We start from the raw sequence: 49141 nt of genomic DNA, 5'->3' as shown, positions 1-49141 counted from the left end.
GTAGGTACGGCGCTGTGGCTGCATGGGGAATCCGCTTGTTGGGGCCAGAAATGGTGTCCACTTAAATTAGGTGGACACCATGGCCCTCAGCGGTGGAGGCGGGAAGGTGTGTTCGCCGACCCCTTACAAAGAAACGTCATGTTCTGGGCACTGGCGTTGGCCTTGAACATGGGTTGGGAACGTGTGGACTGAGCCGAAATGTTTTTCAGCTCGTCTCGGGTGATATTTCTTGGCATCTTTCGCTACTGTGTCATGGATAAGCGCCCAAACGAAATGCAACCGTTTGGGCGTCTGGATGGCGAGGTTGAGAACTGCTCATCCTGCGATATCGACCTACTTCACCTCAAGAATGGCGGTTTCGATCCAGGAAGCGAGGTTTTCATTGATGTCTTTATAAGCACCATCGGGATCTGGGTTGTAGACGGTTGGAGAATAGGTAGTGCCATCCGTCCACTTCAGATCCAACCCTGCGAAAGGATCGGGCCCTTTCTTGCCGTAACCGGCGTTGACACATTTCACATTGTGAATGCGCACACCTACGACAGGAATGCCGAGCTCGCAGGCACGCTTGATCTCGTACTTCACCCATTTACGATTGGCAGTGTCCTCACCAATCAGTACCACCAGGCAGGTTTTACGCTTGAGGTTCTCGTTGATCCAGTCTTTCACGCCCTGCTCGGTACGCTTGATTTCTTCCCAAGTATTGGGGCTGACAGGGTCATCGCCAACCAGCACACCCATGTTTCGGACTTGCTGAACCCGGAAAACATCCTTGTCGAAGTGAAAGCTGTAAAACACGTTACGCTTAGCCAAGTTACGCTCCTTCCAACTGCTTGATGATGGCCAATACATCTTTGACGATGTGCTTGGCGTCTGCCGGATCGGTGGAGATCCGCTGCAACTTATCACCCAACCAATGATCGTCAGGTGCGAACTGGCCTGGGTCGGCGATCACTGCCTGGGAAAGTTTTTCAGCCATGAAGCCTGTCGCCGCAATCGGTACTGGGACTACACCCTGACGCACCGCGATATCGAATTCTTTCTGTACCCCACCAGCTTCTACCAACTGGCCTTTTTCCACCTTATTGCCAAACAGGAACAGGGCGATGCCAGACAGTCCAATCATCCGCTCACGGTACTGGGCCCAAAGCACCTGCAGATCTTGACCATTCGAGGCAGTCTGCGGGAAAGGACGCATTACCAGCTGGTCTTCGGAAAGCTTGTCGGGCTGTGCGTAGATCGCTTCCAGCGCACCGTTAATGACAGCGCTACCAACACCCCATCCAAAGCCATTGACCACGCGATACCCTGCCCGCACCAGGCTCGACGACAAGTCATGGATAAAATCGAGTGCCTTGCCCTTCTCCCAGTCGCCATATTCTTCAGCGCTACCAGAGATGAACACGGTCTTCTTCAAGAAGCGCTCTTCAATTGCGCGCAAAATCTCAGGGATGTCCTCGTACTCCTTGACGAGCAGTGCCTGGATACCGAAACGGCTCAAGTCCTGAACGTGCAACTCCTGCTTGCGCTGGCGGTATCGGACGGCTTCCTCATCCTCGTCCTTCTGCGGTACTGCGGGTTCGCGGCGCAGAAAGCAGTAATGTTCGCGACGAGCGTGTTGAGGCACATGCAAGCGGCTCAGGACGTAATCGAGATTCGGGTCGGTGAAACTGAAACCAATGAACAAGAAGGTCTTGGAAATCAGGTCACCGCTGAGCGCTGTGACAAAGGCCTCATGGGTCTTGTAGTACTGCTCGTACTGAGATTTGTAGAGGATCGCTTTCGTTGGCGACAACGCGTCCCCGTGCATCTTGTACACCACGGCATCGCGTTTGGGGCGGGTGGACAATAAGTCGTCCACCTGGTGCTTCACGTCCGGCAGGCGCTGGTGTTTTTTTAGCGAATCTTCAATCAGCGAGTCGTAATTGGTAGTCCAGTAGGTGCGGATCGGCAGGCGAGCTAGGATGTCGTGCGACGGGCTTGGTTCCGCCTGCTCCGAAAACTCTTCAATGATGCGACGTGCAAGACCCCCAGCACCGTTGCGGGCGTTTACGTGAAACTGCGCCAAGGCAACCAGGTCACGCTCCTTATCGACCGACAACCCAACCTCTTCTGCGACCTCTCTCATCAGTTCCGACCAGTTAACAAACCCGCTGTTGCGGGACAGTCCTGCGCCGGCAAAGACGGCTGCAACCCCTTCGTTGAGGTCTTTCACGTAACGCTTGATGAAAATCTCAATCTCTGGCGAAAACTTCTTACGCATTCGATGAAGTCCCTGCAAAAACGCTAAAGTGAGCACGCTACGCTTAAGAACTTCGCGCAGCACCATACCCGGATCGCTAAATGACGCTACGCGGTTATTTTGCGCACCGCTGCGCGACTAAAGTCTACTTGCGCGGAACTTTTGCCGCAACTAATAAAGCATTCAAACAATTGAAGCCAATTAATTAGCGACCCAAAACAAATTGATACAAATCGCCTTAAACTCAAAGTCACTACCCAAGAAATAGTTAAACTTTATAAACTCCGAGGAAAAGCAGCCGGCCTATCCGATCCGAGGCCAACTTCATTTGCTCCACAAAAGTAGACACATCGCAATCTTGTTTTCGATATTGAGGAATGGTCGCAGATATAGACCCCAACAATTTTCCCATCAATGAAAAAGGGAACGCCAATACCAAACGCCCCTAAAACGCATTCTCCATCACCGACGGACCAACCCCGCTCACGTATAGCGAGCAAATCCTTTCGAAGCTCTCTGTACGAAACGATTGTTGTGTCGGTTATCTTTTTAAGCGTCAAACCCTCTGCAAATGCAGGATCAAGGTGGGCAAGAAACGGCTTTGCCCGCACCACCGGCACCAGTTCAAATAGCTCGCGAGCTTCCGAGAACAGCCCACCTCGCATATTGGCAGCCGGGCTGCTTTCCTAGTTAAAGCAACTCAGGCTTTTCGAATATCCATCTAGGAAGCACGCGCACGGTAATTGGCATGGACATTTCCTCGTGTCAGAAGCGAGGCTTGCCAATCCCCCCAAACGGAAGCGGGTTGAACGGTTGCCGTGGTTTCATACCGCGCAGACGATTCGCAGCATCTGGAAGGTCTTCCAGATCTTCCTTCGACACGGCAGGGTACAAACCCAGATACTCCTGACCCTCAAAGCGTTCATTAGCCCTTTCCACCACGGGCAGGATTCGAACTTTGTCACGCTTCAAACCATCGAAATAGCCAAGCTCCCAAGGCATCCACTTGGAGTTGCTCGCGTTGTCTGTGGCCACGTACAGCAGACTTTCAGACTGCACCATGCGGATCCGTAGACGGGCTGCCGTTTCCTTGGTCACGTTGCCGCGATCAAGCTCCGGATCCTCCACCCAGTCCACATACACCTGTTTGCCCATGTCCTCCAGCAGCACCTTGATGCCAAGTACCAACTCCTTATCACCGATGGAGTGAGACAGGAAAATGTCGAAGGTGGTGGCCGTCTTGTACGACTCCATCGACTCGGTGATGACGGCTTTGATGCTCCGGTGGCCCTGAGCCCGCTTCGCTGCGGCGCGCGCCTCATCTTTCGTGAAAAAAGCCATGCTCTATATCCTTGCCGTCCAGTGAATATGCGCTCAACCGCATCGGACTGTGCACGCGAAAAGACATTGCGTCCATCACTGTTCGACCAGATTCCTCCTCCCGGGACGGATTGAATGACCTAGATCAAAGCAGTGAATCGCCCGTACCATGGCAGCCATAAACGGGCAGAAATGCCCAATTGCCAGTATCGGAGCGGCGGGGTAAATTCCCCAGCTTACCTGACCGCGAGGGATGTGAAATGGCAAGGAATGTGTTCTTCAGCTTTCACTTCGACAACGATTTCTGGCGTACCAACCAGATCCGCCAAATGGGCGCCCTTAACGGACAAGCCGTCTGCCGTCCCAACGAGTGGGAAGAGGTCAAGCGAAAAGGCGCCGCGTCAATCGAAGCTTGGATTGACGAAAACATGAAGGGCAAAAGCTGCGTCATTGTCCTTGTCGGCTCCGAAACCGCACTGCGTCCCTGGGTGCTCAAAGAGATCATCAAGGGGTGGAATGCTGGCAAGGCTGTGTTCGGTATCCGCATCGATAAATTGCTCGACGAAAACAGCAGAACCTCGAGGCTCGGCCCTAACCCGTTCGACATGATCGACTTCCGGGGCAAAAAGCTATCTAACTTTGTCGATCTGATCACCCCCATGGGTCTCGACAGTAAGTTGGTCTACGGCAATATCCACGCAAACATGGACAGCTGGATTGAGGCGGCTATTCGCAAGCGCAACGCCATCGCCTGATCATAAGCCTGAGCCTGGTTGACCTCCCTTTCTTTGTTTGAGCTTTAAGGATTGAGATGAGCAAGTCGTTACGGACGCATTTTTTGAAGGAGTTTCCTAAAGCGCTCAATGACGGGACAGCTGCTGTATTCGTCGGCGCCGGCGTATCCATGGCCGCCGGATATCCTTCCTGGGCGACCCTGCTCAAGGAGATTGGGGAGGAGCTCGGCGTCAACTCGAACGACGTCCAAGACCTTACTGCATTGGCTCAATGGTCAATCAGGGAGACCGGCAGCGCATCCCGAGTGCGGGACGTCATCCTGAAAGAGATCAAACCCCAGAAGCCGATCCCGCCCTCTGTTGAGATTCTGGCCAGATTGCCCGTTCGCCATATCTGGACGACGAACTACGATCTGCTGATCGAGCGCGCATTCGACGAGATCCATCGACCGTATCAGTCCATTGCCAGCGGCCCTGCCCTCGCTCGCCGGGTTCCGATGCGAGGCGCTACCCGACTCTACAAAATGCACGGCTGCGTGAACTCGATCGATGAAATCGTCATTTCGACAGATGACTACGAACTTTACCGCAGCCGTCGCGGGCAGTTTCTTCCGCTGTTCCAAGCCCACCTCACGGGGATGTCGATGCTGTTCATCGGCATCAGCTTCACCGATCCAAACATCAAGCATGTACTGTCGTTGATCCGCGAAAGCTTCATCGATGCCCCTCCCGAGCACTTCGCCATCGTACGACCGCCTCAGCGATCAGACTTCACCAATAAGAAGACCTATGAAGCCCGCCTGACTCAACACCGGCTGTGGGCTAAAGATCTGCAACGGTATGGGCTTAAGGCCGTAGAGGTCGAGCGCTACGACGAAATTCCAGAGCTGCTTAAAGAGATCGAGCGTCGGCTCGCCGCTAAGCGGATCTGGGTGAGTGGTAGCTGGCCTTTGAACGTCCAATCTGATGAAGCGCCCAGGATCTACCAGTTCGCTGAGAAGTTGGGTAAGCGCATCGCTGACACTGATCGCGACCTAGTCACGGGTGCAGGGGTTTTAGTGGGTTCTGCGTCATTGCAAGGGTTCGTTTCAGCGCTTCGCAAAGGCGCTGAATGGGATATCGATCGACGGCTTACCGCCCGCCCCTTCCCTCAACCTCTTGAAGGGCAGCAGCCAGACCGGGAAGAGTGGACAGCACTGCGGACTGAGCTGGCCAAACATGCCGGAGCGGTTGTATTCGTTGGTGGCATGAAGGTCGAAGACGGGAAGGAAAAACCAGAGATCGCCAAGGGTGTCCTCGAGGAATTCGAGATCGCGAAGAAAAGTGGTGCATACCTGCTGCCGATCGCGGCCACCGGCGGCGCTGCGGTAATCATTCATGACCTACTCAAAGGCTCGAGCATGCCCTTCAAAGGTGCCAATGCGCAGCGGCCCAGCGACAAGGAATTGAAGGCGCTTTTTAACCCAGATCTCCTCAAAACTGACCAGGGCCAGACCGAACTATTGAATATGGTGTTCACGATATTGGATCGGCTCCACGTTGTGAGCTGATTTCAGTATGAGCCCGGGCGCGTTACAGCGCGCCCTGCTCCATGAAATGGGAAACGTATCCTCTATCTCAATGGGCCACGCCGGATCACCAGGCGACGCAGATCCTTGAGCTCCACAGTCATCCCCTCCTTTTCCTGCACCGGAGTGAAGACGCCAAGCACGTAGAACGTAAAATGCTTGAACTGGTGATGCTCCGACAAAATTTGCTCGATATACGACTGGGACTTGGCTGTCTTAACGACCTCCGGAGGCACCGTAATGGTGGCCGACTTGTTCTGCGTTTTGTTGAACAGCTGGAGCTCTAGGCCGTCGCCGTTCCTAGGCAGTAGGTAGCCCCGCCCCCAATACACATGCCCGCCTACCCCCGTCTTGGCATACTCGCTGGGAAGGAAATACGAACGCAGGCTGATGACCCCACGCCCCTTGACCTCAAGCATAATCCGTTTGAACGTCTCCAAATCGAAGCTATCACGGGCTTCGCAGTAATGGTCGACAAGCGCTTCCAGGTCTTTGGATTTCACTTTGCTCTCGCGCCGTCCACCCGCTCCACCTGATGACTTCGAGTTCCCACGAGCCCTACCCTCACTTACCTGCCGAGGTGGATGAGCTCCATCGCCGGTTGTCTTGGGCATCACCTCTTCGTCATCCTGGCCAGGATCAAAGATGTCGACGATTGCTTTCAATGACCGCTTCGCCACGCGCGCCTTTGCGTCGGCGGCAGTTTCACCTTGCCGGGGTGTGGCATCTGCCTCCCCATCATCCTCCACCCACTCACAGTCCGTATGATGCTCGTAACGGTTGTTTTCTTTGAAATGTGGACGTCGGCAAATCGAGTCGTCAACCCGACCATCCTCGCTCACGTGGATGTGGTAATTGACCCCAGTGATTTGAGGTGGTGTCGATAGCTGTCGACAGCACTCTGAAGAGCAGAGAAAAAGGAAGCGACTTCGTGGTTCGGGCATCTGGAAAAAGGCCCGACGGGCAGCCGGAATGGTGACCACGTCTTTGAGTTCGACACAATAAGCCCGCGTGATCCTCCGACTCGTCCGCATACTCTCTTCTCCTTGAAAAGAGTCGAGCCTAACCAACGAGCAAAGCCCCGACAAGCCCATGCTTGAGCTCTTGAAGCATCACTCGCGGTCGTTGACGGGGGCAGTTACGCACCCAGTTGCTCGCGCCTCTCCAGCGCTTGGCGCAGCCTCAGGAAACTCTCCGGGATATCCGAATTGTTATACATGCTATCGAGTGCCCGAAGCCCCAGCGTGCCCGTCCCGCTGAACCATGTCTTCAGTTCGCCACCGTTGACCTTGGGCAGGTGCTTGTTGAAGGCCTTGAACGACAACAACGCCTCAGTGCTGGCAATTGCTTTGAACTGACGCCGCTCTTCGATCGACACCGAATCCATGATCAAGCGCTTTCGCATCGGAAGCTGGCTACGAGCGTTTGCACTGAACTGCAGCTCGGAATAGATCCACGGGGAAAAGGTTCGATCCACCCCGGCAAAATTGTTGAGTGGGATCGAGTTGCTGGTATTGAGAAAAACGAACAGCTCCGACCGGTCAATCATGGCTTGAAGGGCCCCAACGAGCATCATGTGCACACCTGCGGTCAGGTCGGTAGCCTTTCTGTAGTCGTAGACGACCCCACCTTCGGCACTTCTCTGAGGATCGGCGTAAACCCCGTTCAAGGCGTCAAGCAGGTCATGGAAGTAACCCCACACGCAGGAGTCGACAAAGACCTCTAGCCCTTTATCCCTCAGAGCAATCGCCAATTCGATCGCTTGGTCAGCATCCTGGTGCGAATGGGAAAGGAACACATGGGCCTTCTTGGCAGGGAATAAATGGTCAGCAAGCTGCTCGGCATCAATGACATCCTTGCCTTTGAATTTGCCCACCATGTACTCAGATAGCCTGTCAAAGGTACCTTTCGACTGCTCTTTGAAATCGTAGGTCTCCAGAAAAGAAACCTTGCGAAGGGGTTCGTAATCGTTCAGCTCGAAACCTACGTACATCGATCTTCCTTACTCGAAGTGTGTAGCAGCACTCAGTCGCGCATGACTTGATCTCTGCTGTGAAAGCGAATCCTGCTGCAGGGGCGCCATGTGTCCAATTCGCTAGCTGCGGGATTGTATCACTGCAGCATGGCATTTTGCCCTCAGCCAGGAGCCCACAGTTCGTAGCTTCACGCCACCAAGGGAACGCTGGCCAATCACCCTGTCTTCAACCAGGCGCTCTCCAGCGAGGCCTGAGAGACAGAACTCTACGACGTACTGTTGCTGCGCGGACGACTTGATCGCTCTCTCCAAGGCACCACGATGTAGCTGCCACCAACATCTAACCCTCGACGGCTTAGCGCCCATGATTCAGGACATCCGCTCCTGAGGTTACGCCGAGCTGAAAGCTGTACTCATACCCGGTACGGATATAGCCCGAGCGAAATTGCTGCAGGCGACAGTAACTGGTATCCGAATACGCGGTAACAAGTAAAATGGACCTCATGAGACCAGTGATGCCTACTGGATTGCATTGAGTTAGATATAGATACGGTGGTCGATGCACCAGCACCCATTTCAAGGCGCCACACGGAATAACAAGGTGTCCGTTCGGTGGAAAGTTCCAACGACGCTTAAAGGAAGCCAGCGTCCGAATTATGGACTGGGGTATGGGCTGGAATCAGACAAAACAAAAGATCCCCGAAAAATCAGGGCTTTGATGAAAATTGGCGGCGGAAGCGTGGAGATTCGAACTTGCAATCTTCCATCGCCCCCACTTGATGAATTTCCTCTGTGGGCCGTGTGTTGCGGCTCAAGCAGATCTCGATCGAGCCGAGAAACACCTCAAGCCCCCGCCTCATCATAAGCACTTACCGCTCCGCTGATGCGCCGGCCCTGTCCTGGCAAGTACCTCGGCAAACTTGGCTGGCTCACTCTGAGCCCGATGCGGAACCTTCGTCCTCCTGGCCGTTTGAGGTACACTGAAAGCCAGCCAAGACTACCCCGCTTCAAGTCAACAATCGCCAATCGAGATCGCCCGCGCCCCCGCCGCGACCGGGGGCAAAATTGGGGGCATAGCGTCAAAATTCCATCCTGAAACCGCCGCCCTAGAGCCAAGTCCAAATGTTCTTCGGCGACCCTGACAGCCTTTGACCGGCTGAAGCAACGCTCCGCTCCCACACCAGCGATTCGTATTCCAAGAAGCAGTAGAGCCCCCACTGATGCGGCAGCAACTGCCCGATCTCACTCGCCAGCTCAGTCCGCTCAGCGGCTGGGTACGCGGGACCATCGCTGACTAATCGACATTGTTCGCCTGACGGGGCTCATACGCCGGGTTAGCACCTAGCTGCCGGCAAGAACCCGCGTGCGGGAGCTGGGTGGTCATGCGTGTGCTGCAATCGACTCAAGGACCGCGCCTATCGGGCCGCCTGCACAGCTTGTTGGTCCGCATGGTAAGACGAACGCACCAGCGGCCCGGACGCCACGTTTCTGAACCCCATCGCCAAGGCTTGATCAGCAAACCAGGCGAAGGTGTCCGGATGCACGAAACGTTGCACTGACAGGTGGCTGCGCGAAGGTTGCAAATACTGCCCCAGGGTCAGCATGTCGACCTGATGCTCGCGCATGCGCAGCATCACCTCGATCACTTCCTCATCGGTCTCGCCCAAGCCGAGCATCAGCCCGGACTTGGTCGGCACCCCGGGTACACGTTGCTTGAAGTTCTCCAGCAGATCCAGCGACCACTCGAAGTCCGAGCCCGGCCGTGCCGCCTTGTACAAGCGCGGCACGGTTTCCAGGTTATGGTTGAACACATTCGGCGGTTCCTGTTCGGTGATGGCCAGGGCCACGTCCATGCGCCCCCGGTAATCCGGCACCAGGGTTTCCAGCTGGATGCCCGGCGACAGCTTGCGGATTTCGCGCAGGCAGTCGACGAAGTGCTGGGCGCCGCCGTCGCGCAGGTCGTCGCGGTCCACCGAAGTGATGACCACGTACTTCAGGCGCAGGTCGGCGATGGCGATGGCCAGGTTCTTCGGCTCATCGACGTCCAGCGGTTTGGGCCGGCCATGGCCGACGTCGCAGAATGGGCAACGCCGGGTGCAGATGTCGCCCATGATCATGAAGGTCGCCGTGCCACCGGAGAAACACTCGCCCAGGTTCGGGCAGGACGCCTCTTCGCAGACGCTGTGCAGTTTGTGCTTGCGCAGCAGTGCCTTGACCCGCGCCACCTCCGGCGAGGTTGGAATCTCCACGCGGATCCAGTCAGGCTTGCGTGGCACTTCTTCGGTGGGCAGGATCTTCACCGGAATTCGCGCCACCTTCTCGGCGCCGCGCAGTTTCACCCCGGCCTGCAGGGGCTGCGGGCGCGTGACGACAGACAGGGTTTCGTTCATGCTCATGCTCCGCCAGTCAGGTCTTCAGCCACGGTAATAACGTTGGGCCACGAACGGTGTGCGGACCACCAGCATCGGCACCAGCTTGCCGCGTACCTGGGCGAAGACTTCCGTCTCCAGCGCCGAATGCTCGCTCTGCACATATCCCATCGCCAGCGGCCCGCCCAGGCTTGGGCCGAACCCACCGCTGGTGACACGACCGATCACCTGCTCTTGCGCATCGACGATCAGTGCACCTTCGCGCACCGGCACCCGTTCCTTGGGCAACAGGCCCACACGCTTGCTGGCCACACCCTCGCGCTGCTGGGCGAAGATGCGCCCGGCACCGGGGAACCCGCCGGCACGCTCGCCATCGGCACGCCGCGCCTTGGAGATCGCCCAAGTCAGGCTGGCCTCGATCGGCGTGGTGCGTTGCTCCATGTCATGGCCGTACAGGCACAGCCCGGCCTCCAGACGCAACGAGTCACGGGCGCCCAGGCCAATGGCCTCGACCTCGGGCTCGGCCAGCAGCGCACGGGCGAGCGTTTGCGCCGCCTGCACCGGCACGGAAATTTCGTAACCATCCTCACCGGTGTAACCCGAACGGCTGACGTAGCAGTCGACACCCAGCAACCGCACACTGGCGAACTGCATGAAGGTCATGCTGCTCACCTGAGGCGCCAGGCGGACAAGCACCTTCGCCGCCGCCGGCCCCTGCAGGGCAAGCAAGGCGCGGCTGTCGAACAGCGACTCGACGTCGCACTGCCCTTCCAGGTGCTGCCGCAGGTGGGTCAGGTCCTGTTCCTTGCAGGCGGCGTTGACCACCAGGAACAGCTCGTCGTTGCCCAGGTTGGCGACCATCAGGTCGTCGAGGATGCCACCGTCATCGTTGGTGAACAGGGCATAGCGCTGCATGCCCACCGGCAGGTCGAGGATGTCGACCGGCACCAGCGCTTCCAGCGCCTTGGCAGCACCGGCGCCGCGCAGGCGGATCTGGCCCATGTGCGAGACGTCGAACAGACCGGCTTGCTCACGGGTGTGCAGGTGTTCCTTGAGGACACCCAGCGGGTACTGGACCGGCATGGCGTAACCGGCGAATGGCACCATGCGCGCGCCCAGTTCCAGGTGCAGGGCGTGCAACGGGGTTTGTTGTAGTTGTTCTATGGACATGGGTGACTCCTAGCATTCGATGATATTGACCGCCAGCCCGCCGCGGGCAGTCTCTTTGTATTTGCTTTTCATATCGGCGCCGGTCTGGCGCATGGTGCGGATCACCTTGTCGAGGGACACGAAGTGCTGCCCGTCGCCACGCAAAGCCATGCGCGCGGCGTTGATGGCCTTGACCGAGCCCATGGCGTTGCGCTCGATGCAGGGTACCTGGACCAGCCCGCCAATCGGGTCGCAGGTCAGCCCGAGGTTGTGCTCCATGCCGATTTCGGCGGCGTTCTCCACTTGCTGCACGGTGCCGCCGAGCACTTCGCACAAAGCCCCGGCCGCCATTGAACAGGCCACGCCGACCTCGCCCTGGCAGCCGACTTCGGCGCCGGAGATCGAGGCGTTTTCCTTGTACAGGATGCCAATGGCGGCGGCGGTGAGAAGAAAGCGCACCACCCCGTCCTCGTCGGCCCCCGGCACGAAGCGTGTGTAGTAATGCAGCACCGCCGGGATAATGCCGGCCGCGCCATTGGTGGGCGCGGTGACCACCCGCCCACCACTGGCGTTCTCCTCGTTCACCGCCAGAGCGTAGAGGTTGACCCAGTCGAGCACCGAGAGGCTGTCCCGAAGGCAGGCTTCGGGGCTGCTGCTCAACTGACGGTGCAAGGCCGCGGCACGCCGCTTGACCTTGAGTCCGCCGGGCATGATCCCTTCGGTGCGGCAACCGGCCTTGACGCAGTCCTGCATCACCTGCCAGATGTGCAGCAGGCCCTGGCGCGTCTGTTCCGGGCTGCGCCAGGCGGTCTCGTTCTCGGCCATCAACTGACTGATCGAGAGCCCGTGCTCGGCGCATTGCGCCAACAGCTCGCGCCCGGTCAGAAAGGGAAAACGCAACGGTGTGCGGTCCTCGACGATGCGATCGACGCCGACCGCCGCCTCGTCCACCACGAAGCCGCCCCCCACCGAGTAATACTCGCGACTGCACAGCTGCAGACCGGCCCCGTCGAAGGCGCGCAAGATCATGCCGTTGGGGTGATAGGGCAAGGGCTTGCGGATCATCGCCAAGTGCTCTTTCTCGACGAAGCGGATGCGCTTCTCACCCAGCAGCGACAACGTCCCGCTTTGCCGGATCATCCCCAAGCGGTCGGCCACCATGGAGGTCTCGACCGTATCTGGGTGCTCACCTTCAAGCCCAAGCAGCACCGCCTTGTCGCTACCGTGGCCCTTGCCGGTGGCGCCGAGCGAGCCATACAGCTCAGCGCGCACGCTTTGCACCTGGGCCAGCAAACCCTGTGCCCTGAGCCCTATGACAAAGCGCGCCGCCGCGCGCATCGGCCCAACCGTGTGGGAGCTGGATGGGCCAATGCCCACCTTGAACAGATCAAAAACACTCAGTGACATACAGGCCTCCGCCATCGTACCCAAGGGTCAGGCCGGATAAACCGGGAACAGCTTGCACAGCTCAGCCACCTGGTGAGCCACCTGGGCCTCGACGTCGGCATCGCCGAGGTGCTCGAGGATGTCGCAGATCCAGGTCGCCAGGGCGCGGCATTCCGGCACCTGGAAGCCACGGGTAGTCACCGCCGGGGTACCGATGCGCAGGCCCGAGGTCACGAACGGCGACTGCGGGTCGTTAGGCACGGCGTTCTTGTTCACCGTGATGTGCGCACGGCCCAGCGCGGCGTCGGCGTCCTTGCCGGTGATGCCCTGGCGGATCAGGCTGACCAGGAACAGGTGGTTGTCGGTGCCGCCGGAGACCACGTCAAAACCGCGCTGCTTGAAGATCTCCGCCATGGCCTGTGCGTTCTTGATGACCTGGTACTGGTAGTCCTTGAAGCCAGGTTCCAGGGCTTCCTTGAAGCACACCGCCTTGGCAGCGATCACGTGCATCAGCGGCCCGCCCTGCCCGCCCGGGAACACCGCCGAATTGAGTTTCTTCTCCAGCTCCGGATCGGCCTTGGCCAGGATCAAGCCGCCACGTGGCCCGCGCAGGGTCTTGTGGGTGGTGGTGGTGACCACATCGGCGTGCGGCAGCGGATTGGGGTACAGGCCCGCCGCAACCAGGCCGGCGACGTGGGCCATGTCGACGAACAGGTAGGCACCGACCTTGTCGGCGATCTGGCGAAAACGTGGGAAGTCGAGGGTTTTCGAGTAGGCCGAGAACCCGGCAACGATCATCTTCGGCTTGTGTTCGACGGCCAGACGCTCGACTTCGTCGTAATCGATCAGGCCGTTGGCGTCGATGCCGTACTGCACGGCGTTGTACAGTTTGCCGGAGGAACTGACCTTGGCACCGTGAGTGAGGTGACCGCCATGGGCCAGGCTCATGCCGAGGATGGTGTCGCCGGCCTGCAGCAAGGCCAGATAGACCGCTGCGTTGGCCTGGGAGCCGGAGTGCGGCTGGACGTTGGCATAGCCTGCGCCGAACAGTTGCTTGGCACGGTCAATGGCCAGTTGCTCGACCACATCGACGTGCTCGCAACCGCCGTAGTAGCGCTTGCCCGGGTAACCTTCGGCGTACTTGTTGGTCAGTTCGGTGCCCTGGGCCTGCATCACCTGCGGGCTGGTGTAGTTTTCCGAGGCGATCAGCTCGATATGGTCTTCCTGGCGTTGTACCTCGCGGCGGATGGCGGCGGACAGTGCAGGGTCGAAATCGGACAGGGTCAGGCTTTTATGGAACATGCTTGTGCTTCCTTTTTGTTCAGGTGGCAGGTAAGGCCCGGAGCGGGTCCGGGCCTATGCGATCAGGCGTCTTGGTAGATCGACATGGGCGGGCAGGCACAGGCCAGGTTGCGGTCACCGTAGACGTTGTCCACGCGCCCCACCGGCGGCCAGTACTTGCTCTCGCGCAGCGCTTGCAGCGGGTACACCGCCAGCTCCCGGCCATAGCGATGAAGCCATTCGCCCACCAGCTCGCTGGCGGTATGCGGTGCGTTCTTCAGCGGGTTGTCGAGCTTGTCCAGGGTGCCGTTTTCCACCGCCCGGATTTCCTCGCGGATGCAGATCATCGCGTCGCAGAAGCGGTCCAGTTCCTCCTTGGACTCGCTCTCGGTCGGCTCGACCATCAGGGTACCGGCCACCGGGAAGGACATGGTCGGGGCGTGGAAGCCGAAGTCGATCAGGCGTTTGGCCACGTCCTCGACGCTGATGCCGCTGCTGTCCTTGAGCGGGCGCAGGTCGAGAATGCACTCATGGGCGACCAGGCCGTTCTCACCGGTATAAAGCACCGGGTAGTGCTCCTCCAGACGCCGGGCAATGTAGTTGGCACTCAGGATCGCCAGCTGCGACGCACGCTTGAGCCCTTCCCCACCCATCATGCGGATGTACATCCAGGTGATCGGCAGGATGCTCGCGCTGCCATAAGGCGCCGCGCTGACCGCGCCCTGCTTGTTCTCCATGTGACCGTGACCGGGCAGGAACGGCGCCAGATGCGCTTTGACGCCGATCGGACCGACGCCGGGGCCGCCACCGCCGTGAGGGATACAGAAGGTCTTGTGCAGGTTCAGGTGCGACACGTCGCCACCGAACTTGCCTGGGGCGCAGAGGCCGACCATCGCGTTCATGTTGGCGCCGTCCAGGTACACCTGGCCGCCGTAGTCATGAATGATGTCGCAGATGCGGGTGATGCCTTCCTCGAACACGCCATGGGTCGAGGGATAGGTGATCATCAGCGCGGCCAGTTGTTCCTTGTGCTGCTCGGCCTTGCGCTGCAGGTCGGCCACATCGACGTTGCCGCGCTCGTCGCAGTTGACCACCACCACACGCATGCCGGCCATCTGCGCCGTGGCCGGGTTAGTGCCATGTGCCGACGACGGAATCAGGCAGACATCGCGCCCCGCCTCGCCACGGCTGGCGTGGTAGGCGCGGATGGCCAGGAGGCCTGCGTACTCGCCCTGGGAGCCGGCATTGGGCTGCAGGGACATGGCGTCATAGCCGGTGGCCGCGCAGAGCATGGCCTCCAGTTCATCAGTCAGCTGACGGTAACCCAGCGACTGCTCGGCCGGGGCGAACGGGTGCAGGGCGCCGAATTCGGGCCAAGTAATCGGGATCATCTCACTGGCGGCGTTGAGCTTCATGGTGCACGAGCCCAGCGCGATCATGGTGCGGTCCAGGGCCAGGTCCTTGTCGGCCAGGCGCCGCAGGTAGCGCATCAGTTCGGTTTCCGAATGGTAGCGGTTGAACACCTGGTGCTGCAGGAACGGTGTCTCGCGCAGCAGCGGCAACGGCAGGCAATCACCACTGTCGACGGCCAGGGCGGTGAAGTCCGGAAGCGCCTGGGCGGGTGCGGCGAACACCTGCCAGAGAGCCTCGACACTAGCCTGCTCGCAGGTTTCATCCAGCGACAGGCCGACCCGCTGCTCGTCGATCAGCCGCAGGTTCAGCTGTGCGGCGTTGGCAGCGGCCAGCACTTCGGCCACAGGGCGTGCGGTCACCACGCTGACGGTGTCGAAGAAGTGCTGCTGTTCGACCTGATGCCCGAGTTGCTGCAGTCCCCGCACCAGAATCGCAGTCAACCGATGCACGCGCCAGGCGATCTGCGCCAGGCCCTCCGGACCATGGTAGACCGCGTACATACTGGCGATGTTGGCCAGCAGCACCTGCGCGGTGCAAATGTTGCTGGTGGCCTTCTCGCGACGGATGTGTTGCTCGCGGGTCTGCATGGCCAGGCGCAGGGCCGGCTTGCCGAAGCGGTCGATGGACACGCCGACCAGGCGGCCGGGCATGTCGCGCTTGAAGGCATCGCGGGTGGCAAAGTACGCAGCGTGCGGACCACCGAAGCCCAGCGGCACGCCGAAGCGCTGGGCGCTGCCGATCACCACGTCGGCACCGAATTCACCCGGTGGGGTCAGCAAGGTCAGGGCCAGCAGGTCGGCGGATACGGCCACCAGCGTGCCGGCGGCATGGGCGCGTTGCACCAACGTGCGGTGGTCGGCGATTGCTCCGGTGCTGGCCGGGTATTGCAGCAGCAGGCCGAAGTAACCGTCGAGGCTCTGGTTTTCCAGTGCCGCTTCATCACCGATGACCACTTCGATGCCCAGTGGCTGGGCCCGAGTACGCAATATGTCGAGGGTCTGCGGGTGGCAATGGCGTGAGGCGAAAAATGCCGGGGCCTTGTTCTTCGCCAGGCGTTTGCAGAAGGTCATGGCCTCGGCGGCGGCGGTGGCTTCATCGAGCAAGGAAGCGTTGGCGATTTCCATGCCGGTGAGGTCGCTGACCAGGGTCTGGAAATTCAGCAGTGCTTCCAGGCGGCCCTGGGAGATCTCCGGCTGGTACGGCGTGTACGCGGTGTACCAGGCCGGGTTCTCCAACAGGTTGCGCAGGATCGGCGTTGGTGTATGGCAAGGGTAATAACCCTGGCCGATGTGGGTTCGAAATAGCTGGTTCTTCGCGGCGATGGCCTTGAGCGAGGCCAGCGCCTCGGCCTCGCCCTGCCCTTTGCACAGCTCTAGCACGCTGGTGCCCTTGATGCTGTCAGGAATGACGCTGTCGATCAGGCCGTCGAGGGTGTCATGGCCGATCAGCGCCAGCATCGCGTCGATGTCGTCCTCGCGCGGGCCGATGTGACGGGCGATGAACTCGTTGTCTGTTGTCAGTGGGATGGATGCATTGGTCATGTCGGCCCCCTGATTCAGGCGTTGTCGGCCAGGAAGCGGTCGTAGCCGTCCTGATCCATCAAGGTGTCGAGGTCGGCAAGGTTGGCCACCTGGATGCGGAAAAACCAGCCGTCTTGCATCGGCGAGGCGTTGACCAGTTCGGGGTCGTCAGCCAGGGCCTGGTTGACCGCCACCACTTTACCGTTCAGGGGCATGCTGATGTTGCTGGCGGCCTTCACCGATTCCAGCACCGCGACCTCATTGCCCTCCCCGTACTCGCCCGGCTCCGGCAACTGCACGAACACCACGTCACCCAGGGCCTCCTGGGCGTAGGTGGTGATGCCGACGGTCAGCTCGCCAGTCGCTTCCAGACGCAGCCATTCGTGTTCGGGAGTAAAACGCAGAGTGCTCATGAATCTTCCTCTCTTGTTATCAGGTGGGTCCCGATGCAGGACTGATGGATACAAGAGCAAGGGCAATGCCAAGTTATTAAAAATCATATATTTCAATGAGTTACATGAAATACCCCGTCAATCTCAAGCCTCTGTACTGGAGCGAAATCGCTCCGCTGCGTGAGCCCGGCAGCCACCACTGGCAGGACGGGCCAATGAACGCGCGGCTCGCGCCCGACTGGAGCGCAATCACTCCAGCGGAGCGTATTCGAACCAGGCGACTACGAGGCCCGGCTGGCGATGCCGTATTTGCGCAAGCGCTGGCCGATGGCCGTGTGTGAGGTCTGCAGGCGCACCGCCAGTTGCCGGGTGGAGGGATAGACCGCATACATCGTCTCCAGCAGGGACTTTTCAAACCCCTGCACGGCCGCTTCCAGGCTGATGACTTCCTGCGCTTCGGGCTGCTGGCTGTTCAAGGCGGTGCCGGCCAGTTCCAGGTCGCCGCAGTCGATCACCTCCCCTTCGCTGATGGCCGCAGCCCGGAAGATCACGTTCTGCAACTGGCGCACGTTGCCCGCCCAGCGATTGCCCAGCAGCAGCGGATGGGTGGCCAGGGCCAGCCGACACGGCGAGCGCTGTATCTGCGCGCAGGCCTGGCGCAGGAAATGCTCGGCCAGCAGGAGGATGTCCTTGCCGCGCTCGCGCAGCGGCGGCACCTTCAGGTTGAGCACGTTGAGGCGGTAATAGAGGTCCTCGCGAAAGCTGCCTTCGACCACCATGCCTTCCAGATTGCGGTGGGTAGCACAGACCACCCGCACATTCACCCGCACCTCACCGCCGCCGCCGACCCGGCGAAAGCTGCCGTCATTGAGAAAGCGCAACAGCTTGGCCTGCAGGTACGGCGACATCTCACCCACTTCGTCGAGGAACACCGTCCCGCCGTCGGCCAGTTCCAGCAGGCCCGGCTTGCCACCGCGCTGGGCGCCGGTAAAGGCCCCGGCCGCGTAGCCGAACAACTCGCTCTCGGCCAGGCTCTCGGGCAGTGCCGCGCAGTTGAGTGCCAGGAAGGACGCATCACGCCGGGCACTGAGTGCATGGCAGGCACGGGCCACCAGCTCCTTGCCCGTGCCGGTTTCGCCCTGGATCAGCAGCGGCGCCTCGAGGCTCGCCACTTTGTGCAGGCGCGCCTTGAGGTCCTTGAGCGCCGTCGAGTCACCCAGCAGCGCATCCAGCCCCTCGGTGTGGTCATGCAGCAACGAAGCCAGGCGCTCGCCGATGCGGCTTGGCGGGTAGAGGGTCAGCAGGCCGCCCACCAGGGCATCGGCCCCGCCGCTGATGGGCGTGGCTTCCAGCAACAGGGCCTGGCCCTGGAAGCTCACCTCGCACATGGGCAGGCGAAAGCCCTTGTCGATCAGGGTCTGGGCCAGGTCCGGCTCGGCGAACAGGCGCGACAGCGGTTCACCGGCCGGCTCGCGCCCGACCAGACTGACCAGGGTGGGGTTGGCCAGCAGCACATGGCCGCAAGGGTCCACCGCCAACACCGGGTCGCTCATCGCCGCCAGCAGCGCCTCCAGTTGCAGGCGCCGGCGATGACCGGGCAGGAAGTCGACCAGCTCGACCGCCTGCACGCCGATCACCCGCAACAGGGCATCGTAGAGCTCGTCCAGCACGGCCTGTGACAGCGCCGGGGCGTCGATATAGACGTTGGGTGGAATCATTTCCACCGCGTCCAGGTTGAGGTTGCGCGCCCCCAGCAGTGCCAGGATCTCCTGGGTGATGCCGACGCGGTCGATGAAGGTGACGTGGATGCGCATGACGACTCCCCGGTTGTGCAAAGACGACAGGGGGACGGCCCCCTTGTGCCGTCCCCCCGAGTAAAAGCGTGAATGTGGCTATCAATCCACGTCGTAGGACAACCGCACGCCCTCCGACTTTTTCTGGCGCATCGATCGATAAGCCAGGCCGAGGATTACGAACCAGACCGGCACGAAGACCAGCGCTTTGCGGGTGTCTTCTTCCAGCGCCAGCAAGGCAAGCATGGCCACGAAGAACACCAGGCAGGCCCAGCTCATGAAGATGCCGCCCGGCATCCGGTATTTCGAGGCGCGATGCAGGTGGTCACGCTGCTTGCGATACGCCAGGTACGACAGCAGGATCATCGACCAGACGCACATGAACAGGATCGCCGACACCGTGGTGATCAGGGTGAAGGCATCGAGCATGTTAGGCACCAGGTAGATCACCAGTGCCCCCGCCGACAGGCAAACACAGGAGAAGATCAGACCATTGGAGGGCACTGCGCGGCTGGACAACGCCTTGAACTTGCCAGGCGCATCGCCATCCACGGCCAGGCCGTAGAGCATGCGGCTGGTGGAAAAGACGCCACTGTTTGCAGAAGAAGCGGCAGAGGTGAGGACCACGAAGTTGATGATCCCGGCAGCCGCCGGCAGACCGGCCAGGACGAACAGCTCGACAAAGGGGCTCTTGTTGGCAACGACATCACGCCACGGCGTAACGGCCATGATCGCGACCAACGCGAACACATAGAAAACGATGATGCGCAGCGGAATCGAATTGATCGCCCTTGGCAGGTTGCGCTCGGGGTTCTTGGTTTCTGCGGCCGTGGTACCCACCAGCTCAATCCCGGCAAAGGCAAAGATCGCAATCTGGAAACCGGCGAAGAAGCCCATGGCGCCATGGGGAAACATGCCGCCGTCATTCCACAGGTTGGCCAGCGACGCGACATTGCCAGCAGGCGACTGATAGGCCGTGACCACCATGTAAAGGCCGGTGCAGACCAAGGCGCAAATGGCCACGATCTTGATCATGGCGAACCAGAACTCCAGTTCACCGAACATCTTGACGGTCAGCAGGTTGAGCGAAAGCAACAGACCCACACAACTGAGTGCCGGTAACCATTGCGGGATATCCGGGAACCAGAACTGTGAGTAGGCGGAGATAGCAATAACATCGGCAATGCCGGTCACTATCCAGCAGAACCAATAGGTCCAGCCGGTGAAAAACCCTGCCCAGGGTCCCAGCAGATCAGCGGAGAAATCGATGAACGATTTGTACTTGAGGTTGGACAACAGTAACTCGCCCATTGCCCGCATGACAAAGAACAGCATGAAACCGATGACCATGTAGACAAATATGATCGAGGGCCCCGCCAGGCTGATGGTCTTGCCAGAGCCCATGAACAGGCCGGTGCCGATGGCGCCACCGATGGCGATCAACTGAATATGGCGGTTGGAAAGATTACGTTGGAGTTCGTGCGCTTCGCTGTCAGGCGGACCCAGCGTCGAGTTTTTCATTAGGCTTTACCTTGCTGGTTTAATTGTTTTTATAACGTCACAAGTTCAAACACCTCAGCCAGTGCGGCTGAGTGCCAATGAAATAGCAAGGTCTATGCCAAGCGAAAAAGCGTTGTTTTATGCAGTGTTGTATTTATTAGGTGTAATGAAGTCACTCCATAAAAAGTCGCTAATCAGGCTGCCCACCGGCGCTAAAGCGTCGTAACCCCTGCTCTCGGGCCCGCTGTAGCGGTTTCGCTCCAATGGAACGCATTCAGTCCGGGTGTGTGGGAGCGGGCTTGCCCCGCGATTGCGAGCTGTCAGACAACATCGCATCGCGGGGCAAACCCGCTTCTACCCAACGTCAGGCGCGTACCTTACGCACCGGCGCGCGGCTGCGCTGTTCTGCTTCCCAGCTACCGACCAGGCCGACCGGTATATCGGTCGGGGCCAGCGGCTCACGCCCACGCACCAGGTCCGCGGCCCGCTCGGCGAGCATGATGGTCGGCGCGTTGAGGTTGCCGTTGGGCTCGCTGGGGAACACCGAAGAGTCGATCACCCGTAGCCCCTGCAGGCCACGCACGCGCAGCGAGGAGTCGACCACCGCCATGTCGTCCTCGCCCATGCGGCAGGAGCCACAGGGGTGCATGGTGCTTTCCATGTTGGCGCGCACGAAGGCGTCGATCTGCTCGTCGGTCTGCACCTGCGGCCCGGGTGCCAGCTCCTCGCCACGGAAGCGGTCCATGGCCGGCTGGGCGATGATTTCCCGGGTCAGGCGCACACAGCGGCGGAAGCCCTCGCGGTCCTCTTCGCTCTCCAGGTAGTTGAAGCGGATTTCCGGATGCTGGTACGGGTCGGCCGACAGCGCCCACACATGGCCTCGGCTCTTGGGCTTGTTCGGCCCGGTGAGCACCATGAAGCCATGGCCCTTGAACGGTTTGTCGCCGTCGTAGCGCATGGCCGCCGGCAGGAAGTGGAACTGGATGTCCGGCCAGCGCAGCCCCTTGGACGAGCGAATGAAGCCACCGGCCTCGAAGTGGTTGCTGGCGCCCAGGCCATCCTTGAACAGCAGCCAGCGCAGGCCGATCATCGCCTTGCCCAGCAGGCTCATCTTGCCGTTGAGCGTCACCGGCTCCTTGCAGGCGTACTGGATGTAGATTTCCGAATGGTCCTGAAGGTTCTCGCCCACCCCCGGCAGGTGATGACGCACCTCGATACCGGCCTTTTTCAGTACCGCCTCGGGGCCGATGCCCGAACGCTGCAACAGGTGCGGCGAGCCGATCGGGCCAGACGATACCAGCACCTCGCGGTTGCAATAGACCTTGTGGGTCTGGCCGCCCTCGTCGTACTCCACACCCACCGCCCGCTTGCCATCGAGCAGGATGCGCCGGGTCATGGCATGGGTGACGACCGTCAGGTTCGGCCGGGTCATGGCCGGGCGCAGGTAGGCATTGGCGGTGGACCAGCGCACGCCGTCCTTCACTGTCATGTGCATGGCGCCGAAGCCTTCCTGCATGTAGCCGTTGCAGTCGTCAGTCTTGATGTAGCCAGCCTCGGCGCCGGCTTCCACCCAGGCGCCGTACAACGGGTTCTGCATGTTGTTGCCGTTGTTGGTAGACAGCGGCCCAGCACCACCGCGGTAGTCATCGCCACCGAACTTGTAGTTCTCGGCGCGCTTGAAGTACGGCAGGCAATTGCGATAGCTCCAGTTCTTCGCACCCAGGCTTTCCCATTCGTCAAAGTCGCAGGCATGGCCACGGATATAGACCAGGCCGTTGATCGAGGACGAACCGCCGAGCACCTTGCCCCGCGGGCAGTGCAGGCGCCGGTTGTCCAGGTGCGGCTCGGCGACCGTCTCATAGCGCCAGTTGTACTTCTTGGTGTTCATCGGCAACGAGAACGCGCTGGGCATCTGGATCAGTACACTGCGGTCGCTGCCGCCGAACTCCAGGACCAGCACCGAGGTACCGGCATCTTCGGTCAGGCGGTTGGCCAGGACGCAGCCGGCAGAGCCTGCACCGATGATGATGTAGTCGTATCGCTTGTTCATTGTTCTAGTCCTGTGCTCGCAGGCCCGTGGCCTCGATGTTGCGTTCTTTATTCTTTGGGTAGCCGCCCCAGCCCAGGCGCGCCGCCAGCAGTCGGGTCAGGCCGTAGTGGACCAGCCCGGCCAGCACGCAGGACGGCAGGGAGGCGGTGGCGAAGGTGAAGAAGTCGGTATGGGCCAGGGTCTGCGGGTTGAAGACCACCACGTAGATGGCGAAGCCCGCCACCAGCGCCACCAGCGCGATGGGGTTGAAGCCTTTGCAGAAGCGCAAGGGCGACCCGCTTTGTTCGGCATACAGATGGCGCAGGTTCAGGCGCTGCTTGCGCAGGAAGAAGTAATCGGCGATGCCGATGCCGGCCAGGGCGCTGTTCAGTGCAGACGTCCATACCAGGAAGATGAAGAAGCCATCGTAGATACCCGGGAAGCACAGCACGATGATCACCGGAATCACGCAGAACAGCCCGATCAATATCCCCCAGCCCACGCTGCGCAAACGCTCCCCGGCCAGTTGACGCAGGCCGATGACGGCGGTGTAGAGGATGTTGACCATGCCGGTCAGGTTGGCCAGCGCCAGGAAGCTCAACGCCACCACGCCGAACCCCACGCCACCGGCCAGACGCATCCAGGTGGTAGGATCGCTGCTGCCCAGGGTGGTGGCGGCGAACAGGCTGACCGACTCGCCCAGCGCGGCGGCGCCGAAGATGCCCACAAGGTTAGGCCAGAAGGCCGTCCGCTGGTTGCTGCACAGGCGCGACAGGTTGCCGATGTAGGGCCACCAGGAGAAACCGGCGGCGATATTGATTTCCACGGCAATCATGAAGTTGATGCGCTGATCGGCAAAGGGCGGCTGCAACGGCGGCATGGCCAGCAGTTCGGCGAAGCTGAAGCGCTGAGAAATGAAGTACATCAGTGCCAGCATGATCAGGATCAGGCTGGGCGCGATCACCGCACTCAACCGCCGGATCATGTCCGGCCCGCGCATGGCCACCAGCGCCGCGAGGACGATGGCCAGCAAGGCGCCCGCCGTCACCAGCCAGCCGTCGCCGTCGGGTTGGCTGTGCTGCACCAGGGTTTCCAGGTTGTCCAGCGCCCGCCCGCACATCAGCCCCAGCACCGCCAGCCAGCCCATGGTCAGCACCACCACCGACAGCACATAGACCAGGCGGCTGCCGTTGAGGCCGAACATGCTGCGCAGGTAAGTGAATTGCTCAACACCGTACTTGCCGCACGGCAGGCAAGTGGACGACGCGGCGAGAATCACGCCGATGATGTTACCGATGACGATTGCGCTGATACCTTGCAGAGGCCCGACGAACAGCGCAGTGGCGCCGCCGATCAGGAACACCCAGGTGGCTACTGCCAACGCCGAGTTGGCATAGGCAAAGCCCCAGAAGCCCCACACCCGCTCGTTGGGCAGCAACGGGGTATCGCCACGTTCGGCGCTCAGGCGAAATTCCTGCTCTCTGGACTGGCTCATGGATGACCTCCCAGGAAGTAAGCCCCGGCAACCATCACCAACGTCAGCAGGGTCAGCGCGACAAAATCGCCAGCGCTCAATGCGCCGGGCCAGTCCGCCCTGCTCTCCAGCTCTTCATAGGCGCGTATGCGCCTGTCCAGGTCTTGCGCACGCTCTACATCCACTTGGCTGTTCATGGGCATCACCTCGATAGGTTCTTGTTCTTGAAATACGATGCATGTGAAAAACCTGCGCCGCCCGCCAACCGTCAGCGACGCAGGTTTGCCCTGTTCCTCAGGGCAAGGTGATCCAGACCGCCTTGGTCTCCAGCAGGAACTCCAGTTGTTCAGCGCCCATGTCCTTGCCGTAGCCCGATTGCTTGTAGCCGCCGAACGGCATGGACGGGTCCAGGGTGCTGTGGGCATTGACGTAGACGGTGCCGGCGCGCAAGCGCGGAATCAGCCCGTGGACCTTGCCCAGGTCATTGGAGTAGATCGCCGCCGCCAGGCCGAATGCCGAGTCGTTGGCCAGGGCCAGCGCCTGCTCCTGGGTGTCGAAGGGCATGGTCACCAGCACCGGGCCGAAAATCTCCTCGCAGACGATGCGCATGTCGTTGTTGCAGTTAGCGAAGATCGTTGGCTGCACGAAGAAGCCCGGGCCCTCGACCGGCTCGCCGCCGTAGTACACCTGTGCCCCTTCGGCCTTGCCCAGGGCGATGTAATCCAGTACACGCTGCTGTTGCTGGCGCGACACCATGGGGCTGATGAAACAGTCCGGATCCAGGCCCGGGGCGATCTTCAAGGTTGCGGTGTACCTGGCCAGCGCCTCGAGGAATGCGGGGTAGATACTGCGCTCGACATAGGCGCGGGTACCGGCATCGCAGACCTGTCCCGAGTTGAAGAACACACCGTTGGCGACCGCCACGGCCGCCGCCTCGATATCGGCGTCGGCGAACACGATCACCGGCGACTTGCCGCCCAGCTCGAGGGTCAGGCGCTTCATCTGGTCCATCGCCGCCTTGCCCACCGAACAACCCACCGGCGTGGAACCGGTGAAGCTCAGCTTGTCGATGCCCGGGTGGCTGGACATCGCCGTGCCCACCACGCTGCCGCGCCCGGTGACGATGTTCAGCACGCCGTCAGGGATGCCCGACTCCTGCACCAGCTCGGCAAAGCGCAGGGCTGACAGCGAGGTCAGCTCCGCCGGCTTGACCACCACGGTGCAGCCGGTCGCCAGTGCCGCGCCGAGCTTCCAGGCCATGGTCTGCAGCGGGAAGTTCCAGGGCACGATGGCCCCCACCACACCCACCGCTTCCTTGCGGGTGTAGGCCAGGTAGTTGCCCGGCAGCGAAGGCTCGACGGTGCGGCCGTGGATCTTGCTGGCCCAGCCGGCGAAATAGCGCAACGTATCGACGGTGCCCTGGATATCCACGGCACGAGCCTGGGCGACCGACTTGCCCATGTCGATGGACTCGATCTGCGCCAGCTCGTCGGCATTGGCTTCGATCAGGTCGGCCAGACGATGGATCAGGCGCTCGCGTTCCAGGGGCTTGAGCTGGCTCCAGGGACCGCCATCGAACTGCTCGCGGGCGGCACGCACCGCACGGTCCAGGTCCTCGCTGGTCCCCATCGGGATGCGCGTCAGCACGCCCTCGGTGGAGGGTTCGATGACCTCGGCGCTGACGCCGTCACTGGCCTCCAGCCAGGTACCACCGATGAACATGCGCTGGGGCTTGGAAAGAAAACGCTGGGTGGCCTCGGAAACACCGAAGGCCTGCAGGTAGGCTTTTACCTTGTTGTCCACTGTGGAGTCTCCGGATCAGCGAGCGTTGGCGCGCGCGTGAAAGATGAAACCGATGCTGTTCATCAGCAGTTGCGCGGCGAGGATCGAGGTAACGCCTGCCGGATCGTAGGCCGGGGCCACTTCCACCAGGTCCATACCGACGATCCGGCCCTGGCTGCGCCGGGCCAGCGCCTGGATGATCTCCAGCACTTCGTAGTAAAGGAATCCGCCATGGCTCGGTGTACCGGTGCCCGGGGCGATGGACGGGTCGAACCCGTCGATGTCGATGGTGATGTAGTAGTCGCGACCCTCAGGGATCTTCGCCAGCACGCCCTCGCAGCCCAGGCGGCGCACGTCGCGTACCGAGAGGATCTGCGAGCCGGCCTCGCGGGCGGCATCGTAGTCGTCGCGGTTGGAGGAGGACACGTTGCGGATGCCCATCTGGGTCATGCCGACGATGTGGTCCAGCTCCGAGGCACGACGCAGCGGGCTGCCGTGGCCGTAGCGCACGCCATGGCGCTCGTCGACGAAGTCCAGGTGGGCGTCGAAATGCACGATATGGATCGGCCCGCGACCTTCGAAGGCCTTGATCACCGGCGCATGGATCGAGTGGTCACCGCCCAGTACCACCGGCATGGCGCCCGCCGCGAGGATCTGGCGCACGGCCGACTCGATGTTGGCGTTGCTGGTGGCCATGTCAGTGTGGACGATATCGGCATCGCCGACATCGACCATGCGCAGCTGGTCATCGGTCAGGTAAGTGGCGTCATCCTCGAAGTCGTAGGCGCCGGCGTGGCCGAAGGAGAACAGGGTCGATGCCTCGCGAATGCCTCGCGGTCCGAAGCGCGCACCAGAGCGCCATTGGGTGCCCATGTCATTGGGCGCGCCGAGGATCGCCACATCGGCGTCGATGGCCGCCCAGTCGGTGCAGATGGGCGACTTGGCGAAGGTGCAATGCCCCACGAAAGGCAGGTTCAGGCGGCCGGATTCATAACCGTGCTTTGCCATGTTCAGGTTTCTCCACTTATTGTTCTGGTCAGGAGACGGGGCGACAGCTCGACCACCGTTGCAGCCACTATGGCGGCAGGCCGTACATGGAAAAATGCGCAAGTGCAGATGCATACATCGCAGGATCCGAAGTATCCACCTGAGTGTCAGTTACCAATGAGAAACCGCCACCGCCGCCGAAGGCATTTACCAACGCCAGGCATTGCAGTGATCACACGCGCATGGTTAGCTTGGAAAAAAAACAATGCCCGGACGTTCATATCAGCCTTGGCGATGTGACGCCCGGCCGGGAGGCCACGGTGATCCAGCTCCACGATGTCGATCTGAAGCTCCTCAGAGTATTTACCACCATCGTCCGGTGCGGTGGCTTTTCCGCAGCGCAAGCCGCACTGAACGCGGGTCAGTCGACCATCAGCGAACAGATGACTCACCTGGAAACCCGCCTCGGGGTCAAGCTCTGCCAGCGCGGGCGCAGCGGTTTTCGCCTTACCGAGCAAGGCGTGGCCATCCATGAGGCCACCCTGCGCCTGCTCAGCGCCGTGGAGAGCTTCTGCATGGACGCCGACGTGCTCAAGCAGCACATCAGTGGCAAGCTCAACCTCGGCATCATCGACTCCACCCTGACCGACTCCGGTTCGCCGCTGCCGCGCACCACCCAGCGTTTTGTCTCGCGCGGGCATGACGCCCACCTGCATATCTACATCGGCGCCCCGGCGGAACTGGAAGAGCGCGTGCTGGACGGTCGACTGCACCTGGCCATCGGCCACTTTCCCCTGCACGTACCGGGGCTGTCCTACCTGCCCCTCTACGACGAAGCCCTGGGGCTCTACTGTGGCCGCCGTCATCCGCTGTACGCCAGCAAGGCGGCGAACAGTCGCCTGCTCGATGAAGTCCGCGACTGCCGTATCGTCGTACGCGGCTACATGCACCAGTACGACCTGGAGCAACTGGGCATCACCAAGGCCGCCGCTACCGTAGAGAACATCGAGGCGGCGGCGATCCTGATCATTTCCGGCGCCTACATCGGCTTCCTGCCCGTGCACTTCGCCGAGCAGTGGGTCAAGACCAGAGAAATGCGCCGCCTGGGCGCCAGCACACTGGACCTGACCTCACCTTTCAATGTCATCACCCGACGCGGTGTATCGCCACCACCGATCCTGCAGGCTTTCCTCGAAGACCTGAACGCCTGCACGCACCAGCCCGGGCTCGTCTGAACGAGGCGGCCCGGCACGCGCAGGCTTCGGGGTGGACCATGCTGTATCGGTCCACCATTGGTGCCCCGACTGGGCGGTGAAGGGTGGAAATGAAAGTCGATTTCCCCCCTACGGAGCTGACTTCAGGGCCGGGGTTGGTTCGACAGGAGCACATTGAGCAGGTTGTCCTGAAAATTGATGTTGCTGGTCAGGTCAGTGTGGTTCTCGCACAGGAAAAACGCATAAGCGACCGGCAGAAAGCTGTCCTCATTCTGTGGTACGCCTGGGTCCAGCGTCTCGCGTGCCAGCAGCGACGGCTTGGTGACGCGTCCATCACCTGGCTCGAACATCAGCTCGTCGTAGGGCACACCGGGCCGGGGTGCAGCAATGTCCGCTGGCGTGAGGCGTACCGTGTCGCGCCCATCGCGCTGTTCCACCAGGAGCCGTGCAGGGGTCATGTGGCAGCCGCCACCAAACAGCACGTAGCGGATCGGCGATACCGGCTCGGCCACGGAGAGCATCCAAGCCAAACGACGTGCGCGCTCCAGGTTATAGGCGAAATAGCGTTGCATCACCGGTGCGTCGACAGCGGCGGCCAGGCTGGGTGCGTAGATTGACCAGGCCATGCTCTGCCAGGTCTTGGGGTCGAACAAGTCGTCGTGGCGCGGATTACCTTCGATGTCCACCAGCCAGGTGTTGAGCGGGTGGGGAAACAGCTGGTAGCCGCTGGGAAAGGTGGCCAGCGTGCGTGGTGAAATACGCCCCAAACCGACCTTTTCGCCACCGATGAAGGCGTGCAACGAGCTGACCGATCCCCCATTGGGTGTGCCCAGCAACACCAGATTGCGCACCTGCGGCGCACCGTCCATGGTCACCTGGTGAGGCTCGCCGTCCAGCACGTCGCGGGTGCCAAAGCGCAGGTAGTAACGTGCGATAAGGCCACCCATGCTGTGCGCTACGAGGTCGACCCGTAGCGCAGGATCGGCGTAGTCACGACGCACCGCCTCGATCAGCCGATCGAGTTCTTGCACACTGTGCAAGGTGTCCTGGCGCCAGTCGTAGGACAGGACGTAGTAGCGGCGCTCGCCCTTGCGCGCCGGCGTCCCGGGCTGGGCGCGCACATAGCCACCGAATTGCGTCAACGTTTGCAGGATCGGGCGGTAAAAGTCGCGCCGTAGCGCCTGCTCGGCAATGCCCGAGGGTTCCAGTCTCGAGGGGAACGGCCTATTCGTTTGCGGATCGATGTCGAGGGCCAGTTCCGGATAGGACGAGAACAGAATGCGCCACCAGGACCCCGGCCAGATTCCTTCACCGCTGACCCGGTCGCGCAGGCGCGTGCCGAAGGCCCCTGGAATCAAGATGACCGGCGCGGTTTCGGCCTGGGGGTTGCTGAGTTGGTAGAGCCGTTTCAGGTCGGGACGTGGTGATTCGCTGCAGCCCAACAGGCCTGCGGCAAGTACGAGCGTGGTTACCAGTTGCGCGGCAGAGTGCATGAACGAAGCCTTGAGGTGCGTGCGGCTGATCATGAGGTCAAGACGGTGTCACAGGCATGCAGCCAGTCTAGCAGCTGCTCGGGCACCGGCCTGGCGAACCAATAGGCTTGCATCAGGCAGTAGCCAATGCCATTTTCGCGGCACGGGGAAACGGCTACGTACACTTGCGATCGACACAGCACAGCTCAAGCAGGCAGGGTGCCGGATTCGGAGCAGGCTTGCTCAGAAAGAGCGAGGGAGCGCCAAACTTGATCATTATTTGATCATCGCTTGGCACTCAAATAGTTTTCACACGACCTGTTTGGGCCGTTTTTTGCCCCTCCCTATAACACCCGCCCCCGAGTAGTCTCTACTGGTACAGGCAAGCAACACATTCCCCCTGTGTAGCGCCAATCCCACACTCAACCACCGGAGCATCACCATGAACAACCAAAGCACCCTGGGCCTGTCCCTCTCCGCCGCCACTCTGGCACTGGCTCTGGGCTCGGCCCTCAGCCTGAGCATGATCCCCGCCGCCCATGCCGCCGGCGACATGGAAAAATGCTACGGCGTCGCCATGAAGGGTAAGAACGACTGCGCAGCGGGCGCAGGCACCACCTGTGCCGGCACTTCGAAAATGGACCATCAAGCCAACTCCTGGAAGCTGGTCCCTAAAGGCACCTGCGAAAAAACCGCCAGCTCCACTTCGCCTACCGGCTTCGGTCAACTCCAGGCCTTCAAGGCAAAGTCCTGACTCCCAACCTATCGACCAGCCTGAGCCTCGATCATGACCACTCCAGCCAACACCACCGTGCATCGAGCCGCTCAGGCCGTCTGTCAGCTACCAGCCCGAGCCGGGCTGGGGCTGAAACCCGAGTACTTTCGCGGTCTGCTCGAAGACCATCCGGACATTGGTTTTCTTGAAATCCATGCCGAGAACTACATGGTCGAGGGTGGGCCTTTTCACCACTACCTCGGTTTGCTTCACGAAAAGTATCCGCTTTCGATCCACGGGGTCGGCTTGTCCATCGGCGCTGAAACTCCGCTGGACGGCGACCATCTGCAGCGCCTGAAAACTCTGTTCGAAAGGCATCCACCGCAAGCATTCTCCGAACACCTGGCCTGGTCCAGCCACGGCCCGCTGTTCCTCAACGATCTACTGCCGCTGGCCTACGACCGGCCGACGCTGGACCGTGTCTGCGTCCATGTGGATCAGGTTCAGGAAGCACTGGGGCGCCCCTTGTTGCTGGAGAATCCGGCCACTTACCTGGAGTTCAAGGCCTCGACCCTGGATGAAACGGATTTCATCAGCGAAATCGTGCAGCGGACCGGTTGCAGCCTGCTGCTCGACGTCAACAATGTGTATGTCTCGTGCATCAATCATGGCCGCGATCCACTGGCGTACCTGTCCGCCCTGCCCCTGCACGCCGTGGAACTGGTTCACCTGGCAGGCTTCAGCGAAGATGCCGACGGCATGGGTCAGCGCCTGCTGATCGACAGCCACTCGGCCCCCATCGATGACGCCGTGTGGGCGCTCTACCGCCAATTGCTCCAGCGCATCGGGCCGATCCCGACGCTGATCGAGCGCGACAACGACCTGCCACCCTTGCCGCAGTTGTTGGCCGAAGCCCGAATGGCTGAAGAGTTGATCATGGCCTGCGAGGTTCAGCCATGAGCTCTCACGCCGATTTCGCCGCGGTCCTGTTCGACCTTGGGCGCACCGCCCCGACCGATCTGTTCAGCAGCCCGGCGCCTGACAGTCGATTCGCGGTCTACCGCAACAACGTCATCAGCTCATTGCGGGGCGCGCTGGCCGACAGCTACCCGGTGGTGCTGCAACTGGTGGGCGAAGCCTTCTTCAACGCCATGGGCCTGGCCTACGTGCAGTCCCATCCACCTCGCTCGCGCCTGCTGGTGGAATATGGTGAGGACTTCGCCGCCTTTATCGAAAGCTTTGAACCGGCTGCCAGCCTGCCCTACCTCGCCGACGTCGCGCGCCTGGAGCGGCTGCGCATACGCGCCTACCACGCCGCCGACAGCAACGCCGTCGGCCATGCAGCGATTGCCGAGCTATTGGCGCAACCGGAACGTCTGGTCGAGCTGCGCCTGAGCCTGCACCCGAGCCTCTCGATTCTGGTGTCCGACTTTGCCATTTGTTCGCTCTGGCAGGCCCATCAATATGACGGGGAGATCGAGACGGTCGATCCCTGGCTCCCCGAGCGCGCCCTGGTACTGCGCTGTGGCCTGGAGGTCGAACTCCTGGCACTTGATCCTGGAACCTGCGCGTTCATCCAGGCACTGCAAAGCGGCCTGCCCCTTGGCCAGGCAGCCGGCCAGGGCTTGCAAGCCAGTGTCGACTTCGATCTGGGCCACTGCCTGGCCCTGCTGATCGGCAAAGCCGCCATCACTCAACTGCACACACAGTAAAAGGGCTGAGCATGAACACTTACAAGGGTACCCGCAGTCTCCCCGTTCGCCTGGTAGAGCGCGCCATTGCGTTGTTCGAAGCCATTCCCCACAGCCTGATCGCATTCATCGCGCGCTTCTCGATTGCGGCGGTGTTCTGGAAATCCGGGCAAACCAAAGTCGAAGGCTTCGCAGTCGATCTGATCTCCGGCAACTTCGAGCTGGGCATGCCGCACCTGGCCGACTCGACCATTCCCTTGTTTCGAAGCGAATACCCGGTGCCGTTGCTTGCACCTGAAGTGGCGGCGCCCATGGCAGCCTTTGCCGAACACTTTTTTCCGCTCCTGATTCTGGTCGGCTTCGCCACCCGTTTCTCTGCGCTGGCGTTGCTGGGGATGACCCTGGTCATTCAGACATTCGTGTACCCCGACGCCTACCCTACCCACGGTACCTGGGCGGCGGTGCTGCTCTATCTGATGGCCCGTGGGCCAGGCGTGCTTTCGATCGATCACCTGATTGCCCGGCGCTAGAGTTTCTCCAATGCCTGGGTACTGCGCTGGAACCCCAGCCCACCAGGTAATCAGCCAACACCTCAACCCTCCTGGGTATGCCACCCTGGTACGGATGTTCTGGGCCCTTATTAACCGTTAGTTTTAATTTTATCGCTACGATTCATTGGCCACCGCCGCCGCATACCCGACATAATTTTCGACTGCGGATAGGGCGCCTATTGAGTTGTCTCCGGAATGTTCAATCCCGACAAGTAGTTACAGACCAAATGAGTGAATTTCCCCCTTATCTCGGCATGACCCCTTCATCGCACTATAAAAACCATGCAACTCATCACAAACTTCGCCATCAGGCAAGCTTGAAAAAACACCACAACCGCCTAAGGTCATGACTATCTTTGCAAGCGTAATCAACCGCACATAAAACCAGCCATTCAGGCGGGGGAGTCTATTTTTCTAAAAAAAACCAGACGCTGCTTTTAATTACTGAAACGGAAATAAGTCATAACAATCAAGAGGGATGCTTGATGAAGCGCAGCCGTTGGTATCGTGCGTTCTCGCATAGAGGGCCAGCCGAACATTTTTGGCTGTCATTGTTGTGCTTCTCAGGCCTGGTGATCGCCAGCTTCCTGTTGTTCGAACAACAGATCCAGGACTTCCTGACCCATCTCAACCTGTATCTGCCTTCGACCCCCACCCAGAAACTCAACTTGGCGCTGCTGCTGACCGCCCTGCTGGCGCTGGACGTAGTGCTACCTGTGCCTTCGAGCATGGTAGCGCTGCTGGCCGTGGCCATGCTTGGCAGTCTCGGCGGTTACCTGGTGATTTTCATTGGCCTGTGCCTGGGTGCCGGGTTGGGTTATGCACTGGGGGCCGGCTATTTTCGCCTGCTGTCCGGCCGCCTCGGCCTGCATAAGCGCCAGCCGGGGCAGCTGGCGTATCGGCTGGGCACGCTGTCGTTGATCTGCCTGCGCGGCGTGCCGGTATTGGCGGAAACCTCAGTGGTGGCCGCCGGTATGCAACGTTATCCGCTGCGCGCGTTTGTACTGGTCACCACCCTGGCCAATGCCGGCCTGGCACTGGCCTACTGCGTCATCGGCACCTTCCTCGTCGAGCAGAACGCGCTGCTGGTGACCATCCTCGCCAGCATGGTGCTGCCCGGGCTGTTTATCGCCGGGAACAGCCTGTTCAAGACCTTGCGCAGGCACGGCGCGGAGCAACCACTGCACGGGCGCTTCGAGGTCAGTTACGACTACCCGGTGGTGTTCACCGATCATCTGTTCGATCCGCTCAATCCCTGTCTGCACCGCCTGCTCACCGCCCAGCACATAGGCCCGGTGACTGTACTAGTGTTCGCCGATGAACAACTGTTGCAAAGTGCCCCACAACTGTTGGAACAGATCGATGCCTACTTTGCTGCCCATGCTGCGGATCTGCATTTGCAGGCTGCGCCGATTGCGGTTCCGGCCGGTGAACTGAGCAAGGATTCACAGGTGTTGCAGCAGCTGTACACCGACATGCTGCAACATGGGCTGGACCGGCATTGCTATGTCCTGGCCCTGGGTGGTGGCGCGGTGCTGGATTCGGTGGGCTACGCCTGCGCCACCTTCCACCGCGGCATTCGCCTGATCCGCATCCCGAGCACGGTGCTGGCCCAGAACGACGCTGGCATCGGTGTGAAAAACGGCATCAATGCCTTCGGCCAGAAGAACCTGCTTGGGGCCTTCTACCCCGCCACTGCGGTGATCAATGACTTCCAGCTGTTGACCAGCCTGACTCGCCGCGACCAGATCGCCGGGCTGGCCGAGGCGGTAAAGGTGGCGCTGATCAAGGACCAGGCATTCTTCCAATGGATGGAGCAACAGGCCGACGCCCTCGCCCACTTCGATCACCCGGCCAGCCGCTATGCCATTCGCCGCTGCGCCGAACTGCACCTGGGGCACATCACCGGTGCCGGAGACCCCTTCGAACGCGGTAACGGGCGGCCACTGGATTACGGGCACTGGGCCGCGCACAAACTGGAAAATCTCAGTCACCACCGGCTGCGCCATGGCGAAGCCGTGGCGGTAGGCATGGCCCTGGATGGACTCTATGCCAATGCCCTTGGGCTGTTGAGCGATGCCGACACTGAACGTGTTCTGTGCCTGTTGCTCAAGCTCGGTTTCAACCTGTGCCCGCCGGAACTGACCTTGAAAGATGCACAGGGGCGCTCACAGCTGTTGCTCGGGCTGGAGGAATTCCGCCAGCACTTGGGCGGGCAACTCTCCATCCCCATGCTCAGCCGGATCGGTGAGTCGGTAGACCTGCATGAAATCGATAGCGCGCGGATGGAGGAGGCGCTACAGCGGCTGTCCACCCGCAGCGGTATAGCGCTCACCCTGAGCGAGGGCTGCGCGCAATGAGCCAGACACCGCTGAACCTGAAGACCTGGATGACCCTGGGCCGGGTGTCCAATCTGCCCACGGTGTGGACCAACACCCTGGCCGCCGCCCTGCTGTCCAGCAGCGCCTGTGCCCTGGCGCCGCCGTCGTCTCTGGTGTGGATCCTGCTGCTGGCCACACTTTCGCTGCTGTATCTGGCCGGCATGTTGTTGAACGATCTGCTGGACGCCGACTGGGACCAACAACACCATAACCCTCGCCCCATCATCCTGGGCTTGGTTAGCCGACAGCAGGTGGGCCTCACCACTGTGCTGTTGCTGATGATGGCCGCGGCCTCGGTGCTGGGCCTGAGCCGGCTGATCGATCAGCCGCGTTGGCTGCTGGGCAGCGTCACTCTGCTGGTGGGCTGCATCCTCGGCTACAACCTGCTGCACAAGAAATACGCCCACAGCGTTTGGCTGATGGGCGCCTGCCGCTCGGCTCTCTATCTCACTGCGGCGGCCAGCCTGGCGGTGCCACCGGAGCCGATCTGGCTCTGCGCCATTTTGCTGGGCGTCTACATCAGCGGCCTGACCTACCTGGCCCGCCAGGAACACCACAACCAGTTGCTCAGCCGTCTCCCCCTGATCCTGATGCTGAGCCCGCTGGCCCTGACGATCTATTCCAACAACTTCTGGTTTTGGCCGGTGCTGCTGCTCTGGCTTGGCTGGTTGGGCTGGCACTACTGGCACAACCTGGCCAACCCGCAGCAACGGCAGGTCCGCGCCTTTATCGGTGCCGGCCTGGCGGCCCTGCCACTGTTCGATGCCCTGGTGCTGGCCGTGGCCAACCAGCCTTTGGGCAGCCTGTTATGTGTTCTGGTGTTTTTCCTGCTCCCACACTTTCAGCGCTGGATCAAACCCACATGAAAATGGACGTCACTGCGCCGCCATCGGCGGCCCTCGAAATGCGCCACGACTGCCTCGCCGAACAACGCCAGGCCTTGACCCAACAGCTCGATGACGCCGAGCTGCAGTGGTGGCGCCAGGTACAGGAGCGGCTTGCCCAACACCCGGACGCCAATACCGCGGCGCTCTTGAGCAGCCAGTGCAAGCGCAACCTCCAGGAGCATGCACTGCCCAACAGTGGCGGCTGGAGCCACGTCCAACTGGCGCGGGCGTTGTTGCTGGCTCAGGTACTGGAGCAACACCCCCTGGTCGGGCAACTGCACTTGCTGCGCCAGCTGTTTCTGTGGGGCGACGATCAGGAAAAGACCGCCACCCTGAAAGCCCTCGACTGGCTCGATAGCCGTGGGCTGTGCGTGGAACTGGCGTTGCAGGCCGGGCGTACCAGTAACAGCCAGGTGTTTGCCGCCCTCGCCCTCGACACCCCCTACCCGTCACGTCACTACACTGAACGGGCCTTCCACCAACTGGTGCTAAAGGCACTGGGCATGGGGCTCGACGTACGACGCCTGATCGGCCTGACGCAACGAAAAAGCGTCACCCTCAACCAACTGGCCCTCGACCTGCTGGACGAGCAGCTCGCGGCCGAACGAATGGTGTCCGCCGGGCTGCCCCGGGTGATTGCCTTCAACCTGCTCAGCCCGGCGCAACACCAGCGCCTGGTCGGCCTGAGTCAGCAGCAACGCTTGCCGCCGGAATGGCGTGACCACCTGGCCGGTACCTCACCGAACTGATGCTCAACGGCTCCCTTCCTTTGACGAGGATTCACCATGCTCAAGTACTTCGACCCGCATATTCATATGGTCAGCCGCACCACCGATGACTACCAGAACATGGCGGCCGCCGGCATCACCGGGGTTATCGAGCCGGCCTTCTGGCAGGGCCAGGCCAGGACCAGTGTCGGCAGTTTCATCGACTACTTCGACACCCTGTTGGGCTGGGAGCGCTTTCGCGCCAGCATGTTCGGCATCCATCACTTCTGCACCATCGGCCTCAACCCCAAGGAGGCCAATGACTTGTCAGTGGCCAATGAGGTGCTGGAGATTCTGCCGCGCTATCTGGTGAAAGACGGCGTCGTGGCGGTCGGCGAAATCGGCTACGACGACATCACTCCCGAGGAGGATCGCTTTCTCGCCGCTCAGCTGGAGCTGGCCAAGCAATTCAATTTGCCGGTGCTGGTGCACACCCCGCACCGCGACAAGATCGGCGGCACCAAACGCACCCTGGCAGTGATTCGCGAAGTGGGGATTGCCGAGCATCTGGTGATCATCGACCACCTCAATGAACTGACTCTGCCTCTGGTGCTGGACAGCGACTGTTGGCGCGGCCACTCCATCTACCCCAACACCAAAATGTCGGAACAGCGCATGGTCGCCCTGCTCAAGGAGTACGGCACCGAAAAAATGGTGGTCAACAGTGCCGCCGACTGGGGCATCAGCGACCCGCTCAAGGTTCCCAAGACCGGCCAGGCGATGTTGGCAGCCGGCTTCAGCGAAGCCCAGGTCGAACAGGTGCTGTTCCACAACCCGGTGGACTTCTTTGCCCAGAGCGGCCAACTGGACAAAGCCCTGGTCAGCACACCGCTGCCCATCGACCAGCGTCGGCAGTGGCAGGAAAACTCCGCCCTGCGCGGGCAGGAACCGGTGATCAAATGAGTGCCGGTATCGGGTGGACGGCCACGCAGGTCGGGTATTGCAGCAACGTGCACCCGACCCGTGACCTGACCGGGTTACGGTCCTCCATTGAACAGCACTTCCAGGGCGTGCGAACCCTGCGTGGGCTGGGCGAACAGGACAGTGGCCTGTGGATCTGTGCCCGCGCCGCGGCCGAATTACAGCAGGTATCGGCACGTGCGCAGTTCCTGGATCTGCTGCAGCGCAGCGGGTTACGGCTGACCTCGCTGAACGGTTTTCCCTATGGTGAATTTCATCAGGGCGCGGTGAAAGCCGAAGTCTATCTGCCCAATTGGGCCGACCCGCAACGGCTGGCGTACAGCCTGGATCTGGCGCGGATCCTGGCGTACGCGTTGCCGCCCTACTGCCGCCAGGGAGTGATTTCCAGCGTGCCGCTGGGCTATGCCGCCACCTGGACCCCGGCGTTACAGGAGCGCGCCGACGACCACCTAAGCCAACTCACGGCCGCACTGGCCAGGCTGCACCGGGAAACCGGCAAGAAAATCGTGTTCTGCCTGGAGATGGAGCCGGACTGCGTACTGGAAAACACCGACCAGGCCATCGCCTTCTTTCGCCGCAGGCAAGCCACTGACCCGAACCATGAATACCTGGCGCTGTGTTTTGATGTGTGCCACCAGGCGGTGATATTCGAGGACTGCTATCAGTCCCTGGACAGGCTGCGGCACGCACAGGTGCCCGTCGGCAAAATTCAGCTGTCCAACGCAATGATTTGTCGACTGCCGCCTCAGGACGACCACCGGCGCGAACACGTTCTCGAGACACTGAGCAACTTTGCTGAAACCACCTACCTGCATCAGGTGAAAGCGCGCGATACACAGGGCCGCTTGATGGCCTGGGCGGACCTTCCCGCCGCACTCGTCGATTGCGCAACGCACCCGGGGCAATACCGCGAGCTGAGGATTCATTTCCACATTCCACTGTTCAGCGAACACCTGCTGTTGCCCGAACTCAGCGGCAGTCAGATCGCCCTGGCGCAGACCTTCGACTATCTGGCCCGTCATGGGGATTTTCGGCCGGTGCTGGAAGTGGAAACCTACAGTTGGGGCGTGCTGCCTGCCCAGCTGCGCCCTACCACCGAACACGCCCAACTCCAGGGGATCGCCGCCGAACTGCACTGGGTCGAAGACCAACTGCGGCAGCGGAACTTGCTGCAACCCCAAGTGCATGGAGCGTACGCCCATGCCCTCTGATCACCCGCGCCAGCCGCTGCTGCTGATCAATGTGGTCGGGTTGACGCCATCGCTGTTGGGCGCGGCGACGCCGCACATCAATGCCCTGCTGAAAACCGCAAATATGGCCAATCTGCAACCGGTATTCCCGGCCGTCACCTCAACGGTGCAGGCCTCGATCCTCACCGGTGCGCCACCGTCGGAGCACGGTATCGTCGGCAATGGCTGGTATTTTCGCGATCAGGCCGAAGTCCGCTTCTGGCTGCAACCCAACGCACTGATCCAGGGTGAAAAGGTCTGGCAGACACTCAAGCGTGAACTGCCGGGGTTTCGCTGCAGCCAGTTGTTCTGGTGGTACAACATGTACGCGGACGTGGATGCCGCCATCACCCCGCGCCCTCACTACCCAGCCGATGGCCGCAAGATATTCGGCCTGTATTCGTCACCGCCCTCATTGCACGAGCAGATCGAGCAGCAGATTGGTGAGTTCCCGTTTCCGGGTTTCTGGGGCCCGGCGGCCGGCATCGCGTCGAGCCGCTGGATCGTCGATTGCGCCATCGCCGAATTCCAGCTCGATCGACCCGACCTGCAATTGATCTATCTGCCCCATCTGGACTACAGCCTGCAGCGCCTGGGGCCCGATCATCCGTCGATTGCCGACGAGGTGCGGGCCATCGACACCGAAGTCGGCCGTCTGCTGACCTTCGCCGAGGCGCAAGGTGCGGCGGTGATGCTGCTGTCCGAGTACGGGATCGAAGCCGTCGAGCAATCGGTGTCCATCAACCGCGTATTGCGCGCGGAAGGCTTGTTGCAGGTGCGCCAATCGCTGAGCTGGGAATTGCTCGACCCCGGCGCCAGTGCGGCCTTTGCGGTGGCTGATCATCAGATCGCCCATGTCTACGTGAAGCAGGCGCAGGACATCCCCTGCGTCAAAGCGTTGTTGCAGCGCCAACCCGGCATCGAGCAGGTGCTGGATAAGGCCGAACAACGCGCCTGGCAGCTGGATCATCCGCGCAGCGGCGAGTTGGTGGCCGTGGCGGCAGCGGGTCATTGGTTCGATTACTACTACTGGTTTGATGACCGCAAGGCCCCCGACTTTGCCCGCACCGTGGACATCCATCGCAAGCCCGGCTACGACCCGCTGGAGCTGTTTATCGACCCGGCGATTCGTTTCCCCAAACTGAAAGTGGCGCGCCGCCTGCTGCAGAAAAAGCTCGGCTTTCGCTACTACATGGACTTGATTCCGCTGGACACCAGACTGGTCCGCGGCAGCCATGGCCGCCTGCCCAGCAGTGAGCAAACTGGCCCGCTGCTGATCACCAATTGTGATCTGTCGTTACCGCAGCACCTTGCGGCCACGGCAGTGAAGCAACTGCTCCTGGAGCATTTCTTGGGGCACCCACACACCGAACTGGCCAATGCCAAGGAGCTTCCATGCGGCGAGCCTTCTCTATAACTGTTCTAAGTGCACTGGCCGGGTTGGCTCAGGCCCAGGACACCAACACCTTCGACTGCACCAACTTCCTGCAGTTTGGAGGTAGCGTCGACAAGACCCGGGCCGCGTTTGCCCAGAGCCCCGAGACCCTGGCCTGGAACTGGTTTGCCTGCCTGAATCAGCCCGCCGCCGCGCAAAGTCCCGACCGGGTCTGGGAAACCATGAAGCCTTCGGATCAGGTCTACCTGAGCAACGGCGCTCAACCCCTGCCGTACGCCCAGCGCGTGCCTCTGCCACCCGCTGTGCTTGCGCAGGCCCAGACACTGGGCATGAACGTCAGTCGCACATTCCACAACCTCAACGCCACGCAACAGGTGGACGGGCTACTCCTGGAAATGGGCGGCCAGGTGCCAAAGACCCAGAAAGGCCAACCGGTGCGCTTCCAGCTGTTGATGGGCCAGGACACGTTCAACTACATCGTGCAGAAAAAGGTCTACAACGTGAATGGCCAAGCCGACCTGACCAGCGACCTGGCCTTCCCCTCCAGCGCCTGGGAATTGAAAGCCGCCTGGCTATGGATCGGCAACAACCCGAGCTACCAGCAGCAATTGGCAAACGATGGCTACTACATCGCCCAGACCTACTATCAGCAAGGTAATCAGTACCTGGTCGGCTATGCCGCGCTGAGCGGCTTGCATGTGATCAACAAGCTGAACCCCGACTGGGTCTGGACCACCTTCGAAAACCGCAATAACAGCAAGTACACCGTGACCAATGCGGTCCCGCCCACCCCGATGACCAACAGCACCGGGCCGACGCCGGCGGCACAACCGGTGAACACGAGCTTCCAGGCCAAATATTCTGCGTTGGCGCAGTACGAGTTGATCGGCGTCCAGTCCACGACAACGCCGACACTGCTCGCCAACTCTCAGCTTGAATCAGCGTTCCAGAGCGAGTCCTCGTGTTTTGCCTGCCACGGTACGGCCGCGTACTCACCCAAGCAGGGCTACTTCAATTTCGCCCTCAAAGAACAGGGCGGCATTGTGTACCCCACCGCCCCACTGCCGGCCACCGACTTTGTCGGTTACCACAAACTGGACTTTGTCTGGTCGCTGAAGCGCGCCCAGTGGCAACGCTAAGGAGCATGACATGAGCGTATTGAATTTCCCCCGCATCTACCTCAACGGCCATATGTTCTGGAACCCGCCGACGGCCAACAACAACGATATGTACCCGCTCTACGATGCGGTGAAGATGCAGATGAACTGGCGGTTCCTGAAGGCCTTCAACATCACTCCGGAGAATGCCGCGAGCACACTGCTGCCCTGGACGATCACCCCGCTGCCGGTCAACCAGATTCCCGACTACGTCCTGCAAGTGCCGGGCAATGCCGGGCAGCTGACCACGCCGATGATTCCCGGAGAATGGAACCTGTTTGGTGACAACGCCTGCGGCACCGTCAGCTATAACCAAACCCAATCGGTGATCATCGGCGGAGAACTCCCGAACGGTGGCTACGTGGACCAGGATGCGCTGATCAACCAGAGCTTCCAGTTGCTCGGCAATCCGTTTGGCGGCAACGGCCCCAGCCCGGCGCGCTTTGTCGACGTGAGCCCCTGGCAGAACACCTTCACCGCGCTGTACTTCGACAAGCTGGTACTGGGCAACCACCAATGCGGCCTGACGCTCAATCGCCATCACCGCATGCTTGATCGCTTCCTGAACTTCAACTGGGCAAACCTGGGTGGCCTGAGCTACGTCACCACCACTTGGCAGACCTGCTTCCCGAAAGAAAACCTGGCGTGGGTGGTCGGCAACTCGGCCTTGCTGCAAAACCTGCAGGCGCAGATGGAACAACAAAAGGCCAAGGGGCTGATGTTCCGCTTTTCCACCTACCTGACGTGCTACGACAAGAACGGCATTTTCAATAACTACCCACCCATCGACACCCACACCTCCAGCCCCGAGGCCCTGGCCAAGGTGCAGGCGATGTATCGCCAAGGGCTGGACAACGTCGGCGATATTTTCTTCAACCCGGCCTATAGCCGTACGGTCGGCACCTTGGGCCTGTGGTTTGACGATGAATTTCCCACCGCACCGGCGGGCAGGCGCCTGGTGCCGGCAAGCCCAGTGCCCATTTACAAGACCACGCCGGATAAATCGACCCAGGTGAAACTCGGCGTGATCTCGGCACAGGCCCATGGCGATACCTTGTCGCTGGATCTGACCAACGCCTTTCCGTTCTATCCGATCGACAAGACGGCCGACATCCCGGTGGCGGCAAAGTACCAGGCCGGAAACTACCAAGTGGGCATACGCCAGGGCGGGCAATTCAGCCCGCTGGCCAGTTTTGGCTATGACGACTATCAACAGGCGGCGTTCGACAAACGCTCGGGCATCCTGGACCTGCCACTCACCGTCGAGGCACAGACACAGCTGCAAACAGGCTCGCTGGAGCTGCAACTGCAGGGCGCCACAACCCTGCCGGCCGCGACCCAGCAGATGTGGACCGCCGAAGTGGTCGAGAGCGCAAGCTTCATCGACGTGGGCGACACCAGGACGCTGCAGATCATGGTGCAATACGACGGCCTGCCGGCACCGGCCGGCACCGTGTTGTGGGTGGCGGAGTACGGTAATGCCTACATGCTGTGCACCACCGATTACTACTTGACGTTCAGCAACGCGGCCGACTTTACGTTGTTCAACAACGACCCGGAAAACCCCAGCAACAACAGCGCTAACCTGCCGCAATTTACCGGCGCTTCTGCGCTACTCGGTCAGGTGACCGAGGGCACGGGCCGCCAGCTCATGGCGACTCGGGTCGCCGAGGCATCCGATCAACTGGTACCGGTGACCTACCAGCAATTCCTGCCGACACCCGCCTCTGTCGCCTTGAGCCCCTGCCTGTCGCTCGACAACCCGATTGCCATGCAAGGAATGCTGCAAGATTCCCTGAACAGCACCGTGCAATACAGCCTGACAAAGGTGCAGACCGACGCCCATGGCATCGCAAAGCTGACCGTCAAGGCACAGGCGCCGGGCTTCCCGACCTTGCGTTTCTTCGTGCAGGAAGGTCAGCAGCCACCCGTCATTCCCTTCAGTTTCCCGCTCAACCAGGCCTTTACCGACTTCCTCGCACCGCTGCGCATCCTGCCGCTGGAGCCGCAGATGCAGCAGGACTTTGTCAATGAATGGAACCGCATTTATCAGCGCGAGGACGCCGGCGTCGTGATCTGGGAGACTTTTATCTACCCACGCATCCTGCAGCCCTTCTATTACCTGTACCCGATCATGAGCAAGTACATGCCGCTCAATTCGCTGGAACGGATAGAGGGCGCCGTCGACCAACTGATTGTGTTGATCAGCAAGGCGTATCAGGAAGAAAGCACCCTGGCGATGCCCATTACTCGGGATATGCCGCAAAGCCGTCGCGCGGTATTGGAGCTTTGGGCGCAGGCCCTGCTGAAACGCAATTACCCGCCCTTTCCGCTCAGCATGAGCGACTACAAGTAAGCGTCAAACAGGACCACCGGGTGACGAGCCTGTCACCCGGCACTACACAGGAGTGTCATATGAAAGCCAGCCGCATGAACCGACTGTTGCTACTGACCCTGCTGCTCAGCCCGTCCCTTTTCGCTCAGGATGACAGCGGCGCCGTCTACTTCACCATGGGGGTGCACAACACCCTGGGGTGCAATGAACAGAACGGTAACTGCATCGCCAAACGCGCGCCCAGCGATCCTTCCGATCCATTTTTCCCAGCCTACTGGATCAGCGACTGGACCCTGTACCGGGTGACGCATAACTACGAGAAAAATCCGCCGCCCTACAGCAACCCACCCACCACCCTCACCCCGGCGGACTACACCATCTCCCGCGGGACTAGCTACTACGACACCACCTATATCCCGGCGGATGGCGACGGCTTCGGCGCCATGATGGAACACTATGAGAAGTACTGTCTGCCGATCTTCCCGATCAAGGACAACAACTACACCTGCTCCTTCGTGTCCCTGGGCAACAAGGCGTACTTCCTGACTTACCCGCAAGACCGCCCCAAGGACATGCCGGCCTGCTGCATGTTTTCACCGATGAACCATCCGCCACGGCAAGACTTCATCGAACATCTGCCCTACAGCGCCGAACGCAGCAAAAACCTCGGCGCCAGCGTGCAGGCCTACGCCCTGGACCTCGATTCCCCCCAAGGTCCCATCCTGTTCGGCTATGCCTTTTACAAAAAACAGTCGGGACAACCACCCTACCGGCCGCCCCAGTCGTTCTTTTTTTCGGGGGACACCCGCGTAGCCAACGCGCCGATCGTCAGCCAGAACTACACCAACTTCCGCATCGCCAGACCGGACCCAACCCAGACCTGGGCACAGGTGGCCGCCATGTGCCCGTCGAATCCGCCGCCCTGTCAATTGTTCGAGCCGCCGGCTTCACAGAGCAACGGCCACAAGGCGCAGTGGAACAAGCTCATGCAGCGCAACCCCTGACTAACGACGAAGGATCGCCATGAAAACCACACTCTGTCTCTGCGTGATGTTACTGGGCCTGGCCAGCCTGCCGGCCCTGGCCCGGGAACAGACCATGCCGTCGACGCTGGCCAGCAACTTGAATTGTCAGCCCCCCACCTCTGCGCCGGCCGCTACGGCCAGCCAGGATCTGTTCGATCAATACAGCTGGCAGATGTTTATCGCCTTGAACTGGCCGGCCCAGGACGGGCAACGAGGTAATCCCGACTGCAGCAAACAGCCAGGAGATCCCGGATACACCGTGTGGCAGACCTACAAGACCGTGGAGGAAATCTTTCTGCCGCAAGGGGCCAACCCTGGCCCGTGGAATACCCCGTTGACCGCCAAAAGCCTGGGCATCATCAACATCGCAGCGCTGAAGAACAGCACGCTGGTGAATACCATCGACCAGGCCGTCGGCGGTTGGCTGATCGACCAGGCCGGTAACCCGACCTACTACGACATCTCGGCCAACCAGACCTCCTACAACTACATCGTCACCAACAGTTTCTACAACGCGAATGTCGTTTCCAAAGCCAACACTATCAACTTCCCCAATGGGGTCATCGAGGTCAAATCCAGCTGGCGCATCCTCACGCCCCGTGACAACGCCAGCCACTACCTGACCATGCTCGCGCGCGTGGCCAAGTTCAATGACCAGGGCCAGCGCATTGGGGTCACCGAGGCTTACCTGGGCCTGGTCGGCCTGCATATCATCACCAAGGTGAACGGGTATCCACAGTGGATCTGGTCGACGTTCGAGCAGGTCGAAAACGTTCCGCCCAAGGTGAAGGTGAACGGCCAGTGGATCGACCAGCCGGCAGCCGGCACTGCCTATTCCTACTTCAACCCCGCCGCCCCCGCCGCTGCCCTGAATCAGTCGCCCTGCGCCTGGCAGACCCAGGGCGCACACCTGGTCTGCGTGCCCAAGCCCGGCACCACGTTCCAGACGCCAAACCCGCTGAACCGCGTTACCCCGATTGCCGATGTCACCAACTGGGTGAACGCCAACTACCGCGCCGACCCGGGGCTGCAACGCAGCGTGTTGAAGTATTACCAGCTCATCACCACCCAGCGCCCGCTGATGCCGAACAACCCCAGCAATCCATTGGGCCAGCCGACACCGTCGCTCTCGGCCAACGTGACCATGGAGAGCTACATCCAGCCCAACAGCAGCTGCATGAGTTGCCACTCCATGGCGACACCGGTGAAGAGTCCCTACAAGTCGGACTTCTCCTACCTGTTCAAATTCGCCAATGCACCCGTCGCCAACCCCTCCAGGGACAAGGAATAGATCATGAGCATCCTGAACGGACCACGACTGAATTTCTGGGGTGGCATCCGCACGGATGTCAGCTTGCCGAACAACTCACCTACCATCCCGTACGGTGGCAAACTGGATTGGCCGCTCTTCGACCTGACCACCTCGACCCTGGCTCCGGGTGCCCAGCCTTACACCGACGACCAGTTGAACAACATGATCAATGCGCCCACCAGCGACTACTACACCGCCGGCGGCTGGAACCACTATGGGCAGCATGTGGTGGACATGCAGAACGCCCTGATCAGTTCCCAGGGCAATCCGGGCAGCATCAGCACGACGGGCGATCAGGTCGGCCAGCCGGTCTACCTGCTTGGCTCAGTGGACCCGGTGACCGGCCAGGGGCCTGTTTCCGGCCCGATGATGGTAGACCTGGACCCCACTGCCTCAACGACCACCCAGATATTCGTCGGCGGCCTGCAAATTGGCGGCAACGACAACATCCAGTTGCTGATTCGCTGTAATACCGTGTGCAGCAGTTTCGACGTGACGGGGCGCGTGCTGGAGCCCGCAAAAATGGACGCGCCGGGCTCCTTCCACGCCAGCGGCACGTTTCAGCTGACCTTTGCGCTGAGCAGCATCGTCAGTTGGAACCAGAACAGCAGTGGCCTGCGATCGATCATCCAGGCCCCAGGGGCAACGGGCATCGTCCTGCGTTTCGTCATGTTCGAGATGTGCCCTCAGATGACCACCGCGCAACTGGATGCCGATTACACCGCCGGTAAATACACGCCCAACCCGAGCATCGGCCGGGTCATCGGCACACTGGCCCCGGCGTTCGCCGGCGAGCCGCTGAGCTGCCAGCCGGGCCGGCAATTGGTCAACCCGGCCACGGGCAACGCCGCCTATGCAGCCCTGGGCAGCAGCGGACTGCTGAGCCTCGACATGGTGAACATCATTCCCAAGCAAACCTTCCGGGCCGTCAGGGACGACATCACCAGCCCCATCGGGCCGAATGCGAATTATGGTCCCGTCACTATTTCTGCCGGCACCACCGCGCTGACCACCCTCAACCCGACCAGCAGCCCCCTGGTCAACTACTACGTGTACGGCGGCATCGTCGACCTGCCCTTGAGTGCCAGCCAGCAGCAAGCCGTGAAGACCACACCGCTGGCCATCACTGCCCCCAACCAGGTTGCCGGGACCGCCCTTCAGGCGACCGAATCGACCTATCGGGTGTATGCCGATCAGCGCAACGTGTACCTGGAGGATTACCCCAAGGGCCTGTCGATCACCCTGCAGGTCAGGTATCTGGGCGGTCCGGTGCCCAACGCCACTGAAATAGACCTGAAACCAAGCCATACGGCGGTATACAAGAACAAGCAATACTGGGACTTCCTCAACTTTCCGACCTCGCTGACCGTGAACGCCGGCCAACTCGCCGTCAGTTTCCCCGTCACCCTCAAACCGGGCAGTGCGGCCCAGGCGGGTTTTGCCACCCTGACCTGCACGGCAAAAGGTTTTCCAGGCAGCGCCTTCTTCACCAACTTCCGCAAATACGCCCAGACCGACTTCGGCATCCCCAAGGGCACCACCATCACCTGGCAACAGATGTACCCGAACGTCTTGCGCTTTCACTACCTGGCCTTCCCCGCCATGTCGCGCTACATCCCGCTGAATCAACCCGACGCAATCATGGCCGCGAAGAACCCGATCCTCGCCCGCACCTCGGACGCCTACAAAGGCACCACGCTGTTCATGCCCGTGGTGCGCTCGATGTCGCCTTGTCAGCGGGCGCTGCTGCGGGCCTATCTCACTGGCGAACCGTGGCAACCGCCGCAGTAGTCGCGCCCATTCCTCGCCCATGGAGAGAGACCGATGACCGTTCCTATTCAAATCCCTGCGCACCCCAGCGAAACCCTACGCCCGAGCACACTTATCGCCGAAGGCCTGCTCAACCCGCGCGGCCTGTGCCTGCAAGCCGATGGCAGCCTGCTGCTGGCCGAGGCCGGCTCAGGCTTGCCGGACCAGCCCTTCAGTGGCCGTGTCAGTCGACTGCAACCGGACCCGCACCGGCTTGGCGCCTACCTGCCCGGTGAACTACTCGCGCAAGGTTTTCGCGCCATGAACATGCAGGCGCGCATGCTGCGTGATGAAATCATGGGCCTGTCGGACATCGCCTGCGGTGACGGGCGCTGCCTGGCCAGCCAGACCGATTATGTCGCAGGTTCCAAACTGCTGGACCTGCAATGCAGCCCGCCCGAGCCGGTGTTCCATAGTCGCGGCAATCTGAATGCGCTGTGCTACCACCCGACCCGCCGCAGTTGGCTGGCGGTCAAACCCGATACCAACCAGTTGGTGGAGTTCAGCAGCGGCCAGGATGAGCACGTGCTGGTGCAACTGCCCGAACTGGAGCAGGGCCAGGAAGCCGTCCCCGTCACCCTGGTGTACGAACCGGAGACAGACGCGGTGCTGATCAGCCTGTTCTCCGGAGAACTGCATGGGGACCCAGCCCGCAAGGGCATCGACTTTGCCGACAAGGCCGGCCAGGTGATTCGGGTTCACCCGGCCAGCGGGCAGATCGACGTGGTGATTCGCGGCCTGCAATTGCCCACCGGGCTGGCGCTGCGCCCGAACGGTAACCTGCTGGTGCTGGAGCTGTGCAGCCACCTGCAGCAACCCTTGCCACCGGAGTGGAACGGCGAACCGCTGCATGGCGGCTTTACCCGATTCACGGGTAGACTGTTGAGCTGCAACCTGCAAACAGCCCAAGTCGCCGTGCTCGCCCGCGGCCTCGATACCCCTTCCAACCTGTGCCTGTTGCAGGATGCGGTACTGGTGAGCGAAGGCATGGGATTAGCGGGCCGGCCACTGCCCACGCCAGACAACAACGTCGTCCCGTTGAGCGGCAGACTCCGCCGGGTGCAGCTCTGAAAAGCACGTGCCTGGTGCCAGTCCCATGTGGGCATAGGTATCTACACATCTATTATCGACGTGGTTGATCTATAGGGGCTCGCTCAGGACATCCCCTCCTGGCCTGGCACCCACGCAGTCATTAGGACCCGGCGGTAGGCTGGTTGCGCGATTTGATTGGCGAGCAAGCCCTGGATACATCCAAAACCAGAGCCTAAACTCTAAGGTCCGTTGCCGTTTCGTCGCCTTCACGGCATAGCGTGAACCCATCGTTTACAGGAGACCAGCATGAGCGAGCGATTGAGTGATAAAGGG

General features: G+C 61.0%; 39 protein-coding genes and 1 pseudogene. 19 read left to right on the top strand and 21 right to left on the bottom strand.

What is annotated here, in order from left to right:
* Positions 1-333 precede the first annotated feature (333 nt).
* From GUY40_RS22605 to GUY40_RS22590, 4 genes are all read right to left on the bottom strand, one after another.
* Positions 334-813 (bottom strand): TIR domain-containing protein, encoded by a 480-nt coding sequence (locus GUY40_RS22605; protein WP_256675828.1) that lies wholly within the window; start codon positions 811-813, stop codon positions 334-336.
* Between the two features lies 1 nt (position 814).
* Positions 815-2329, bottom strand: coding sequence for an SIR2 family protein (locus tag GUY40_RS22600; protein ID WP_256675827.1), 1515 nt, complete (start codon positions 2327-2329; stop codon positions 815-817).
* A 188-nt stretch (positions 2330-2517) separates the two neighbouring features.
* The gene (locus GUY40_RS28895) at positions 2518-2907 is read right to left on the bottom strand and encodes an IclR family transcriptional regulator C-terminal domain-containing protein (RefSeq protein ID WP_166571130.1); all 390 of its coding nucleotides are present in this window, start codon (positions 2905-2907) and stop codon (positions 2518-2520) included.
* A 100-nt stretch (positions 2908-3007) separates the two neighbouring features.
* A complete protein-coding gene (locus GUY40_RS22590) occupies positions 3008-3583 on the bottom strand; it encodes a toll/interleukin-1 receptor domain-containing protein (RefSeq protein ID WP_256675826.1) in 576 nt (191 codons plus the stop codon).
* 239 nt (positions 3584-3822) lie between these two features.
* Between GUY40_RS22590 and GUY40_RS22585 the strand changes: the two genes are divergently transcribed.
* On the top strand, positions 3823-4317 hold the full coding sequence (locus tag GUY40_RS22585; protein ID WP_166571129.1) for a TIR domain-containing protein: 495 nt from the start codon (positions 3823-3825) through the stop codon (positions 4315-4317).
* Positions 4318-4373: 56 nt separating this feature from the next.
* Complete coding sequence (locus GUY40_RS22580) at positions 4374-5846, top strand: SIR2 family protein (RefSeq protein WP_166571128.1); 1473 nt, start codon at positions 4374-4376, stop codon at positions 5844-5846.
* Between the two features lie 62 nt (positions 5847-5908).
* Here GUY40_RS22580 and GUY40_RS22575 read toward each other — a convergent pair whose 3' ends face one another.
* From GUY40_RS22575 to speB, 15 genes are all read right to left on the bottom strand, one after another.
* The gene (locus GUY40_RS22575; protein ID WP_166571127.1) at positions 5909-6847 is read right to left on the bottom strand and encodes a hypothetical protein; all 939 of its coding nucleotides are present in this window, start codon (positions 6845-6847) and stop codon (positions 5909-5911) included.
* 155 nt (positions 6848-7002) lie between these two features.
* Positions 7003-7857, bottom strand: coding sequence for a toll/interleukin-1 receptor domain-containing protein (locus GUY40_RS22570; RefSeq protein ID WP_166571126.1), 855 nt, complete (start codon positions 7855-7857; stop codon positions 7003-7005).
* A gap of 1397 nt (positions 7858-9254) precedes the next feature.
* Complete coding sequence (gene lipA, locus GUY40_RS22565; RefSeq protein WP_166571125.1) at positions 9255-10235, bottom strand: lipoyl synthase; 981 nt, start codon at positions 10233-10235, stop codon at positions 9255-9257.
* Between the two features lie 18 nt (positions 10236-10253).
* Positions 10254-11378 (bottom strand): glycine cleavage system aminomethyltransferase GcvT, encoded by a 1125-nt coding sequence (gene gcvT / locus GUY40_RS22560; protein ID WP_166571124.1) that lies wholly within the window; start codon positions 11376-11378, stop codon positions 10254-10256.
* 9 nt (positions 11379-11387) lie between these two features.
* Entirely contained in the window at positions 11388-12764 is a 1377-nt protein-coding gene (locus tag GUY40_RS22555) for an L-serine ammonia-lyase (protein WP_166571123.1), read from the bottom strand.
* 27 nt (positions 12765-12791) lie between these two features.
* Positions 12792-14045 (bottom strand): serine hydroxymethyltransferase, encoded by a 1254-nt coding sequence (gene glyA, locus GUY40_RS22550; RefSeq protein ID WP_166571122.1) that lies wholly within the window; start codon positions 14043-14045, stop codon positions 12792-12794.
* Between the two features lie 62 nt (positions 14046-14107).
* Positions 14108-16978, bottom strand: a complete 2871-nt coding sequence (gene gcvP / locus GUY40_RS22545) for an aminomethyl-transferring glycine dehydrogenase (protein ID WP_166571121.1) — start codon at positions 16976-16978, stop codon at positions 14108-14110.
* A 14-nt stretch (positions 16979-16992) separates the two neighbouring features.
* Positions 16993-17370, bottom strand: coding sequence for a glycine cleavage system protein GcvH (gene gcvH, locus GUY40_RS22540; RefSeq protein ID WP_166571120.1), 378 nt, complete (start codon positions 17368-17370; stop codon positions 16993-16995).
* 260 nt (positions 17371-17630) lie between these two features.
* Positions 17631-19163, bottom strand: a complete 1533-nt coding sequence (locus GUY40_RS22535) for a sigma-54-dependent transcriptional regulator (protein ID WP_166571119.1) — start codon at positions 19161-19163, stop codon at positions 17631-17633.
* Between the two features lie 81 nt (positions 19164-19244).
* Positions 19245-20663, bottom strand: coding sequence for a D-serine/D-alanine/glycine transporter (gene cycA, locus GUY40_RS22530; protein WP_166571118.1), 1419 nt, complete (start codon positions 20661-20663; stop codon positions 19245-19247).
* A gap of 343 nt (positions 20664-21006) precedes the next feature.
* Positions 21007-22692: a choline dehydrogenase gene (gene betA, locus GUY40_RS22525; RefSeq protein ID WP_166571117.1), complete on the bottom strand. Its 1686-nt coding sequence runs from the start codon at positions 22690-22692 to the stop codon at positions 21007-21009.
* Positions 22693-22696: 4 nt separating this feature from the next.
* Positions 22697-24166, bottom strand: coding sequence for a cytosine permease (locus GUY40_RS22520; protein WP_166571116.1), 1470 nt, complete (start codon positions 24164-24166; stop codon positions 22697-22699).
* Positions 24163-24342 (bottom strand): hypothetical protein, encoded by a 180-nt coding sequence (locus tag GUY40_RS22515; protein ID WP_166571115.1) that lies wholly within the window; start codon positions 24340-24342, stop codon positions 24163-24165. Before GUY40_RS22515 ends, GUY40_RS22520 begins: the two co-directional genes overlap by 4 nt.
* Positions 24343-24439: 97 nt before the next feature.
* Complete coding sequence (locus GUY40_RS22510) at positions 24440-25948, bottom strand: aldehyde dehydrogenase family protein (protein WP_166571114.1); 1509 nt, start codon at positions 25946-25948, stop codon at positions 24440-24442.
* A gap of 15 nt (positions 25949-25963) precedes the next feature.
* The gene (gene speB / locus GUY40_RS22505) at positions 25964-26935 is read right to left on the bottom strand and encodes an agmatinase (protein ID WP_166571113.1); all 972 of its coding nucleotides are present in this window, start codon (positions 26933-26935) and stop codon (positions 25964-25966) included.
* A 299-nt stretch (positions 26936-27234) separates the two neighbouring features.
* Between speB and GUY40_RS22500 the strand changes: the two genes are divergently transcribed.
* Positions 27235-28149, top strand: a complete 915-nt coding sequence (locus tag GUY40_RS22500) for a LysR family transcriptional regulator (protein WP_166571132.1) — start codon at positions 27235-27237, stop codon at positions 28147-28149.
* A gap of 122 nt (positions 28150-28271) precedes the next feature.
* On the opposite strand, the gene GUY40_RS22495 is transcribed toward GUY40_RS22500, so the two are convergent.
* The gene (locus GUY40_RS22495; protein WP_166571112.1) at positions 28272-29621 is read right to left on the bottom strand and encodes a hypothetical protein; all 1350 of its coding nucleotides are present in this window, start codon (positions 29619-29621) and stop codon (positions 28272-28274) included.
* A gap of 421 nt (positions 29622-30042) precedes the next feature.
* On the opposite strand from GUY40_RS22495, the gene GUY40_RS22490 reads away from it, so the two are divergent.
* From GUY40_RS22490 to GUY40_RS22475, 4 genes are read left to right on the top strand one after another with little or no spacing between them, the layout of a single operon-like run.
* Positions 30043-30354 carry a DUF2282 domain-containing protein gene (locus GUY40_RS22490; protein WP_166571111.1) on the top strand — a complete coding sequence of 104 codons (312 nt, stop codon included), beginning with the start codon at positions 30043-30045 and terminating at the stop codon, positions 30352-30354.
* Between the two features lie 33 nt (positions 30355-30387).
* On the top strand, positions 30388-31275 hold the full coding sequence (locus tag GUY40_RS22485; protein ID WP_166571110.1) for a DUF692 domain-containing protein: 888 nt from the start codon (positions 30388-30390) through the stop codon (positions 31273-31275).
* Positions 31272-32027 (top strand): DUF2063 domain-containing protein, encoded by a 756-nt coding sequence (locus GUY40_RS22480; RefSeq protein WP_166571109.1) that lies wholly within the window; start codon positions 31272-31274, stop codon positions 32025-32027. Before GUY40_RS22485 ends, GUY40_RS22480 begins: the two co-directional genes overlap by 4 nt.
* 11 nt (positions 32028-32038) lie before the next feature.
* Positions 32039-32536, top strand: coding sequence for a DoxX family protein (locus tag GUY40_RS22475; protein ID WP_166571108.1), 498 nt, complete (start codon positions 32039-32041; stop codon positions 32534-32536).
* On the opposite strand, the pseudogene GUY40_RS28445 reads toward GUY40_RS22475, so the two are convergent.
* Positions 32533-32633: pseudogene (locus GUY40_RS28445) on the bottom strand (LysR family transcriptional regulator); the annotation flags it as partial. The gene GUY40_RS22475 and the pseudogene GUY40_RS28445 sit on opposite strands and share 4 nt — an antisense overlap.
* Positions 32634-33042: 409 nt before the next feature.
* On the opposite strand from GUY40_RS28445, the gene GUY40_RS22465 reads away from it, so the two are divergent.
* From GUY40_RS22465 to GUY40_RS22410, 12 genes are read left to right on the top strand one after another with little or no spacing between them, the layout of a single operon-like run.
* On the top strand, positions 33043-34917 hold the full coding sequence (locus GUY40_RS22465; protein WP_166571107.1) for a 3-dehydroquinate synthase: 1875 nt from the start codon (positions 33043-33045) through the stop codon (positions 34915-34917).
* Positions 34914-35804 (top strand): UbiA family prenyltransferase, encoded by an 891-nt coding sequence (locus GUY40_RS22460; RefSeq protein ID WP_166571106.1) that lies wholly within the window; start codon positions 34914-34916, stop codon positions 35802-35804. Before GUY40_RS22465 ends, GUY40_RS22460 begins: the two co-directional genes overlap by 4 nt.
* The gene (locus tag GUY40_RS22455) at positions 35801-36574 is read left to right on the top strand and encodes an EboA domain-containing protein (protein ID WP_166571105.1); all 774 of its coding nucleotides are present in this window, start codon (positions 35801-35803) and stop codon (positions 36572-36574) included. The genes GUY40_RS22460 and GUY40_RS22455 overlap by 4 nt, the downstream gene beginning before the upstream one ends.
* Positions 36575-36610: 36 nt before the next feature.
* Positions 36611-37495 (top strand): TatD family hydrolase, encoded by an 885-nt coding sequence (locus tag GUY40_RS22450; protein ID WP_166571104.1) that lies wholly within the window; start codon positions 36611-36613, stop codon positions 37493-37495.
* Complete coding sequence (gene eboE, locus GUY40_RS22445; protein ID WP_166571103.1) at positions 37492-38724, top strand: metabolite traffic protein EboE; 1233 nt, start codon at positions 37492-37494, stop codon at positions 38722-38724. The genes GUY40_RS22450 and eboE overlap by 4 nt, the downstream gene beginning before the upstream one ends.
* Positions 38714-40159 (top strand): alkaline phosphatase family protein, encoded by a 1446-nt coding sequence (locus GUY40_RS22440; RefSeq protein WP_166571102.1) that lies wholly within the window; start codon positions 38714-38716, stop codon positions 40157-40159. The genes eboE and GUY40_RS22440 overlap by 11 nt, the downstream gene beginning before the upstream one ends.
* On the top strand, positions 40138-41277 hold the full coding sequence (locus tag GUY40_RS22435) for a hypothetical protein (RefSeq protein WP_166571101.1): 1140 nt from the start codon (positions 40138-40140) through the stop codon (positions 41275-41277). The genes GUY40_RS22440 and GUY40_RS22435 overlap by 22 nt, the downstream gene beginning before the upstream one ends.
* A gap of 10 nt (positions 41278-41287) precedes the next feature.
* A complete protein-coding gene (locus GUY40_RS22430) occupies positions 41288-43651 on the top strand; it encodes a hypothetical protein (RefSeq protein ID WP_166571100.1) in 2364 nt (787 codons plus the stop codon).
* 59 nt (positions 43652-43710) lie between these two features.
* Positions 43711-44634: a hypothetical protein gene (locus tag GUY40_RS22425; RefSeq protein WP_166571099.1), complete on the top strand. Its 924-nt coding sequence runs from the start codon at positions 43711-43713 to the stop codon at positions 44632-44634.
* Between the two features lie 19 nt (positions 44635-44653).
* Complete coding sequence (locus tag GUY40_RS22420) at positions 44654-45946, top strand: hypothetical protein (RefSeq protein WP_166571098.1); 1293 nt, start codon at positions 44654-44656, stop codon at positions 45944-45946.
* A gap of 3 nt (positions 45947-45949) precedes the next feature.
* Positions 45950-47758: a hypothetical protein gene (locus GUY40_RS22415; RefSeq protein ID WP_166571097.1), complete on the top strand. Its 1809-nt coding sequence runs from the start codon at positions 45950-45952 to the stop codon at positions 47756-47758.
* A gap of 33 nt (positions 47759-47791) precedes the next feature.
* A complete protein-coding gene (locus GUY40_RS22410) occupies positions 47792-48847 on the top strand; it encodes a hypothetical protein (protein WP_166571096.1) in 1056 nt (351 codons plus the stop codon).
* Positions 48848-49141 lie beyond the last annotated feature (294 nt).

The sequence above is a fragment of the Pseudomonas sp. R5(2019) genome, from assembly GCF_009905435.1.
Classification (GTDB): Bacteria; Pseudomonadota; Gammaproteobacteria; order Pseudomonadales; family Pseudomonadaceae; genus Aquipseudomonas.
The sequence above is the reverse complement of the archived record's forward strand: the minus strand, read 5'-3'. Positions and strand labels throughout refer to the sequence as shown.

Excerpts from the sequence above, each read along its gene's own strand:
- GUY40_RS22450 (WP_166571104.1), top strand. The coding sequence starts at position 36,611 with ATGCTCAAGTACTTCGACCCGCATATTCATATGGTCAGCCGCACCACC.
- GUY40_RS22590 (WP_256675826.1), bottom strand. The coding sequence starts at position 3,583 with ATGGCTTTTTTCACGAAAGATGAGGCGCGCGCCGCAGCGAAGCGGGCT.
- GUY40_RS22425 (WP_166571099.1), top strand. The coding sequence starts at position 43,711 with ATGAAAGCCAGCCGCATGAACCGACTGTTGCTACTGACCCTGCTGCTC.
- GUY40_RS22600 (WP_256675827.1), bottom strand. The coding sequence starts at position 2,329 with ATGGTGCTGCGCGAAGTTCTTAAGCGTAGCGTGCTCACTTTAGCGTTT.
- GUY40_RS22410 (WP_166571096.1), top strand. The coding sequence starts at position 47,792 with ATGACCGTTCCTATTCAAATCCCTGCGCACCCCAGCGAAACCCTACGC.
- gcvH (WP_166571120.1), bottom strand. The coding sequence starts at position 17,370 with ATGAGCACTCTGCGTTTTACTCCCGAACACGAATGGCTGCGTCTGGAA.
- gcvP (WP_166571121.1), bottom strand. The coding sequence starts at position 16,978 with ATGACCAATGCATCCATCCCACTGACAACAGACAACGAGTTCATCGCC.
- GUY40_RS22465 (WP_166571107.1), top strand. The coding sequence starts at position 33,043 with ATGAAGCGCAGCCGTTGGTATCGTGCGTTCTCGCATAGAGGGCCAGCC.
- GUY40_RS22460 (WP_166571106.1), top strand. The coding sequence starts at position 34,914 with ATGAGCCAGACACCGCTGAACCTGAAGACCTGGATGACCCTGGGCCGG.
- GUY40_RS22420 (WP_166571098.1), top strand. The coding sequence starts at position 44,654 with ATGAAAACCACACTCTGTCTCTGCGTGATGTTACTGGGCCTGGCCAGC.
- lipA (WP_166571125.1), bottom strand. The coding sequence starts at position 10,235 with ATGAGCATGAACGAAACCCTGTCTGTCGTCACGCGCCCGCAGCCCCTG.
- GUY40_RS22430 (WP_166571100.1), top strand. The coding sequence starts at position 41,288 with ATGAGCGTATTGAATTTCCCCCGCATCTACCTCAACGGCCATATGTTC.
- GUY40_RS22535 (WP_166571119.1), bottom strand. The coding sequence starts at position 19,163 with ATGCGCATCCACGTCACCTTCATCGACCGCGTCGGCATCACCCAGGAG.
- GUY40_RS22515 (WP_166571115.1), bottom strand. The coding sequence starts at position 24,342 with ATGAACAGCCAAGTGGATGTAGAGCGTGCGCAAGACCTGGACAGGCGC.
- betA (WP_166571117.1), bottom strand. The coding sequence starts at position 22,692 with ATGAACAAGCGATACGACTACATCATCATCGGTGCAGGCTCTGCCGGC.
- glyA (WP_166571122.1), bottom strand. The coding sequence starts at position 14,045 with ATGTTCCATAAAAGCCTGACCCTGTCCGATTTCGACCCTGCACTGTCC.
- GUY40_RS22495 (WP_166571112.1), bottom strand. The coding sequence starts at position 29,621 with ATGCACTCTGCCGCGCAACTGGTAACCACGCTCGTACTTGCCGCAGGC.
- GUY40_RS22435 (WP_166571101.1), top strand. The coding sequence starts at position 40,138 with ATGCGGCGAGCCTTCTCTATAACTGTTCTAAGTGCACTGGCCGGGTTG.
- GUY40_RS28895 (WP_166571130.1), bottom strand. The coding sequence starts at position 2,907 with ATGCGAGGTGGGCTGTTCTCGGAAGCTCGCGAGCTATTTGAACTGGTG.
- GUY40_RS22440 (WP_166571102.1), top strand. The coding sequence starts at position 38,714 with ATGCCCTCTGATCACCCGCGCCAGCCGCTGCTGCTGATCAATGTGGTC.
- GUY40_RS22480 (WP_166571109.1), top strand. The coding sequence starts at position 31,272 with ATGAGCTCTCACGCCGATTTCGCCGCGGTCCTGTTCGACCTTGGGCGC.
- GUY40_RS22580 (WP_166571128.1), top strand. The coding sequence starts at position 4,374 with ATGAGCAAGTCGTTACGGACGCATTTTTTGAAGGAGTTTCCTAAAGCG.
- GUY40_RS22490 (WP_166571111.1), top strand. The coding sequence starts at position 30,043 with ATGAACAACCAAAGCACCCTGGGCCTGTCCCTCTCCGCCGCCACTCTG.
- GUY40_RS22585 (WP_166571129.1), top strand. The coding sequence starts at position 3,823 with ATGGCAAGGAATGTGTTCTTCAGCTTTCACTTCGACAACGATTTCTGG.
- cycA (WP_166571118.1), bottom strand. The coding sequence starts at position 20,663 with ATGAAAAACTCGACGCTGGGTCCGCCTGACAGCGAAGCGCACGAACTC.
- GUY40_RS22555 (WP_166571123.1), bottom strand. The coding sequence starts at position 12,764 with ATGTCACTGAGTGTTTTTGATCTGTTCAAGGTGGGCATTGGCCCATCC.
- eboE (WP_166571103.1), top strand. The coding sequence starts at position 37,492 with ATGAGTGCCGGTATCGGGTGGACGGCCACGCAGGTCGGGTATTGCAGC.
- GUY40_RS22520 (WP_166571116.1), bottom strand. The coding sequence starts at position 24,166 with ATGAGCCAGTCCAGAGAGCAGGAATTTCGCCTGAGCGCCGAACGTGGC.
- GUY40_RS22485 (WP_166571110.1), top strand. The coding sequence starts at position 30,388 with ATGACCACTCCAGCCAACACCACCGTGCATCGAGCCGCTCAGGCCGTC.
- GUY40_RS22455 (WP_166571105.1), top strand. The coding sequence starts at position 35,801 with ATGAAAATGGACGTCACTGCGCCGCCATCGGCGGCCCTCGAAATGCGC.
- GUY40_RS22475 (WP_166571108.1), top strand. The coding sequence starts at position 32,039 with ATGAACACTTACAAGGGTACCCGCAGTCTCCCCGTTCGCCTGGTAGAG.
- gcvT (WP_166571124.1), bottom strand. The coding sequence starts at position 11,378 with ATGTCCATAGAACAACTACAACAAACCCCGTTGCACGCCCTGCACCTG.
- GUY40_RS22415 (WP_166571097.1), top strand. The coding sequence starts at position 45,950 with ATGAGCATCCTGAACGGACCACGACTGAATTTCTGGGGTGGCATCCGC.
- speB (WP_166571113.1), bottom strand. The coding sequence starts at position 26,935 with ATGGCAAAGCACGGTTATGAATCCGGCCGCCTGAACCTGCCTTTCGTG.
- GUY40_RS22570 (WP_166571126.1), bottom strand. The coding sequence starts at position 7,857 with ATGTACGTAGGTTTCGAGCTGAACGATTACGAACCCCTTCGCAAGGTT.